The following is a 47249-nucleotide window of genomic DNA, read 5'->3' on the forward strand; positions in this document are numbered from 1 at the left end:
ATCGCGCCCGACATCACGATCCGCTCGACGTTCGTCGTCGGCTTCCCCGGCGAGACCGAGGAGGATTTCCAGTATCTGCTCGACTGGCTCGACGAAGCGCAGCTCGACCGCGTCGGCGCGTTCCGCTTCGAGCCGGTCGAAGGGGCCGCGGCGAACCTGCTGCCCGACCATGTACCGGAAGAGCTCAAGGAAGAGCGCTACGCCCGCATCATGGAAAAGACCGCGGCAATCTCCGCAGCCAAGTTGCAGGCCAAGATCGGCCGCACGCTCGACGTGATCATCGATGCGGTCGACGAGGAAGGCGCAACCGGCCGCTCGAAGGCGGATGCGCCCGAAATCGACGGCGAAGTATTCCTCCGGGACGCCGGCCACCTGACGGTAGGCGACATCGTCCCGGTCACGATCGAAGACGCCGACGATCACGACCTTTACGGCGTCCCCGCTTAAATCCCTCCGTCACCCCGGACTTGTTCCGGGGTCCACCGTTCCGCAAACTCGATAGCATCCGTTACGCGGAACGGTGGATGCCGGAACAAGCCCGGCATGACGGAAAAGTCAGACGACGTTGCGACCGGTGAACAGCTTGATCAGAACGACGATGACCGCGATCACCAGCAGGATGTGGATCAGTCCGCCTGCGACATGGAAGGCGAACCCAGCCAGCCAGAGGATCAGCAGGATGATGGCGATGGTATACAGCATGGTTGTGTCCCCTAAGACGTAAAATGGCTCCCGGTCGGACGATGAAACGTGCGTGTAACACGGCGTGTTCCGTCAACATTTCTGCCCTAGCCTAACCCCTTCACCCACCACGGAATAAAAATCACGGCGTTGCGCGCGCACGCCGGTTCTGCTTCGTTGCGCGCATGATCCTCCGCCTCCTCGCCGTCGCCGCGCTTCTCCCGGCACCCGCCATCGCGCAGTCGCTCACCCCCGCCGAAACCGCGCAGATCGACACGCTGGTCACCGGCGCGCTCGGCGATACCGGCGTGCCCTCAGCCTCGATCGCGGTAGTCCGCGGCGGCCGGATCGTGTTCGCCAAGGCCTATGGAAAACCGTCCGAGGCGATCGCCAAGCCAGACCCGAAACTCCCCTACCAGATCGCCTCGATCTCCAAGCAGTTCACCGCCGCCGCGATCCTGCTGCTCGAGGACGAGGGCAAGCTCAGCCTTGACGACACCGTCGCCAAGTACATCCTCGGCATCACCGACGGCGACCGCATCACGATCCGCCAGTTGCTCAGCCACACCTCCGGCCTCCAGGATTACTGGCCGCAGGACTACAGTTTCGCCGCGATGGCCAACCCCGTAACCCCGCAGCAGATCGTCGACCGCTGGGCCAAGAAGCCGCTAGATTTCGCACCCGGCACGCAGTGGCAATATTCCAACACCGGCTACGTCGTCGCCGGGCTCATCGTGGAGAAGGTCGCGCACCAGCCGCTGCTGAGCTTCCTCCAGCAGCGCATCTTCAAGCCGCTCGATATCCGCGCGTTCGACCAGGACAAGGCGATCGGCAAGGCCTTCCCGCAAGGCTATGGCCGCTTCGCGCTTGGCCCGGTCCGCCCCGAGACCCCCAGCGCGGACGGCTGGCTCTACGCCGCCGGCGAACTCTCGATGAGCGCCGAAGACCTCGCCAAATGGGACGTCGCGCGGCTGAACCGCACCACACTCCCCGCCGACGACTGGGCCGCGCAGGAAACCCCGGTGAAACTCGCCGACGGATCGAGCAACGGCTACGGCCTCGGCGTCTTCACCGGCAGCGCGAATGGCCGCCGCTATGTCGAGCACAGCGGCGAAGCGGTCGGCTTCCTGTCCGAGAACACCGTCTACCCCGACGACAAGGCGGCCATCGTCGTCCTAACCAACAGCTGGTTCAGCGACGCAACAAGCCGCATCGCCGCCGGCGTCGCCAAGATCGTCCTGCCGCCCGCACCTGCCAATGCCGAAGACACCGCCGCACTCGCCCGAGCGCGCACGGTCTACGACCAGCTCCGCACCGGCACGCTTGACCGCAAAGGCCTGACCGAGGACGCCAATTACTATTTCAAACCAGTCGCGCTCGCCGACTACAAGACCAGCCTCGGCGCGCTCGGCGAACCCACCGCGTTCGCACAAACCGGCAAGACCCGCTTGCGCGGCGGCTTCGTCAACCGCACCTATCGCATCACCTATCCCGACCGCACGCTCTCGCTCAGCACCTATGCCGAGCCGGGCGCGAACGGCCGATACGAACAACTTTTGGTGGCGCCCACACAATGACCGACTTCGCCTCGATGCTCCAACCTGACCGCGGCCAGCCTGCACGCACGATCCACGTCGTCCACCCCGACGCGTATGAAAGCTGGCTCGCGAGCCAGTCGCAGCGCATCCGCACGACGATCGCCGCGCACCGCCTGACCGGCAAAGCCGGCGACCGCGCGGTGCTGCCCGGCGAGACCGCGGACGACTGGTCGATGCTGCTGGTCTGCAACGAAGCGGTGACGTCCCCCTGGCGGATCGCCTCGCTCGGCGCGTCGCTACCCGAGGGTACGTATCGCCTAGCGGAGGGGCCAGTCGGCGCAGCCGGGCTTGGCTGGATGCTCGCCCAGCACCAGTTCACGCGGTACGTAGAGCCAGATGCGATCGGCGCCCGCGTGCTGCTCACCGAAGACGCCGCCCACATCGACCAGACGGTGCGCCTCGCCGAAGCCACCGCGCTCGTCCGCGAACTCGTCAACACCGGCGCGTCCGACATGGGCCCCGCCGACCTCGAGGCCGCTGCCGAAACGCTCGCCAAACGCCACGGCGCGACCGTCACCACCACGCGCGGCGATGCGCTCGCGACCGGCTACCCGATGATCCACGCGGTCGGCCAAGCCGCGAGCAAGGACCGTGCGCCGCGGCTAATCGAACTCGAATGGGGCGACCCGTCGCACCCCCGCCTCGCGCTGGTCGGCAAGGGCGTCACCTTCGATACCGGCGGGCTCGACATCAAGCCGTCCGCCGGCATGCGGCTGATGAAGAAGGACATGGGCGGCGCCGCGCACGCGCTGGCGCTGGCGAGCCTCGTCATGGCCGCCAAGCTCCCGGTCCGCCTCCACCTTCTGATCCCCGCGGTGGAAAACTCCATTGCCGGCAACGCCTTCCGCCCCGGCGACGTGCTCGCGACGCGCAAGGGCCTGACCATCGAGAACACCAACACCGATGCGGAAGGTCGCCTTGTCCTTGGCGACGCGCTGACCAAGGCGGGCGAGAGCAATCCCGAACTGATCCTCGACTTCGCGACCCTCACCGGCGCGGCGCGCGTCGCGCTCGGCCCCGACCTGCCGCCGATGTTCACCGACGAAGAATCGCTCGCGGCGGACCTGCTCGCGGCCGGACTGGAACAGAACGACCAGATGTGGCGCCTGCCGCTCTGGAACGGTTACGACGAAATGCTGAAGTCGGACATCGCCGACATGGTCAACGCCCCCGATGGTGGGTTCGCGGGCGCGATCACCGCCGCGCTCTTCCTCCGCCGGTTCGTGCCCAAGGATACGGCATGGGCACATCTCGACGTGTTCGCCTGGCGGCCGTCCGCAAAGCCGGGGCGTCCGAAGGGTGGCGAGGCCTATGCGCTCCGTGCCGCCTTCGCGATGTTGGCGAAGCGGTACAGCCGCCCCTGATCCGTCACCCCGGACTTGTTCCGGGGTCCACCGTCCCGCAAAATCTCGATACGCGGATTTGCGGCACCGTGGATGCCGGAACGAGCCCGGCATGACGGGAGGGCGACCTCACCCCGTCGCAAACTGCCCGAACGGCAGCAGCTTGTCCGCCAGCGCCTTCGTCGCATTCGCATCGCCAGCCCGCAGCGGCACCAGCACCGCCATCGCCGCCTTGCGCACATACCCGTCGATCGCGGTCGGCGTAGGCGCCTTGCTCGCCGTCTCGACCAGCGCGCGTCCCCGACCATCGTTCGGGTCCAACTCCAGCCGCAACAACCCGGCCAACCCCGCGAACATCGCGCGGTTACCCCCCAACGCCACCGACTTATCCAAAGCCTCGAACCCGGTCGCCTTCTGCGCCCCCGCGACAGCCCGCCCGACGAACCGCCCGAGCTTGGCGATCACGCCGACGTGCCACGCGCCCAGCGCCGCCTGCGCCTCGGCATTATGCGGATAGCGCGTCACCAGCACCTCATATTGTTTCCGCGCGGCGATCGCCTGAGTCCGGTTGCCGAGCAATTTCGCGCGATAGCCGTTTGCCATCGCCTGCATGATCGCCGCCTCGGCATCGTTCGGCGAGCGGCTCAGCGCCTGCCCCGCCGCCGCCGCCGCCCTATCGATCCGCGCCAGCGCGACGCTGCGATCGCGGTCCACGAACCCGGCCTGCGTCAGCAGTTCGCGCGGCGTTTCGGCCCGGGCGGGGATCGCAGACACGATCGCACAGACCGCAATCGAGGCGCCAACGCACCCGGGAAACAATCTGGCCATAAAAACCCTCGCCACCAAAAACAGCATCAAGCCGATCAACGGATCACGTATTAATCATAAGACTATAGGGTTTATAGGGACTTAACGACTTTCGCTGGGAGCGCGCGGCGCCCACCGTCTACCGCCCGCCGCTTACAGCTCCGTCTTCTACAACGAAGCCGCCGCCTCGATAATCGGCACGAACTTCTCCGCGGTCAGGCTTGCCCCCCCGACCAGCGCGCCATCGACGTTCGGCGTATCGAGGATCGACGCCGCATTCGCCCCCGTCACCGATCCGCCGTACAGGATCCGCACCCCCGCCGCCGCATCGCCGATCAGCATCCGCAGTTTCGCACGCGCGATCGCGTGGATCGCCGCGATCTCGTCCAGCGTCGGCGTGCGGCCCGTACCGATCGCCCAGCGCGGCTCGTACGCCAGGGTGAACCAGCTCCCATCCGCATTGTCCGGCACCGATTTCTCGATCTGCGCCTGCACCACGCGCTCGGCACGGTCGGCGTCGCGCTCGGCTTCGGTTTCGCCGCAGCACAGGATGACGTGCAGCCCCTGCCGTCGCGCCGCCGCCGCCTTCGCCCAGGCGTCGTGGCTCGTCTCGTGCTGGTCCGCGCGCCGCTCCGAATGGCCGACGAGCGTGAACGACGCGCCGACCTCCTTGACCATCGCCGCCGAGACACAGCCAGTATGCGCGCCAGAGTCCGCCTCGTGGACGTCCTCCGCCCCGATCGCCAACCCCGGCACGCGCTCCGATGCGCCGGCGATCAGCGTGAACGGCACCGCGACCGATACGTCGATTCCCGGCGCGGCGCTCGCCGCCGCCGCGATCGCCTCGAGTTCGACGAGCATCGCCCGCGACCCGTTCATCTTCCAGTTTCCCGCTACCAGCTTGCGCCGCATCATGTTCTCCCGAGCATTTTGCCCAGCGATAGCGCTGCCGCCAGTCCACGCACAACCCTAAGCGCGCCCATCCCGGCCAGCATCACCTCGACTTGCCCCGACTTGAAGAGCCGCCTTCGCCCCCGTAAAGCACCCATGTTCCCATCCCTGTCGATCGGCTGTCCATGCTCGCTTTCTTCCGCCGTCTTACCCAATCGAAGGCCGGCGTGATCATCACGTTCCTGGTGCTCGGCGTCATCGCGCTCGCGTTCGCGGCGGGCGATGTCACGGGGCTCAGTTCGATGACCGGCGGCGCTGGGATAACCGGCGGCGACGTCGCCAAGGTCGGCAAGGCCGAGGTGACCGCGAACGAGCTCAAGACGCAGGCGCAGACGCAGCTCGAGGGCTTCCGCCAGGAACAGCCGACGCTCGACATGGCGACCTTCGTCAACCAGGGCGGGCTCGACGGCACGCTCGACCGGATCGTCTCCAGCATGGCGCTCGAGCAGTTCGGCCGTGCACAGGGCATGGTCGTCAGCAAGCGCTCGGTTGATGGCCAGATCGCCAGCATCCCCGCATTGCAGGGCCCGACCGGCAAGTTCGACGAGAATCTGTACCGTCAGATTCTCGCCCAGCGCAAGCTGACCGACGCGCAGATCCGCGGCGATATGGTCCGCGACACGTTCGCGCAGCAGCTCACGCTGCCCACCAACGGCGCAACGCAGGTGTCGAGCCAGCTCGCACTGCCGTACGCGTCGCTGCTGCTCGAAAAGCGCACCGGCACGATCGGCTTCATCCCCGCTGCGGTGGTCCCTGCCGGACCTGCGCCGACCGATGCCGACCTCACCACATTCTACAAGCGCAACATCGCCCGCTACACGGTGCCCGAGCGCCGCATTGTCCGCTACGCGGTCATCACGCCCGAGCAGGTCAAGGCGCAGGCCATCCCGACCGATGCCGAGATCGCCAAGACCTATCAGCAGGATCGCGCACGCTACGCCGCGACCGAGAAGCGCACGATCACGCAGGTCGTCGTCGCCGATCAGGCCGGCGCCACCGCACTCGCCGCCAAGGTAAAGGGCGGCGCCAGCCTCGCCGACGCCGCCCGCGCCGCCGGGCTCGAAGCCTCGACGCAGACCGGCGTCGAAAAGGCCGCCTATGCCGGCACCACTTCGCCGCAGGTCGCCGACACGGTGTTCGCCGCCACCGACGGCGCGGTGATCGGCCCGGTCCGTACCCAGCTCGGCTGGACCGTCGCCAAGGTCGACAAGGTCGACAAGGTCGCGGCGCGCTCGCTCGACCAGGTCCGTGGCGAGATCGCCGCCGCGCTGGGCATCCAGAAGGCCGCCGCGGCGCTCTCCGACATCCACGACAAGATCGACGATTCGCTGTCGAAGAACGCCACGTTCGACGAGGTCATCGCCGACCAGAAGCTCAAGCCGGTCACCACGCCTGCGCTGATCGCGAGCGGTGCCAACCCCGACGATCCCGCCAGCCAGCCGAACGCCGCGATCGCGCCGCTGGTCGCCGCCGCGTTCCAGGCCGCCGAGGGCGATGCCCCGCAGCTCGTCCAGCTCGGTACCGACGGCGGCTTTGCAGTGGTCGCGCTCGGCCGCGTCGTTCCGGCCACGCCGCGTCCACTCGCGCAGGTTCGCGCCGCGGTGCTCCACGACGTCACCGCCGATCGCGCGCGGCAGGCGGCGCGCAAGGTCGCTGCCGACGTGCTCGCGCGGATCAACAAGGGGATGCCGATCCAGCAGTCGCTCGCGCAGACCAAGCTGCCGATCCCCGCCGCGCGTCCGCTGACCGCCTCGCGCGCGCAGATCGCCGCGGATCCGCGCGGTGCCCCTCCTGCACTCGCGCTGATGTTCAGCATGGCGCCGAACACCGCCAAGACGCTGGCCGCCCCCGACGACAGCGGCTGGTTCGTCATCAAGCTCGACAGCATCGCCAGCGGCAATGCGGCCGGCAATGCCGCCGCGATCAAGGCGGCGCGCGCCAATATCGGCCGCTCGGTCGGTCGCGAATATGTCGAGCAGTTCGCCAAGGCGGTGCGCGCCGACGTCGGCGTCAAGACCAACGCGGCCTCGCTCGCACGCGTCCGCGCCGACCTGCTCGGCCAGGGCGGCGGCGGGAACTGATCGCATGAGCGCGCGCGAAGCACTGGCCGAAGGGCGCCCGGCGCTCGTCTGGCGTCGTCAGGTCGCCGACACCGAAACGCCGGTCGCCGCCGCGCTGAAGCTCATCGAGCCGGGGCGTGGCGACTTCCTGCTCGAATCGGTCGAGGGCGGCGCGATCCGCGGTCGCCACAGCCTGATCGGACTTGCCCCCGACCTGCTGTTCCGCGCGCACGGCCACAATGCCGAGATCAACCGCCACTGGGCCACCGATCGCGAGACGTTCGTGCCGTGCCCGGTCCCGACCCTCGACGCGTTGCGCGCGCTGGTCGCGGAATGCCGTGCGGAGGTTCCCCCCGAACTGCCCCGCGCGCTCGCCTGCCTGGTCGGCTATTTCGGCTATGAGACGATCGGGTTGGTCGAGAACTTGCCGCAACCGCCGGTCGATCCGCTCGGCCTGCCCGACATGATCTTCGTGCGGCCGACCGTCATCCTGGTGTTCGACCGCCTGACCGATGCGCTCTACCTCGTCGCGCCCGCCTGGGCCGATCCGGCACGCGATCCCGACTCGATTGTGGCCGAAGCCGAAGAGCGCCTCGATGCGGTCGCCGCCAAGCTCGCCAGCACGCCCGTCCCCGCGCCGGTCCGCGCCGACGTCGCCGAACCGACCTACACGCCCGCCCTCCCCGAGGGCCGCTACGGCGAGATGGTCGCGGCGGCAAAGGACTATATCCTCGCCGGCGACATCTTCCAGGTCGTGCTCGCCCAGCGCTTCAGCACGCCGTTCGCGCTGCCGCCGTTCGAGCTCTACCGCTCGCTACGCCGAATCAACCCGTCGCCGTTCCTGTACCACCTCGACCTGCCGGGTTTCGCGCTGATCGGATCGAGCCCCGAGATCCTCGTCCGCGTCCGCGACGACGAAGTCACGATCCGCCCGATCGCCGGCACACGCCCGCGCGGCAAGACCCCCGCGGAGGACGAGGCGAACCGGATCGGCCTGCTCGCCGACCCGAAGGAGCGTGCGGAACACCTGATGCTGCTCGATCTCGGCCGCAACGACGTCGGCCGCGCGGCATCGCCGGGTTCGGTGAAGGTAACCGCGAGCTACGGCGTCGAGTTCTACAGCCACGTCATGCACATCGTATCGAACGTCGTCGGTACGCTGTCGCCCGACAAGGACGCGCTCGACGCGCTCTTCGCCGGCTTCCCCGCCGGCACGGTGAGCGGCGCACCGAAGGTCCGCGCCTGCCAGATCATCGCGGAGCTCGAACCCGAACGTCGCGGCGCGTACGCAGGCGGCGTCGGCTATTTCTCCCCCGACGGCTCGATGGACTCGTGCATCGTGCTGCGAACCGCGGTGGTGAAGGACGGCACGATCCACGTCCAGGCGGGCGCGGGGATCGTCGCGGACAGCGTCCCCGAATACGAACAACGCGAATGCGAAGCCAAGGCCGGCGCGATCCTCGCCGCCGCACGCGAAGCGGTAGGTCGCGCGAAGACTCCTGCTTTCGGCCAGTAAACCGTCAATGACCTAGCAGGAAACTGGCCACAGCCAGAGGTCATACCACCCCGGCGAAGGCCGGGGCCCAAATGGCAAGGTCGCAGTAATCGCCCGCAACCCTCGTTACCCCTGTTTCCCAATTGGGCCCCGGCATTCGCCGGGGTGGTTGGTTTTCAGGGAGTGAGCGGTCCGACTCGCCAAACGCTTAAGGCTGCGTATTCGACTCGCTAGCCGAAGCCCGACGTTCCGCCGCATACGCCTGGTTACGCTGCATGAAGCAGCCCGACTGACCGCCAGTCCCGACCGCCGAGCACGTATCCGGCAACCCGCCAGCCACACGTCCCACCTGATCCATCGTCGCCGCGCGGTTCACCCAGCTCTGGTTCTTCGCGGCGATCGGCTTGTCGTCGCGCAGCGATTTCGGGATCCGGTACGGCTGGTCGAGCGTCGAGCACACGACGATCTCGCCACCGCTAGACTTCGGGCATTTCTGGTCGCCGGTCAGCGTGACGCTGCGAATCCGCTGGGGCGGCGTGTCGACCTGCGCGTCCTGCGCGTAAGCCATGCCGGGAAGGGCGATCAGTGCAGCGAGGACGACGGTACGTAACATCGGTTAAGCTCCTTTGAACGGATAACGTCCGTCACGCGGCATTGCTCCGCGCTGAATGATGCGCGCCGGCCCCGCCGATATAGGAACGACGTCGACCATCCGCGACCAGCACATACCGAATCTGGGGCAATCGGTCGCAGTACCAGTAACGCGCGTATCATCCGGGCCAGCTGCCATGTTGCACCACGCCGCGCTTAGGCTATGGCGGCGCCATGATCCTCGTCGTCGACAATTACGACAGCTTCACCTGGAACCTCGTCCATTATCTGATGGAACTGGGTGTCGAGGTCGAAGTCGTCCGCAACGATGCGATCTCCGCCGGACAGGCTCTGTCGTCGGGCGCGGACGCGTTCCTCATTTCCCCCGGCCCCTGCACGCCGACCGAGGCGGGCGTAAGCCTCGACCTCGTCGCGGCCTGCGCGGATGCCGGCAAGCCGCTGCTGGGCGTGTGCCTCGGCCATCAGGCGATCGGCCAGCATTTCGGCGGCAAGGTCGAGCGCGGCGGCCTCATGCACGGCAAGACCTCACCCGTCGTCCACGACGATACCGGGCTGTACGCCGGGCTGCCCTCGCCGTTCATCGCCACACGCTATCACTCGCTGATCGTCAACGCGGTGCCCGACACGCTGGTCGTCAACGCGACCGCGCAGGACGGCACGGTCATGGGCTTCCGCCACAAGACGCTGCCGATCCACGGCGTCCAGTTTCACCCGGAAAGCATCGCGACCGAACACGGCCACGCGATGCTGGCCAACTTCCTCAAGATGGCCGGTATCCCGGTGAAACCGCGCGAAGGCCCGGAGCTGTGACCACGACCACCGTTCTCCCAGACCCCAGCTCCCCCCTCTCGCGCGAATCCGCCCGAGAAGCGTTCGCCGACATACTCGACGCCCGCGCGAGCGACGACGCGATCGCCACCTTCCTCACCGACCTCGCGACCCGCGGCGAAACCAGCATCGAGATCGCCGAAGCCGCGCGCGCGCTCCGCAACCGGATGATCCCGATCGACGCCCCCGCCGGCGCGATCGACGTCTGCGGCACCGGCGGCGACGGCCACCACACCCTGAACGTCTCGACCGCCGTCGCGCTCGTCGTCGCAGCGTGCGGAGTCCCCGTCGCCAAGCACGGCAACCGCGCCGCCTCCAGCAAGGCCGGCGCTGCCGACACGCTGGAAGTCCTCGGCCTCGACATGGACCGCGTCGGCGCCACCGCGGAGGCAAGCCTCAACGAGATCGGCATCGCCTTCCTGTTCGCCGCCAACCACCACCCGGCGATGAAGCGCATCACCCCGATCCGCCAGCGCATCGGCAAACGGACGATCTTCAACCTGATGGGCCCGCTCGCCAACCCGGCCGGCACCACCCGCCAACTCATCGGCATCGCCCGCCCCGATTACGTCACGCTCTACGCCGAAGCACTCGAACAACTCGGCACCGAAGCCGCGTTGGTCGTCTCGGGGGAAGAAGGCCTCGACGAACTGTCGGGCGCCGGCCCCAGCATCGTCGCCTCGGTCGGTAGCGTTACGCTCCCCGGCAAGGTCACGCCCGAAGACGCCGGCCTCACCCGCCACGCCATCACCGACATCCGCGGCGGCGACGCGCACCACAACGCCGACGCACTCCGCCGCCTGCTGAAAGGCGAGACCGGCGCCTACCGCGACGCCGTCCTGCTCAACGCCGCCGCCGCCTTGATGGTCGCCGGCACCGTCCCCACTCTCGTCGACGGCGCGGCCAAGGCCGCCGCCGCCCTCGACACCGGCAGCGCCGACGCGCTGCTCGCCCGCTGGATCGCCTACTGACATGACCATGCTCGACCGTATCCTCGAGACCAAGCGCGCCGAAGTCGCCGCGCGCAAGGCAACCACATCGCTCGCCGACATCGACGCCGGCATCGCCCGCATGTCGAAGCCGCGCGGCTTCCGCGCCGCGCTTGACGCGAAGACCGGCTACGCGCTGGTCGCCGAGGTCAAGAAAGCCAGCCCCTCGAAAGGCTTGATCCGCGCCGACTTCGATCCCGTAGCCCACGCCCGAGCCTATGAAGCCGGCGGTGCCGCGTGCCTCTCGGTGCTGACCGACGAAAAATGGTTCCAGGGCTCCGATGCCTATCTCACCGCGGCCCGCGACGCCGTCTCGATCCCCGTCCTGCGCAAGGACTTCATGGTCGACCCCTGGCAGTCGACCGAGGCGCGCGCGATCGGCGCCGACTGCATCCTGATCATCGTCGCAGCACTCGACGACATCCAGATGGCCGAGATCGAAGCCTCCGCGCTCGAATGCGGCATGGACGTGCTGGTCGAGGTCCACGACGCGCACGAGATGGAGCGCGCGCTGCGGCTCAAGTCGCGGCTGATCGGCGTCAACAACCGCGACCTGCGCGACTTCTCGGTCGATTTCCAGCGCACCTACGACCTCGTCGGCAAGGCGCCCAAGGACTGCACCTTCGTCGCCGAAAGCGGCCTGACGACGCGCGCCGAACTCGACGCGATGGCCGAACACGACATCCATTGCTTCCTGATCGGCGAAGCGCTCATGCGCCAGGCCGACGTCGAAGCCGCTACACGAGCGCTGATCGGGTGACCGGCCTGACCCACATCGACGAAGCCGGCGCGGCCCGCATGGTCGACGTCGGCGGCAAGGCGGTCACCGCCCGCGAAGCCATCGCCTCCGGCCGCATCACCATGTCCGCCGAAGCCGCCGCTGCGATCGGCGCTGGCACCGCGAAGAAGGGCGACGTCCTCGCCGTCGCGCGCGTCGCCGGCATCATGGCCGCCAAACGCACCAGCGACCTCATCCCCCTCTGCCACCCGCTCCCGCTCACGAAGGTGGAGATCGACCTCGTCGTCGACGAAACCGGCGTAACCGCCACCGCCACCGCCTCGACCGAAGGCAAGACCGGCGTCGAAATGGAAGCCCTGACGGCGGCCACGGTAACGCTCCTCACGATCTACGACATGGGGAAGGCGATCGACAAGACGATGGTCCTCACCGACATCCGCGTCCGCGCCAAGAGCGGCGGCAAATCCGGCAACTGGACCGCTTGACAAGGAACCCTCTCCCCAAGGGGGAGAGGGATAGACGCCAAAGGCGGCGAGGGTGAGGGCAAGCCCAGCAGTTTGCCGTCAATTCAGGGTCTTAATCCCCACCCATAGCCCATTCATGATCCTCGACGATCGTAGACTCCACCGGCCGCCCCGCCGCATCGAGCGAAGGGTCATACCGAAACCGCTCCTCGATCAACCGGCACGTCAGCGCATCCAGCTCCCGGCTCCCGCTAGACCGGGTCACCCGGCACCGCGACACCCGCCCATCGGTCTGCACCAGATACCGCACCGAAACCCGCCCCCGGATACCCGTCTCCGCCGCCTCGCGCGGATAGTCGGAATCCTTCAACCGCCCCCTGCGCCATCGCGGCGGCGTTTCCTCGCCCCCGCCACCGTCGCCATCGCCATACCCCCCGCTGCCGGTGCCATTGCCGATCCCGCCACTCCCCGTCCCCGGCCCGCGCACATCCGAAGCCCCCGCAGTAGCCTGCGCCCCCACTCCAGCCTTCTCCGCAACCACGACAGGCGGCGGCACCACAACCGGCACCACCGGCTTCGGCGCGACCACTTCGGTAGCCTTCGATTTCAGATTAGGCGGCGACGCAGCCCCCTCCGGCTTGCGGCTAGGCGAAGGCCGAGGCCTCAACTTCTCCTCGGGAGGCGGTGGCGGAGGCGGTGCCGCATCGAACACCTTCAACGCATCGCTCACCGCCGCCGGCATCGTCACCACAAGCCCGTTGAGCAGCGCATAGCCCAGCACTCCCGGCAACAGGACGGCACCCACCGCCGCCCCGATCCTGTCTCTCGCCCGAGGCTGATTACGCGTCATCATGCTGATCTGGTGTCTCTTTCCTCCAAACAAAGCCCCGTTCAGGATGAACCGGCGCTGGCCGCGCGTTTGGAGAAGACGATGCCGACTAGCCCGAACTCCTTGTCGGGCCGCGGAGAAAACAGCGGAACACTATCAACACCCCCCCGGCGAAGGCCGGGGCCCAGTTGGGAAAGCCGAAGTAATCCGTAGCGACCGCTCCGCCCAATTCCTGTTTCCCCGCGAAGGCAGGGACCCAGACTGGACCCCCGCCTTCGCGGGAGAACAAGGGTGCACCAGCCGCGCCGGACCGCCCCGCCGCCCTCCGCAACCCCAACAACACCTGTCCTACGTCCCAAACCCATGGCAAAGCACCAGACACGCCAAAACTCACCCCCCCCCGCCGGACCTTCTACCGGACGAGACCGTTCCAAACCTGAACCTCAGAACCGCGCCCGCCAAATGTCTCCCAGCGTGTGAACTTCCTGCACTTCCAGCAGGAGAGCCGCCCAGAAACAGAGCCTTACGCATGACCCTAGTCCCCGTCGCCGAAGCCCAGTCCCGCCTCTTCACCATGACCCCCCGCGTCGGCCACGAGACCGTGACGTTGCGCGAAGCCGCCGGCCGCTGGGCCGCCGAGGACATCCTCGCCCGCCGCACGCAACCCGCTGCAGATCTCTCGGCGATGGACGGCTACGCGATCCGCTTCGCAGACCTCCCCGGCCCCTGGACCGTCATCGGCGAAAGCGCCGCCGGCCGCCCCTTCGCAGGCCACGTCGCCGCCGGCCAAGCCACCCGCATCTTCACCGGCGCCGCCATGCCCGACGGCGCCGACACCGTCATGGTCCAGGAAGAGGCCGAGCGTGACGGCGAAACCCTGATCCTAGCCGGCGAAGGCCCGCCAACGCTCGGCCGCAACACCCGCCGCAAGGGCCTCGACTTCTCCACCGGCACCCGCCTGATCACCGCCGGCGACCGCCTCAGCCCAGCCCGCATCGCCGTCGCCGCAACCGGCGGCCACGGCAGCCTCACCGTCAACCGCCGCGTCCGCGTCGCCGTCGCCGCCACCGGCGACGAACTCGTCCCCCCCGGCTCGACCACCGACGGCGGCGCGCTCCCCGAATCGAACGGCATCATGCTCGCCGCGATGCTCGCCGACATGCCCGTCGACATCATCGATCTCGGCATCCTGCCCGACAATCTCGAGATCCTCCGCGAAGCCTTCGCCAGCGTCCAGGCAGACCTGCTCGTCACCACCGGCGGCGCATCGGTAGGCGACCACGACCTCGTCCGACCGGCGATCGAAGCCGCCGGCGGGACCATCGATTTCTGGCGGATCGCGCTGCGCCCCGGCAAGCCGATGATGGCCGGCTGGATCGGCGAGATGATGGTACTCGGCCTCCCCGGCAACCCGGTCTCCGCGTTCGTCACCGCGACGCTGTTCGTCAAACCCGTCGTCGCGCACATGGCCGGCGCGCGCAACCCGCTCCCCCAGTCGACCCACGCCTTGCTCGGAGAAGACCTCCCCGCCAACAACGCCCGCACCGACTATCTCCGCGCCGAACTGCGCGAAGGCAAAGCCTATGCCTCGACGATCCAGGACAGTTCGATGCTGCTCACGCTCGCCCGCTCGACCTGCCTGATCGTCCGCCCTGGCAACGCGCCAGTCGCAAAGACAGGCGAATCGGCGGAAATCCTCGTGATCGCGTGATACGGACGCTTGACGCCATTAATTATGTTCCATAGAAGTTCCCAGTCTGTTCCGGACGGAGAACCGCCATGCTCACGCGCAAGCAGCACGAACTCGTCTGCTTCATCAACGATCGCCTCAACGAAACGGGCGTCTCGCCGTCGTTCGAGGAGATGAAGGACGCACTGGACCTCAAGTCGAAGTCGGGCGTCCACCGTCTGATCAGCGCGCTCGAGGAGCGCAACTTCATCCGCCGCCTGCCAAACCGCGCGCGCGCGCTCGAGGTGCTGCGCATGCCCGAGCGCCCGGAAAAGAAGACGCCGTCCAAGCCGTCGAACGTCAAGGCAGCCCCCGCCGCCGCGACCCCGCAACCGGCCAACGACGTCATCGAGATTCCCCTCCACGGCCGCATCGCCGCCGGCGTCCCGATCGAAGCGTTCGAAGGCAGCACCATGCTAGCCGTCCCCGCCGCGCTGCTCGGCACCGGCGAACACTACGCACTCGAAGTCTCCGGAGACTCGATGGTCGAAGCCGGCATCCTCGACGGCGACTACGCCCTGATCCGCCGGACCGAGACGGCGCGAGATGGCGAGATCGTCGTAGCCCTGATCGAAGACAGCGAGGCTACGCTAAAATACTTCCGCCGCGAAGGCGCCATGGTCCGCCTCGACCCGGCCAACCGAGCTTACGACCCCCAACGCTACGCCCCAGCCCAAGTCCGCGTCCAAGGCAAACTCTCCGGCATCCTCCGCCGCTACGACTGAGCCGCGGGGGGCAGCTGATGTGGTTGCTCCGCGCGTCGGCCCCGTCCTCCGGTTGCCCGGCGAGGCGGGATGCGAATCGGCAGGACGAATTATTCGTGTTGTCGGCGACGGGCAACGGTTGTGTTCGGCGGGGCCATTAACTTGCTCAAGAGCGTTCATGATGGGGCAGGTGTTTCGGCACAGGCTTTACGGAAGGCTATAGGGCGCATGAACGGCGGGTATTGATGCAGCATGTCTTTCGGAAGACAATCCCGCATTTCATTACAAACGGCACCCGCCGCTTAAATATACAACCTCTGCGACTTAGCGCCTCTGCGCGAACATTCATCTCACTACAATCTCCTGCGGCCATGGATGATTGTGTTCACGCAAAAGCGCAAAGGCGCAAAGCTGTTGTGTCTGGACCAGCCTACCGCCCTTCCCGGGCACAGAGGAATCCGACATGACGCTCTCGTTTATTGAAATGGCCGCGGTTTATCGGATCATGCCGCCTTCGCGCCTTTGCGTGATCAATTTTACGCGTCAGTGTCTCCCATTTGCTCGAAACGCCGATGCTGAACCCCGAAACCCGCCCTGCTGCGGCTTGAATGGAGTGCGTTCGAGGATCGGCGGGTCGCGCCAGGGGTGGCGGTCGCCTGCGTTCAGTATCGTCACGACCGTCCCGCGCCCCAAGGTCAACGCGACGCCGCCCGTTCGTCGGAGTATGCGGCGATCCAGTTTCAGCCACCGTGGCACACAGCGTTTCGGCAAGCCCCGTTCGCTGACGACGACATCGGCGCTGCGACAGGCGGCAAGGAACTCGGCGATCGGGACCATATAGGCGCTGCGGGTCGCGAGGATGCGCCACGTCCGCCCCCGTGCGGCGATATCGGTGACGCACAGATCGCGACTGCACCGCGCGTCGGGTTGGTCCGCCAGCAATAGCGGCTCGCCGTCCACCCCGCCATTCTCCGCCAGCATGTCCCGAGTATAGTCGCCAGCCCTATCGCGCAGCATCGCGAGCCCCGCCGCTGTCCGTACCGCGACATGGCGTCCGTCACCGGTCACGAGAACATCCGGCGCCGGCGTCGTCATCGCCCAGACCGCGCCAATCGCCAGGGGTATCAGCCCGAGCCGCCGCCACCGCGTTCGCCACAAGGCTATCCAGATGCCACCGCTGATCATCAGCGCGAACGCAGCCGTCGGCATCGCGGGCAAGGACCGCACCGATCCGGGCGCGTTGGCAACGATGTGCGCGAGCCACAGCAGCGCATCGAGTGATCGCTGCACCAGCCACCATATGGGCGCCCCGAGTCCGCCGGCATCGAGCAGCAACGCCAGCGCTTCCAGCGGCATCACCACAAAGGTCGTCAGAGGGATCGCCACGATGTTGGCGAACGCGCCGTAGAGCCCGGCCTTGTGGAAATGATAGACCGCGATCGGCATCAGCGCGAACTCGACGAGCAGGCCGGTGAGCAACAGCGATGCTATGCCGCGAGCGAGGCGGCGCGGTCTGTCTTCCTCATGCGGGCCGAAGAACGCGCGAATCGCCGGATGCTCGTGCAGCGCCATGATCGCGGTGATTGCCGCGAACGAGAGTTGGAAGCTCGGCCCCGCCGCCGATTCGGGCAGCACGAGCATGACGCACGCCGCGCCCGCCGCGACGAGGCGCAAGGTCATTGCCTCACGCCCCAGGACAAGCGCCGCCAACACCAGCAGGGCGGCCACGCACGACCGAATTGTCGGAACTTGGCTTCCGGTCATACTGTTATAGGAGTTGGGAGCCGTTAACCCCTTCCGACGCAGAGTAGGGATATGACGCTTCCGGCAACGATCTACGCGCGCTTTTCCAACCAGGAGCAGGCGCAGGGCAACAGCAAAACCCGACAGCTCACCTTATGCCGCGATATGGTCGCCCGACATGGCTGGGAAGGATCAACCGATCGCGAACTGATCGACGAGGGCGTGTCCGCCTATAGCGGTGCCAACCGTGCTTCTGGCGCTCTCCTGTATGAGTTCGAACAGCAGGCCGAAGCTGGCCGCTACCGCAACGGCCATGTCCTCGTAGTCGAGAATTTGGATCGCATCAGCCGCCAGGGCTATGATGCCATCCTGCCGTTCCTCCAGAAGCTGACCACATCGGGCGTCACGGTCGCAACTGTGGACGGTGATCGGGTCTATCCGGCCTATGACCGCGTCACGATGACCAGCGTCATCGAAGCCGTGGTGAAGTCGGAACTCTCGCGCGAGGAAAGCGAGAAGAAGAGCCGACGCCTGAAAGCGGCTCAGAACAAGCGGGTGTCGGAAGCGCAAGCCAATGCCGGTCAGCACATCAGCAACACCGCGACGGTGCCTGCCTGGATCGACACCAAGCGGATCAGCAAGACCAGCGAACGTCCTGCCTACGCAATGTCGCTAAACGAGCGCCGCGTTGCCGTCCTCCGTGAGATATTCCAACTGACCATCGACGGCTACGGCACTCCTGCGATTGCGAAGATGCTGAACGGTCGAGGTGAACCCGTATGGAGCCACCTCAACCAGCGCAGCAATAACGGGTGGACGGTAGGCTACCTGACGAAAATCGTCGTCAATCGAGCAGTCATGGGGGAATACCACCCCATGAACCGGCCTCGTAGCGGTCCTGCGACGAGCAAAGACATCACCGTGCTCAACCACTTTCCGCAAGCCATCGATCCCGTGACGTTCGCCAAGGCCCAGGCAGCAAGGCAAGGACGCAAAGGCACCAGCGGAGCATGGCAGATCACGCACAACAATCTGTTCAGCGGTATCGCCAAGTGCAAATCGTGCGGCGGGCGGATGAAGCAGGAAGTCGTTGTGCGTAAGGGCGGCAACCGCCGCAACGGCAAGAACCCCGATGCAGTCTACCAGTCCAAACAGGACATCAGCTACCTCAAGTGCCACAACGCGCTCAACCGGGTGTGGGACGAGGAGAACGATCGCGTCCGGTGCGAGAACCGCAACTGGGTTCGGTATGAAAAGCTGGAAAAGGCAGTGGTTGAGTTCGCGGCTGGATGGCTGGCGCTGAACCGGCAGTCTGCACCAACGGCTGTCATTGCTGAAATGGAAGTCCAGATCGCCGAGGCGCGACGCTTTCTGGAGGACAAGCAAAAGCAAGCCGACAACGCAGCGGTCAGCTTTACCAGAACCAGCAGTGCCACGATGGAGCGGCTGATGCTCCAGCTGGAAGTTGAGGTAGCCGACCAGCAGAAGGAGATCGACGCGCTGGAAAAGCGCCTCATGGCTGCGCGGACGACCGGCCCCTCCCCTGACCTACTCAACGAGATCGAACACCAGAAGCACGCCCTGGACAGCGAGGTTGACGAGGAGCGCAACCGCGCGCGTGTTGCGATGAAACAGACCCTCAGAGGCATCATCACGTCCATGGAGTGCTGCACCAGTCGGGACACGATGATCGTCCTGGGCGACCGCGCTATGGGCCTCGTGTTCAACCACGAGGGTGAGCTTGTTCAGTCCGTCGTGCTGCAAGAAACCACATACGGCCCTCACGGCGAGGTCGATTGGCATCCCGACTTCCCTGACGCCGCCTACACGATAGCGGCCTGAGAACCCTCAGGAGAGGCAGGCAGGAGAAGGGAGCAATCGGGTTGCTCCCCTCACCTCTCGGCCCTGTGCGGGCGTCTCTGGGTTAGCAGCGGGGCAGCTTATGCACCTCGCTACCGATGTGAATTGCAAAGTGGTTGCGCTTGCGCTCGACATAGTAGCGCGCACCTTCAAACGTGACCGCAAAGGCATCATCCTCGAACTCCGCGCTGTAGTCGAAAGTGCTAAGTGCGTAGTTTGCGAAAGCGTTAAGTTCGATCTGCATGTCAGCTACTCCGTGTTGCTGACACTCTATCAATAGCCAGAGTTGAACTAGAGCAACCGCTTTCTGGCGCTCATCACCAGAAATCTAACCACCGCGTTGAACCACTCTGGACTTGCTCTCTTCACTAGTTGGCGCTTGTTGTTCTTGTGGCAACAAGGAGTAAGCCACATGGAAGACAAGCAATACAGCGCTGCAAGTCTGGAGACTGCCGCGTGCCTATGGGAAGCCGTGCTAGAACTTCTGCACGGTGGGCGCGGTCACAAGGGACTGCGGCATCAAGTCGAAGCTACGCGGGAGCGTATGGGGACGAGCGGACTGCGCTTGGCAGTGTTGCGCTGGGTCGATTTGGTCGACGCCGAGTGGGCAAAGGTCAAGGACACCTACGACCAGCCATTCGATTGGGAGTTCGTGCCAGACTGGATCGAGCAGCATATCGACTGGACGACGGATCATCCCACCTACAAGCTGGGAGGCGCGCGATGAGCGGCTGGCGCGAAATGCTGACGCCCGAGGTCGTGGCGCAGCTGGAGGCAAACCACCGCGAACAGGAGCCGGTCAAAGGCACCAAGTCAGAACGCGACTTCGCACCAGTGTGTAAGCTGTTCCTGCCCTGGACCTCAGGGACGTGGTTGCTGACCGAAATGGAGCCTGACGGCCTAGCGTTCGGCCTCGCTGACCTGGGCTACCCCGAAATGGGCTACATCAGCATGGATGAGATTTGGGAGGTAGTCGGACCGGGTGGCTTGCGCGTCGAGCGCGACATACACTGGAAGGCTACCAAGCCCCTGTCCGAATACGCCACTGAGAGCCGACAGCTGGGCTACATTCGGGCCTAGCGCATTCTCATAAATAGGGATGCGGAGAGGTCATAGGCTCCGCATTCTCCTTGATGTTTCAGTTTGGGGAACCCCGGTGCAACTTACACCGGGGTTCTTCCACGTCAGGCCGGTAGAGGCGCGTCGGGCTTGTGGCCAACGTCCGCAATCAGCGAGCCGTCAGGGTTCTTGCCGTAGCCATATAGACGGCTAACGCTCTGCTTCTGCGCCCTTGTGAGGCTGGCATAATCCTTTCGCGCTTCCCACGGCTTTTCGCTCTTAACTGCACTGCCACGCGAACGCTTTGCCTTGCCGATATGAACGTCGGTGTTGCCCTTGCCGTGGTTGGCGATCACCTCGTCAAACTCACCGGCCTCAACCTCTTTCTCCATCAGGTCCAAGAACTCAACGAACCGCTCGCTCGGCATGTGGTTTTCGTCCACGCCGTTGATGGTCAGCGTCTTGCCAGCCAGCTTAGGATGGAAAGCCACAACGCTGTTCTTCACCGAGAACCAGCGATTGGGCTTGGTGTATTCGTCGGCGTTGAAGTCATCGCGCGCCTTCTTGATGCCCGCGAGCAGCGGCTTGCGCGCCTTCACTGGATCGACTGGCTTCGCGTTATACTTCTCTTTCGCCTCACCGGTGAAAAAGCTGAACAGGTCCGACAGTGCCATAAGTGCCTCCACAAGTGTGATGCAGCGGACTTAGGCAGGACTGGTTAGGGAGTTGTCAACAGCAGATGGCAAAAAGGCCGCCCCGTTAGGAGCGGCCTGGGGTAGTTGGTAGTCCCTTACTTTGCGGGTTCAGCAGCCTTTTTGGTCGCCCGAGTGGTCCGCAGCTTTTCCGTCCGAGCCGTCTTCTTTTCGGTCAGACTGGCCAGCTGGGCGTCGTATTCGCCTGCCTTGATGCGGTCTGCATAGTAGTCCAGGGCATCGGTGAAGTTGGCAGTCGGGACAGTCATTTCCTTGACCTCCACGTCGGTGTCCTCGACCTTCGTGCGCTCCAGGACCAAGGGCGTGTTGGAGACGCGGATGGTGAACTGAGTGCGTCCGCCGTCGATCGCTTTGAAGTTGATCTTGCCCGCCGCACCTTCGCCAGCGGCGTGCTGTTCCTTCATCTTGTTGATGTTTGCGAGGGCTACGTCCTTGGCGCTCCGTGCTGCGCTGGCCTTGTCGGCTGCGAGGGCGGGAACGAGCATCGAGGGGTTGAACTTCGACATAGTAGCTACTTTCCGATCTAAGCCAGCAGCAACAACGCCCTGGCTATCGATCGTAAAGCGTCGTGCGAGACAAAGAACAACGCCAAAGATCGGTTGATTTCACTCTTTTCTGGAGATCCACCGACCACCAGTAAAACCATTAGGTTCTAGCGGTGCGCGAACATACGACTTGCACGACAACGCGACCACAGGGAGGACAACATGACCGCTACTATCTTGCAGTTTCCAAAGCGCACCACGGACGCCGAACGGCTTGCTGATGTGGGCGAGCTATTGAAGGCCGCGCATCCCGTTGCGCCACGGGACGCAGAGTTGGACCTGTTGCTCCAGATCGGAGGCAAGCTGCTCGACAACCTCAATGACCACGCGGCTATCGATTGTTGGCTGGTCCGCTTGGACGCTTGGGAAGGCAGGAACGCGAGTGAGCGTTTCGTTAGCTGACCAGGCCGTTGCCCTCAGAAGTAATGATCGTGCCAGTCGATCGGCTCTAGGCGCAGCCCTTCATCATCGATCACATACTTTCGCACGTCCAACTGGTGCGCGAGCCGCATCACTGCATGGAAAAAGCGATCGCGGGGCGTCTCGGCAAACTCCACGTCCAGCAGGGTTGCCATGTCACTCCATGTGACATTGGTAAGCTCACGGAAGTTGCCCATCGTGCTGACCACGACAGGGTCGTCCATTTTTTGCTTGAAGTTGTGCGCGAACAGGTTCCGCACCTTCCGAAGCATGTTTAATTCGTCTCGTTCTTTTTGGCTAATCAGCCCTAGCGCGTGGGTCATCGCAATCCGGGCGCTGAACGTCCCGAGCGGCGCGGTTGCGTCCCATATCAGCCGCACGTCTTTGGTGTCGGTGGTAAGATAGGATTGGATGAGCTTGCCCAAGCGATCGTCCAAATATGCAGTGCCGCTCAGCGCCATGCCTCGATCGCTTTCCGCGTGGAGTTCCTGCGCAAAAGGGACAAATTCGTCAGGGGTAGGAATTTCGCCCGCCCTTGGATCATCATTTTCGACAACCGCCGGCATCAATCAGCGGCCTACCAGCGTCGCCATCCGACCACGCAGACCCTCAGTCAAACCGGCAAGTCCCTCGCCATTCGGGAGATAAGGGAGGAAACGATGGTGCCGAAGATCGAAGGGAACGTCGTGCTCGCTCTGCGTTATCATGATGACCTCTCGCCCAAGGGTATGGGCAATACCGGCCTCATAAAACACGTTGGGGTTCTTGCCGGTTAGATCGCACACTACGATCCGCGCGCGGTCGATCAAGTTCACTACATCCTGAATAACCGTGTGATGCTCCCACACGTTATCGGCCCGGTTGGTTTGCAGACCCACGGCAGCGGCGGCAGCTTGGATGGCCTCGTAGACACCAGCGAAGCCGGGACTGAACGGCATCATCACCGACACCAAGTTGGGGTCGATCGCCTCATGCTCAGGGATATTGAACACCGATGGCCGCATACGGCGAGGGTTCACGTTGCGAAGGAGAAAGCGATAGAGATCGACGTCCTTCACCGCCCAATGGTTGGTGCTCCAGTCGAAATGGTATCGGTGCTGATCCATGTCGAGTTGCCGCCGCAAAGCGAACAGTGATCCGTTCGTCATGGGGGGCACGTCCGGATCAAGCGCGTATTCGTAACGCACCTCATTGCCGGTGATGCGCGCAGCGGTAACGGTCCCGACACGGCAAATCTCATCGCCTCTGCCCTCAGGAATGAAGAGACAGGGAAACGCACGTAGCTGATCGAGCAATGGACGCCCGTCCGCTGAGAACCGGGCAGCTAATTCTTGATCGGTATAGTAGAACATCCGGTCGAGTTGGAGCGTGCCGGTCGGGTCGTTCCAATCGTAGGCCCGCATGATGACGTTGAACATCTTCTAAATATCCCCTCGGGCTTACAGCCGGCCCCATGATTGGCTTATCTCGAATTATCTTAGGCTGGCACCCGTCTTACCAAGCCCGCCAATTCATCTTCGCCAGCCAAGGATCAATTGCAAGTTCACCCTCATCGTTGTCGCTGCCAGGTATCATCTTGAGTTTTTTACCTGACGGATGAGTTAGAAAGACCGGATTGTAGGAGCCGCCCTCTGGACGGTCCCAATAACGATGGGTCTGAACGAGCAGGTATCCGCGATACGGACCTGTCCTGATTACCCGCAACGCCCAGCCGGGGCATACGGCTTTTATGACGTTCAGCTTAAGATCGAATTGGTGGACGTAGCCCGAGTTGGGCGACGCATCCGTGCTGCTGAAATAAACGTAGCCGCCGTCAAGCGAGAAAAGCGGGTGAGAAAGGCCAGCGAGGTTGCGGGCATAGTCGCCGTTCCACTTGGAAATGAGCAAACGGCGCTGCGTGCTGCCCTTCGTGCTGTATAGGACGAGTGCTTGCGCGCCAGTGCCGTTCTCATCACCCTCACCGTTCGGGACGACCGAAACCGTATAGCGGCCATCCGCGGACTTCGCTGTGTCCTGCGCTTGAGCCGGCCCCGCGAGCAGCAACGCCGCTAAGCCGATGGTCCTGATCCACGTCATGCTTAATCGGCCCCCGAAGCAATTTAATGGTCATCCTAGCAGAATGCTGGACCGGATTAAGGACGATATGTGTCCTAAGCTAATCCTTAAATAGACGCATGACACGCCTCGTCCTCACCATCCCCCAAGCCCGCGCCCTCCAGCGCAGCGATACGCCCTGGCCAGCAGAGTGGGCCTTCATGCTCGTTGGGGAACGGGAAAAGCCCGACACGACAGCCGACGACACCAGGACGGCGATCGGCATGGCCATGAAAGCCCGTGGCTGCGAAAACGATCAGATTGCCGAGCAGCTGGGATGGAAACCCGAAAGCACGCCCGTGAAGCAGATTGCACGACTGCACCGCATCCTGGCCGCCAGCTAACCTGCGCTACCTAAGGGATTGATCCTCCGCTACAGTGTTGGGATGAACGATCCCTCCCGACCACGTGCCTATTACAGCGCCCGCAAGAATGGGCCACAAGCGACCAAGCTGAGCCTCGATGACCTCAGGATCATCCTATACAGTGCGTATGCCTATTACGCAGGTAACGGCTTTTTCGTGGAAGCCTTTGGCTACGATTGCGTGGACGACGGATATATCGCTGGCACGGTCGGTGGAAACATCGACGTGTTCGTTCGCATGACCCTGTTCAAAAGCGAACTCTGGCCACTCGATGTTCGCTACATGGAATATGACGAGGACGATTGCTTTACGATGATCGAGTTCCTGTTCGATCACGTCAGCAAGCCCAACACCAAAAATTATCATGACTGGAACAACTGCGGATACCACTACAGCGACTTCGATAAGCAGGCCGGTCAGGAGGACTTTCGCAGCCGGTTCGTTGTGCCGCTTGAGCGTTATGGCGATGGGTGGGAATTGACCGAGGCTGGCGAGATAATGAGCCTGCCCCCAAGTGGCATGACGACGCTATTGGCCGCGAAGCCTCCCACGGATGACAAGACGGTTCTCAGCACTGTAGAGGATGCCAAAGGCCGGTTCCGCCGTCATGGTAGCACGATCAAGGAACGCGAAGTCGCGGTGCGGGACTTGGCCGATGTCCTGGAGTGGATCAAGCCGCACATCAACACCGCGTTGATGAACAAAGACAGCAGCGACCTCTACAACATCGCCAACCAGTTTGGCATCCGTCACATGAACCAGAACCAGAAGCTCAACTATGACAAAGCCGTCTGGTTAAGCTGGATGTTCTATCACTACCTCAACACCATCAACGCGGCCCTGCACATCATCGAGAGGCAGAGCTTAGTTCACAAAGCGCCTGTGAAGACCTGAAGGTATCACTGTTCCCGTTGCTCCTCTAGCGCCGAAATCAAATTGCCGCGAACGCTGACGAGCTTCATGTTCCAACTATCTAATTCGCCGCTGTTTACGTCTCCAAAGAGACCCTGACGCCCGTTGTTGCGCCGAACACGCAAGATGCCGTCTATAACACCGATGAACTGATTACGAGCTAAATGAGCACCCTCGGGATACCATAGACGATGCTTACGCTTGATTGTCTTGACGTCTTCGGCTGCTTTGTAAGCATTGACGTGATCGGGGAGTAGGATGTGGTCGCATATGTCGCGAACGACAAATTGCATCGCATCGACACTCACGTAGCTGTGACTGACATCACTCCTTTGTTGCGCCTGTGGATCAACCACCGGTGGGGCTTGCGGAACGCTGGTGACGCCACGTCGAAAGCCAAGCTGATGCGTTTCGTAAAAGGCCCAAGGGAGGAGGAATATGGAGGACAGCGCGGCGATGCCGTAGCGCCAATCCCATGCCATCTGACTTACCACGTCGGGCTTGTGGTCCATCATGACCGCGAAGGCGCATGGCAGGCTCACCGCTGCCAAACCGGCTAATATCTTCCGCACACCCTCTCCCAAAACCATGTTTTGCCCGCCTCTAAATAGTAGCATGGCTGACAAAACTCCAGAAACAACGAAGAACCCCAAACGCAGCGCAGCCGCAAAAGCTGTGTCGCAGGAACTGGCCGTGGGTGCAAAGGAACTACAATCGACGGTTCAGGCCGTAATCAAGCGGAAACCAGGACAACCCACTAAGTTCACCCCAGAGAGGTGGATCACCATCCTGGAAACGGTTGCCACATACGGCGATTTGATCGAAGTCTGCGCTGATCCGGAAATGCCTAGCGTTCAGACTGTCTACCAGTGGATCAGGGAAGACCCCCAGCTGAAAGAGGACATGCGCGGCGCATGGGAGGCGTTCAGCATGATCGGACACAGTGTCAATAACAACATCCTCAGGGGTGGCATCCTGTCTACTGGCGACTTCCGCCGTGATGAAGCACTAGCCAGTCAGAACCGCTGGTTTATGAGCAAGACGAATCGCAGGGATTTCGGAGACAAGGTGCAAGTGGATCACGTGCAGCACCGACCTGTCATTATCGACTGGAACACCATTGAGGGTGAAGGCGGAGACGGCGTCTAAACGCCCCGCAGACGCCCGCACAGGGTCAAAGCGCCTTAGCAGCACCACTGATAGCCCATGACGACATAGACCCTCATAGGGGCGGAATGAGCGGTCGCTCTACATCATCGCTGACTTTACGTTTGTAGCAAGACCCCTTGTTACAAAGGCACCCCGTATGTTCGTTACCTACTATCGAGTGTCCACACAGGCGCAGGGCCGCAGTGGACTAGGACTTGAGGCACAAAGGGCCGCTGTTGCGACATACCTTCAAGGTAGTCCCGCCCATGCCGAGTATCAGGACATTGAGAGTGGTGCGCGGAACAACAGGCCGCAACTACAAGCCGCCCTCTCCCTATGCCGCCTGACTGGTGCGACGTTATTGGTCGCAAAGCTGGACAGGCTTTCACGCAACGTGGCCTTCCTCGCCACCCTACAGGATAGCGGCATCCGCTTTGTGTGTGCCGACATGCCAGAAGCCAACGAACTCACGATCCATGTCCTTGCAGCCGTGGCACAGGCGGAACGCAAGATGATCTCAACGCGCGTCAGAGAAGCCCTAGCAGCGGCGAAAGCCCGTGGGCGTAAGCTGGGCGGCGATCGGGGCAATTTGTCCTCAGCGAGCGTCTCTGGGCGTCTGAGAAGCATTGAGGCACGGCAAGGCAGAGCAGCGGATAGGCGAGCGGACCTCATGCCTCACGTCGATGCAGCCAAGGAAGCTGGTCACACCACACTTGTGGGCATAGCTGGCTACCTCAACCAGCTGGGCATCCCAACGGCCCGTGGTGCAGCGTGGCAGGCCAACTCGGTGCGCCGCCTGATCGGTTGACAGGGGAACAGGGTGGAGAACCTGGGGTGTATATACGCCTTGGTCAAAGGGGGCGTGGGTGGGCGCTCGTATCTATTTTCAATATCTGAGAACCTAGGCCCCTGACCTCAGATTTTTTCGCCACCGTTCCAAAAACCTCGATATGGTCACCCCATGACCGTCGATCGCTCCCTCTACGCCACCTCGTTTGACACGCTTCCAGACTGGCCCTGCCCGACGTGTGGCAAGGGCCACCTCAAGTCGGATAAGGACACGCTGCTCAACAAGGAAACCGGACCGAGCAAAGCTGCCCATGCCCACGACGCTTGGGACCCCGAGTGGATCGACCGGCGCTTTGCTGGCTTACTAGAATGCAACTTCGGTAACTGCGGTGAACTTGTCGCCATATTGGGCGACGTGTCGATCGTAGAGGGATACGGCTACGACGAAAGCACCGGCGAGCCGACCCAGGAATATAGCGAGCGTTTCAAACCCCGCTGCCTATCGCCCGCCCCACTTCCGATCCGGCCTCCTGTCGAAACGCCCGAGTTGGTCCAGAGCGCGCTACGCGAAGCAGCAGCACTTATTTGGCAAAGTGCGGAGGGTGCAGCCAATCAAGTGCGTCAGGCGGTCGAACATCTGATGGATGAGCAGGGAGTTACCAAGTCCAACCCCGGAGCCTTTCTCTCCCTGCACAATCGCATCAAGGAGTTCGAGGCAAAAGACCCCAAGAACGCGGAAATACTCCTCGCGGTGAAGTGGTTAGGCAACAGCGGTAGTCATGCTGGCGGTCTGACCCGAGACGATGTGTTCGACGCTTTCAACATGGTCGAACTGGCCTTGGTGAACCTCTACGACACGACCACCGCCGACATTATGGCGAAGGTCAAAGCCATTAACACGCAAAAAGGGCCAGTGAAGCCGCCCACTGCTGTCTAACGCGCTCTCTTCTAACCAAAGTAGCCCCTCTCCGTTCCTATCCGGCCGTTCCAGTCCGCCCAATCGATCCCAGTTGCCAGTTCGTCTAGATCGAACTTCTTTGCTATGAGCGTGTCTACGAGGAGCGGATGCCGGGTTCTGAGCAGTTCAAGCGTATTCTCGAACTTCTGCCGGACTTTTGGACCTGCGCTATCATCAAGCGACCCTTTGTATAGGTTCTCGATGTAACGAACTTCGTAGGAAATTCTAAACTCCCATCCATCGACTAGCTCGCCTGGGATCGGGAATGTGATGTTTTCGGTCGAACCAAAAATCGTGCTGGATAGATCAAGCGCGCCGAGCGCCTGCATGACATGCACAAGCGAGCAGCGGTCGTTATAAGGAGTAGTGCGGAAAATGTCGCTGTAGCGAACTAGACTGCTATCCAGGAATACACCCATTGCATTGACTTGCTTTTCAGCTTCGTAGCAGTCGACCAGCGCCTTGCCGTAATAGGCCTCGATGTTCTTCATTTTCTGATGCTCGAACTCGCCCTCCGTGATGAAAGCGCGAAAGTGCTTGTTGAGCGGTATCAGTCTGTAAAAGAGGTCTTGCGCGAACTCGGCCAACCACATTACGGCCTGCGCTTTGTTTTCAGACCAAAACTCCTTGCCATAGACCAGAATGGTGTCCGAGAAGACTATGCAGGTGAAGTCATTGTCCCGATGAACATTCAAAGCGTCGATATGCGCGTATATGTCGCCCACCGGATAGCCCGTTTTGATCATGTCTGAGAAACCCAACAGATCAATGTAGAGAAACATCCGCGTCTGCATCAGCTGTCCTTCTTGTCTTGATAGGAAGGAGAATGTCAGAAGGCTGCATCAACGTAAATAGTTGATGCAGGGGAATACCAAGCCGCAGGGCATCCGTCACGACATCACTAAGCGCAACCCCGATCAGGTTGCCGCGCATAAGATCGTCACCAGTCCGCAGTTCAAGTTCTTCCTTGGTTATGGAGGTTCAGGAGGCGGCAAGTCGTTTTTCTGGATGGACGTGATTGTGGAGCGTGCAATGATCGCCCCCAACTCGCGTCACGCCATCTTCCGACTAACCCGTAATAGTTGCGAAAAGACGCTGTTCGACAAGACGCTCCATGAGGTGCTGGATAAGGCTTGGCCCGGTATCAAGGACCAACCGGGCTTCAACATCAGCCAGTCCACTATGACCGTCGATCTGCCCAATGGCTCCAAGCTGTTCTTCGACGGCCTGGACGAAAACCGCATGACGAAAGTCCTGGGTGACGAGTTCAACACCATCTGGATCAACGAGTGCAACGAGGACGGCCTGTCCTATCAGCAGGTATCCACCTTGCTATCTCGTCTGCGTGCAAAGAACGAAACCGTCACGGGCCGTGTCCTCAAGAACAAGATGTTCTTCGACTGCAACCCCAGGTTCTACAGCGATTGGGAATACAAGGCGTTCATTCAGAAGGTAAACCCTGAGGACGGTGACGCACTCCACAACTCGGACCAGTGGGTAGCGTTCAAGATGAACGCCGAGGCCAACCAAGCCAACCTCCACGATGACTACATTGAAAGCCTTATGGCCGGTAGCGCAGCCAGCCGCCGCCGTTATGTCACGGGTGAATGGACGGACGAGAACAACAATGCGCTGTTCAATGAGGGTATGTTCCGCGACGCTCGTATCCCCAAGCCCCGCGAGGTTCAGACACCCAAACAGACCCGCGCCCACTTGGACGAGCAGGGCATCCTGCTCAACCGCGCCACCGTGTCAGTGGACCCCGCCGTCACTGCCGATCCTAAGAGCGACCTCAGCGGCATCACCGTCCAGGCCCTTGGTGAAGATGGCCATGTCTATGTGCTGGCCGATTACAGCCTCAGGGGGACGCCGGATCAGGTCTGCGCCGTTGTCACGGAGGCATACAAAGCCTGGGGCGCCAGCCGCGTCATCATGGAGAAGAACCAGGGCGGCTTGTGGCTGGAAAGCACGATGCGATCCCATTTCCCCCACGTCCCTCTGAAATTCGTCAGCGCCACGGCGACCACGGGCGGCAAAGCCTCACGCGCAGAACCAGTCAGCGCCGCCTACGAACGTGGCGTTGTCCATCACGTCGGCACGCTCAAGGAGTTGGAGGCGCAGATGTGTGACTTTGGCTCCCCTGCTTCCCGCCGCAAGTCCCCTGACCGCATGGACGCACTCGTATGGGGCGTCACTGAGCTACTCGACCTCGGACATGAGAAGAAGATGCCAGCCGGTATGTGGACAGTCCGCGCACCCTCGCTCTGGTAAAGTGAGAACCCTCCCGCCGCTTAAATAGTGGACACCTAACGGGAGAAGCCATGAATATCGACGAACCAACTCCAGAAATGAAGGCTTGGCACCAGCGTGCCAAACTCGTTCGCGATGTTGTGGCCGGTGAACACCAGATCAAGTTGGGTTGCGAAACCTACTTGCCCCGTTTCCGCTCCAACCAGAGCGACGAGGAATACGAACGCTTCCGTCTGACCACTCCGTTCTTTCCTGCAACTGCGCGAACCGCGCAAGGTCGTCGCGGCCTCATGTTTGCCAAGAACGTGGTCCTCAATGGCACCGCCCTTGATCCCGTCAAGAACGTCATCACGCCTCAGGGCGATGACTGGCGCAGTGTCGCAGAGCATATCGTCTTTGACACGTTCCAGACCAATTACACCGGCCTGCTGGTCGATCACCCTGCGCCGCCCGCAGGTGTGGAATTGAACGCCGAGAACGCTCTAGAAGAAGGCTTCCGCCCGTTCCTGCACGTCTTCCCCCTTGAGTGCATCCTGGAGGCAAAGCGCGGCCTCGTCCGTAATCAGCAAAAGCACATCAGGGTCCGTCTGCTAGAGAGCAAGGACCGCGTTCTGGAATTGCTGCTCATCAACGGCGTTTATCGCCAGCGCGTCCACGAAAAGAACGATGGCGGTCAGTGGCGCGTCACGGCTGAACGCATCCCCGATAAGGGCGGCATCCAGCTGAACGAGATCCCCTTTGAAATCGTCTCCGACAACAAGGCTGCGCTCCCCCAGCCCAGCGTCCTTGAGGACGTAGCGCGCCTAAACATCAACCATTACGTCGCGCAGGGCCGCATCAACGCCTTGCAGGTTTTCGGCTCCGGCCTCGTCCCGATCCTCAAGGGCATCGAGCCTGAGAAGCGCGTGATCGACGGCGTTGAAAAGCTCGTCATGCCAGAACTTCACATGGGACCGGGTGGCTACCTGCTTCTCCCCAACCCAGATAGCGACTTCGGTTTCCTAGAGCCGGAAGGTAAAATGGCTGCCGATCTGCGCCAGTCCAAGAAGGACTTGGAAGAGCAGATGGCCAAGGTCGGTGCGCGTATGCTGGCACCCGAACAGGTCGCCCCTGAGGCCGAGGCAACCGTCGCAATGCGATCGGCGGCAGAGGACAGCACAACGGCCAGCCTAGCGATTACCTATGCGGCGCGCATCAGCCGCGCCCTGTCTCGCATGGCATGGTGGATGTCGCCCAATAGCGCAGCATTCACAGGCCAGGAAGTCACCCTCACCCTGAACACCGATTACAAGAACCGTGGCATGTCGGCACAGGAGCGACAGGTCGCCATGGCCGAGTTGCAGGCCGGTTTGAGGTCGTGGGAGGATTGGTTCTACGAGCGCCGCGATGCCGGTGTCGTGAACACCAGCCTGACGCCCGACGAGGAAAAGGCCCGCATCGAAACCGACAACGTGGATAGGCCCACCACCGAGGCGCTGTAATGCCCAGCGTCAACGATGCCCTAAGGGACCGCGCGATCCGTCATGCGGTCCTGATCCTCCGCTATGGCACAGGTGTTGCGGACCAGATTGTCCGCCTCCTCAACAGCGCCGACGATGGAATTCTCGAGAAGCTAGGTGCGCGCCTCGCCGCCATTGAGGAACGCGGGTTCGACATCGGCAAAAAGGCAACCGCCCGACTGGAGCGGATGCTGGACGAGATTGGCGCGCTCAACAGCGCGATCTACCAGCGCATTGAGGAGGCCCTGACCGACGAGCTGGTCGGGTTCAGTGCGGCAGAAGCCGGGTTCCAGCGCGACACCCTCGTTACGTCCATTGGCGCAGACCTCGGCACCACGCTCCCCAGCCCTACGCGCCTCCGCGCGATCGTTACCGAAACGCCCATGGAAGGCCGACTGCTCGCCAGTTGGGCAAAGGGCATGGAAGCCGGTCGCATGGACCGCATCAACCAGGCCGTCCGATTGGGAATGGTCCAGGGTGAAGGCACGGACAAGATCGTCGCCCGCATCCGTGGCACCAACGCCGCGCGCTATGAGGATGGCGTTCTGCAAATCAGCCGGCGATCGGCGCAGGCGGTTGTTCGCACCTCTGTAAATCACGTCTCGAACGTCGCCGCGCAAACGACGTGGAAGGAAAACAGACACCTCGTCAAAGGCTGGCAATACCTCGCGACCCTCGACAGTCGGACGACAATCAAATGCGCTGGCTTGTCGGGTCAGGTCTTCCCCATTGGCGAGGGTCCAATCCCTCCCGGTCACGTCAACTGCCGCAGCCTGAGCGTGGCAGTCACCAAGTCATTCCGCGAACTTGGAGTGGACAAGGACGAACTGCCACCGGGCAAGCGCGCAAGCATGGACGGACAAGTCGCGGGCGACACCACGTTTGCAAAATGGCTGACCATGAAGGGTGATGCCATGCAGGACACCGTGTTGGGCAAAACACGTGCTGACCTATTCCGCAGCGGTAAGTTGGACCTCGCGGACTTCATCAAGAACGATGGCACCGTTCTCACGCTTGACCAACTGAGAGCCCGCTATAAAAGCGAGTTCTGAGCATTTGTAAGCGCGTCTCGCCGCTTCTTCATTTTCTCCGTCAACGACCGCATCTGCATCGCGAAGCCGGAAGATGAACTTAGAAGATCACCCAAATCTACGCGGCTATCGTGAACCGCCCTACCAATTTCTGCTATCACACTCGGCGTTAAGTTTGGATAGTTTTGTAGTGCGGTTAGCTGCGACCGAAGTCCATCAATCTCCGTTTTAAGCTCGCGCATCTTACTTGGCGCATCGCCACCTCCGAAGGCATTTAGCTGAACGTAACTGCCCGCTTGGGCTTCGATGTCGCCGATGATCCTGAGAGCTTCTTCTTTGACGCGCGCCGAACCGGCGATGCGCTGAGCGTCCGCTAGACGCTCAGCCCGCTTGGAATTGCCCTCCTGCCGCAACGCGATCGCTACCGCGACGATGGATGCGATGATCCCACCAGTGCCGGAAAACCAGTCTGCCAAACTGCCTGGTTCAATGCCGCTCATGCTTGTCCATGCTCCTCATAAATAGCCGTGCAGTCGAAGCTAGGCCGAGACTGAGAACGCGGCAAGGCCGCACCCAAGAAGCCCAAGGGGCCGAAAGGACGCTATGAGCGACACCACTGATACCACCGAAGATATGACTGGCCTCAAGAACAAGGTCAAGGAACTACTTGGAGCCATAAAGACGGCCAACGAGCGTGCCGAACGCGCCGAGCGCGAGAAGGAAGAAGCTGCAGATGCAGCCTCCAGCGCAAACTCCACCGAACTAGAAAAAATGCAGAAGCGCGCCGAAAAAGCCGAGCGCGACCTCAAGGCCGCGAACGATCGCGCCGAGAGCACCACCAAGTCACTGCGCGACTACAAAGCCGACAACGCAATCGCCCACGCCATCGCATCCGCAAACGTAGACGCCAAGCATGTTGCACTTCTCGCGAAGGCACTCCGCGCCGACGTGGAGTTCACTGACGAAGGCGAACCAACAATCGGTGGCAAGGCAGTCGATGCCTACGCCAAGTCCTTCTTTGCTAAGGACGGCCTTTCGTATGTTCGCGCTGCCAATAACACTGGCGGCCTTGCGACGGGTAACGACGGCACCACGGCAAGCCAGTTGAGCAAGGCTCCTGAGACTGCCGACGAATACAACACCTTCTTCAATCTCACACTCACCGACAAGGTAGCAGCTAACGCTCTAGCGGATCAGTGGGGACGTGCAGACTTGAAGTCCTAAGCCAAGGCAAGTTCAACCAGCAACATAAATAGTCGTGAGCCAGCGAGTTGGCTCACGGCCCTCTGACACTTGGGGTCCGTCTCCCCAACTGTTGGAGTTTTATATGACTGTTCAGACCCGCATTGCGGACCTAGTTCCAAACCCTGGCGTTCTCGCCAACGTAGTGCAGAAGACTTTCCGCACCAACAACGCTCTCGTTTCCTCGGGCATCGCAACCACTGGTCCAGAAGTTGACCTTCTGATGACCGGCGGCTCCTATATCCAGGGCCTCAACTTCATCAACAAGGTCGACACCAGCACCTTCAACTACTCGTCGGATGACTTCGATGAGAAGGGCGCAGTCGGCAAGATCACCGCTGCTGGCTACATGGCTCTGCGCCATGACCTGAACTGGGGTTGGGCATACACCGATCTGGTCCGTCTCGTCACCAAGTATGACGTTAAGGGCGGTCTGGTTTCCGCTATCCCACTGTTTTGGTCGGAAGTCAGCGAGAACCTCGCGGTAGCTTCGATCAAGGGCGCACTTGCAAAGACTGCCGCTCTGACCTCGGGCGTCAACACTGTTGCTTTCGACTTCGACAAGCTCATCGACGCAGCGGCTACGATGGACGACCCACGCGCAAGCAAGACCATCATGCTGTCGCGTAAGACCCTCGCAAAGCTACAGAAGCTGAACAAGAACGCTTACGTTCCAACCGCAGAAACCAACCTGGGCTTTGCTCAGTTCGCCGGTTACGGCCTGCTGATGACCGAGGCTTTCGGTGACGACACGATCGTTATCGCACAGGACGGCGCAATCGCTTTCGGCACCGGCGTTATCGGCGGCACCACTGCAATGGAAATCAAGCGCGATGCAGACGCCGGTAACGGCGGCGGCGGTGAAATCCTCCGCACTCGTCTCTCGATGGTCGTTGCTCCTCAGGGCTTCAGCTACACTGGCGCAGCCAAGCCCGGCCTGAACGGTCTGGCAACTGCCGCTAACTGGACCCAGGTTGCAGACATCAAGGATGTTGGCTTCCGCGCAATCAAGTTCCTCCCATAATCTAACTGGCAGGGCCGCAGTCGAAAGGGTGCGGCCTTCGCCATGACTGGTTCACTTAAATAGTGGGGAGGTAGACATGGCCACATTAGAACAGAGCAACACCTACAACGAGGTGCGCGGTAACGAGGAATGGAGCGAGCTACCAGCCGCCCAAGCCCGTGCGCTTCTCCAGGATGCAGAAGACTACATCAGGGGCGCATACTCGATCCGCTCCAACCTGACGGAAGACGAACAGCGGACGTTCGACGGCATCGTTTGCCGCCTCGCCGCCATCTTCCAGAGCAAGCCTCCTCAGGTCGATGCAACGGCGTCGATCAAGAAGGAGAGTAAGGAAGGAGCAGGCTTCAAGAAGGAAGTCGAATACAACGCCGCTTCCAGCGACCCCTACCCCTACGTGACTGCCGCGCTCCGCTCACTTCTCCAGGCTCCCAAGGCCAGCCTCTACATGGGCGTGGTGACTGGATGAACCTCTACGACGAGTTCTACCCCCTCGTGGTTGAGATGCTGGACGAGTTTGGCGGAAATGCCACGCTCATCAGCGCAGCGCCTGCCGCCCCGACGATCGACGCCAAGCGCAGCGGACGCCCTGCGCCGAAAGCAACGCCCCGCACGCGCCCTGTAAGGGCCGCTGTAGGGCCAATCGCGATTAAGGGTGCCGATGGACGCTCCACGCTCCAGAGTGTCGCTACGATGCTCGCTGAACCCCTTGAGGGCGATCAGCTAAAGCAGGGCGACGTGACCTGGACAATCGGCTCCGTCACCTGCGTTGCGCCCCAGGGCAAAGCCATCGTGTTCATCGCGGAGGTGTCCTGATGCGCGTTGACCTCTCCGACCTCGTTGGCAAGCGAGGCAAGATCAAAAAGATGATCGAAGCCAAGCAGGTTGAGGTGGCCGCAAAGGTCACGCTCGACGCGCACCGCAATATCGTCATGGCCAGCCCCGTGGATAGCGGAGCGTTCCGTGCAGCGTGGGAGGTCGAGACACCCAAGAAGCCATACGAGAACGGCACCGTCACCAACGCAACTGAATATGCCATCCCCCTCGCCCACGGCCATTCTCCCCAGGCTCCAGCCGGTTGGATCGAGAACGCCTGCACTGCCGCTGTGAAGGGAGGCTAACCCATGCTCCAGCTAGACATTGATGCCCTGAACGATCGCTTCTTCGACAACATGGACGCCGAGGCGATCCAGCTGCTCGTTGAGAACCAGCCCGACGAAGACCTGGACGATACACAGGTGTGGACACGCTGGGTCATCAACCCTGGCCTGTCCGTCACGAAGTCCATTGGTCGCGACTTCATGGTCACACAGTATGGCACCGCCACTTTGCAGATTTTCATCCCCAAGGGTCTCTACACAGGACCGGGCAACGACGTGCGGGACCAGTTCAATGACCTATTTCGTGGCTGGCGCAGTGCGGACAAGAAGCTGTTGGTGGACAATCTCAAAAGCCAGAGTTCGACTTACAAAAAGGGCGAGACGGAGTTCCACTTGATTAACGCAGTGATTGAATGGCACTCCAACAGGCGCAAGTCGGACACCTAAGGGCAGTCCAGTTCCTCCTCATAAATAGTTGCAGGCCGCGGGCCTTTGACAACTATTATCGGAGGTCCTTAGATGGCTCTAATCAATCCTTCGGACGTTACCTTCACCCTCGTTCCTGAGGTCACTGCTGGCGTCCTTCCAACTACTGGTGCTTCGCGCTACGAAGTTCCTGCTAAGGCAGACCAGTCGCTTCCTTCTTTCGCTGCGAACGAGATCGCTTCCAACACCAAGCGCCCTGGCCGTGCTGGCAACGGCATGCGTCGTGGCATGGTCACTGGCACTGGAACGCTCGATATGCGCCTCCAGTTTGCTCCAGTTTACCTAGCCCTCATGGAGAGCGCGCTTTCGGGCAAGTTCACCACCACCGGCACCAAGACGCTAAAGGCTGGCCTCAACGACAGCACTTTCTCCGTTCTGTCGCTTCTCCAGGCTGGCGCTTCGGGTTCCGCACTTCTGGAAGCTGCATCGGGTTGCATGGTCAACAAGATGAGCATCAGCGTTAAGGCTGGCGACGAAGCAAACATCTCGTTCGATCTGCTCTCGACGGTCCAGGCTCAAGCCACCACGGACAGCACCCTGACTGTAACGGCAGTTCCAAGCACCGCATACGAGTTCGCAGGCGTAGAAGTGTCGGCTGTCACGGTTGCAGGCAACACCGTAATCCAGTTCACGGAGACGAACCTAGAGGTTACGCAGGATCGCGTTGCACGCGGCAAGCTAGGCACCAACACGCCAATCGGTATCGGCACCAACGGCACCCGCACGGTCAAGCTGACCATGAAGGCATACCGCGAGAGCTTCGCCGTCGATGCGCTTCTGACCGGTCAGGCACAGGCGTTCAGCTTCACCATTGGCGCAGCTGGTAACGGCTACGGCGTCTACATTCCTGCTGGCTTCGCTTCGATCCCAACGACCGAGTTCGACAGCGAAAGCGCGTTCGTGAACATCGAAGTCACGGCAGCTTACGATGCAACTCAGGCAACTGACCTCTACATCACCCAGCTGTAAGAGTTCCAACCAAGACCCCTTTGCAAGAGGTTGGCAGGGTGGAGTAGTCGAAAGGCTACTCCATTCCTGTGAATGAACCCCGATCAATAAATAGTGGGCAATGCAACAAAGGGGTTACACATGACCAAGCCTACCAAGCCACAATTCAAGAAGTTCGCTCGCTTTGATGCCGACAAGGCGGCAAAGGGCGTAGCCCACAACATCGTTGACGAGAATGGCAACGACTACGGCACTTGGACCACTTCACTGTTCGACGTTCACAACAAGTTCCTCAAGGTCGAGAACGACCGCTACGAGCGCGAGCATTCCAACGACCCACATGCCAAGGGCAAGCACGCAGGTGTCTATGCGTTCGTCCAGGTATGCGTTCACGGTTGGGATGGCGTTCTCGATGCAGAGGACAAGCCTATCACGTTCACCAAGGAACTGGCGTTCGAGTATCTTTGCGACGACGACAACACTTGGTTCACCAATGAACTAATCGAGCGTTCCAAGGACGTGCGCTATTACCGCGCAGTCACCCCAGCAGCGACCAAGGTAGAAGACGCGGGAAACTAATAGCCTTTCTCGACTGGTGGACGGGCGGCGGCGCTGACATTACCGCCGATGCCGAGAAAGGCGTCGCATTCGCCCAGGGCCTAATGAAGAAGGCTCCGACACTCGAACGACCATTGTTGTGGGAAGCCTTCTGGGATTTGTCCACAATGCGCTCTCCAGCAATGGCCGGTGTTACCTCCATCCCTTACGACAAGATACGTTGGTATGCATCTAACGAGTTGCAACTAGACAACGAGGAAGCAGATGCCTTCCTCTGGATCATTCGGCGCGTTGACAGTCACTTCGTCAATCGGACGAACACCAAAGCTGCCAGCCAGTCCAAGTAACTCACAGCACTGACCCGGTTAAATAGTGGACACTATTTGCCGGGGAGGCGCCATGTCCGACGCGACTGCACAGATTAGAATTGATATTGTCGCGACTGGTGCAGAGGCAGGTGCGAACCGCGTCAACGCCGCGCTAGATCGAGTTGGTAACAAGGGCCGCACGATCGGTGCCGCCAACGACAACCTACGCGGCACCTTCGACCGCTTGGGTGGCACCATGGGCAAAGCCGCCAACGATGGTGGCGCTCTCTCCAAAGTATTCGATGACATCAAAAACCGCGCAGCTGGTGCAACGCCAGCCGTAGGCGGTCTGGTCAGCAATCTGGGTTCGATGGGCGGCAAGGCCGCAATCGTCGCGGGTGTCGCCCTGGCCATTGGCGCTGTTGGTGCCGCTGCAATCAGTGCGGCTGCACAGACGCAGAAGTGGATGGCGCAGCTTGAGACGGTCACGAAGTCCAGCACGCTCGCACAGGAGTCCTATGCAGCTCTCGTCGGGTTCGCTTCCCGCACGCCGTTCGACCTTGGCCAGTCTATTGAGGCTTTCACCAAACTCAGGATGCTCGGCCTCGCCGCCACTGAGAGCCGCCTAACCTCCTTCGGCAACACCGCCGCTGCGATGGGCAAGTCCATGAACCAGATGATTGAGGCTGTCGCTGACGCCTCGACTGGTGAGTTCGAGCGCCTAAAGGAGTTCGGCATCAAGTCGAAGACTGAAGGCGATAAGGTCAAGTTCACGTTCCAGGGCGTCACTACGTCGGTTGCCAAAAACAGCACTGAAATCACGAAGTATCTGGAGGGCATCGGTAACACTACGTTCGGTGGCGCGATGGCGAAACAGATGGACACGCTCAACGGCGCGTTCTCCAACATCCAAGATAATATGCAGCAGATGCTTGCTGCGATCGGTGGCGGCGCGCTTGGCCAGGCGGTCAAGGAAATCGCAAAGACGATCGCCAACGGCATCGGCCTCATCACCCTCTTCATGGCATCGATCGGCAATTTCGTCGGCTCGATCATCCAGGGTGTCGGTAACGTCCTCAATGGCCTCGGTCAGATGTGGTCCGGCATGGGGCAAGCCAGCGCCGCAACGACCCTCCTCGATAATCTGACCTTCACGTTCAACCTGCTTGGCCAAGGCATCCAGGTCGTCGGCTCCATCGTGGGCAGTGTCCTCGGTGCAATGGGGACGTTCGCAGGCAGCGTAGCGGAAATGTGGCGCTCCTCGTTTGGCGAGTTGCTGGACTGGATGGGGATCTCGTTTGAGAGCGGCGGACGCTCTTGGGGCAACAGCATCATGGGCGTTCTGCGTGCCGTGAAGGCGGTTGTCGGCCTCATGCCCCAGCTGTTCGCCGTAGCGATCAACGACGTAATGGGCATGTTCCGCTCCCTGGGTTCGATCGTCGGACGCCTCCTCTCGGGCGACCTATCGGCGCTCAAGGATATTGGCGCGACGATCACCGGCAGCTTCAACAACACGGCCAAGGCCCTCAACGCCGCCGGTCGCATTGCGAAGGCCACCTACGGCGACGTGAAGGGTGCGGACGCGGCAATCGGTCGCATGTTCGGCCGCACGACGACCAAGCCCAAGCTGGACACCGGCCTGGATGCCAAGCCCACACCGGGAGGCGACAGGAAGGACAAGGGCGCAAGCGAGGCCGAAAAGAAGGCCAAGGCCGAAGCCGAGTTCTGGAAGACGCTCCAGGGTGAGGTGGAAACGGCTAAGCTATTGCCACTCGCCGCTGAGGATCACCGCAAGGAACTAGAGCTACAGAAAATCCTCGGTCGCGACCTCGTTGCTGGCGAGAAGGAGCGCATCGCTAACCTGATGCAGCAGGCGCGAACTGCCAAGTTCCTGACCAACGCCCTTGACGACCACAACCAAAAGACCCGCGACATTGCGAGCCTGGAACAACAACTCAACCTCAAGCGCAGTGGTGCAACTGAGGAACAGCTGACCCTCGAAAAGAAGGTGTCGGACTTCCGCAGCACTGCACTTCGTCAGGGTGTCGATCTGCAAAGCGATGCCTACAAGGCAAGTGAGGCGCAGCTACGAGCGGACGAAGCCCGCATTGGTTTGCTGAATACGCAGAACAAGACGCTCGATGAGCAGCTTGCCAAGATCAAAGACATGGCGCGTTCCGGCAACTCCTATGCAACGGATGCACTTCGCTCCAGTGGCAGTCTTTCGGATCGTCGCGGGGCAGCACGCTCCGACTATGACAAGACCCTCAGCGAACTCAAAGCGGCCCTCGATAGCAAGGACCCCAATGTCAAGATCAGCACGGCAGCGTTCAACGCTGGCGTAAAGCGCGCAGGTGAGGACTTCCGCGAGACAATGGCGGAAATCGGAACCGACTTCGCCAACAAGATGGGCCGTGTGTCTGACTTGCTCGGCAACATCGGCAGCATGATCGGTGGCAAGCTGGGTAGCCTTTTCTCCGGCGCAGGTGATGTCGCAAAGAGCGTAGGCGACTTTACGAAGAACCAGGAACAGATTCGCGATCAGTTCTCCAAGGTGTTCGGTGAGAACAGCCCTGCGATCAAGGGCATTGGTAAGGCTGTAGGTGGCGCGGTCGCAGGTATGCAGATTGGCGAGCAGATCGCCGGTCTCGGCAAGGCCCTCGGTGTAAAGACGAGCAAGCAGGGCGGTCAGATTGGCGGCGCTATCGGCGGCGCAGCGTTTGGCCCTATCGGCGCAGCCGTTGGCGGAACGCTGGGAAGCCTGATCGGCGGCCTGTTCAAGAAGACACCTAAGGGTTCTGCGATCATCACCAGCGGCACCAGCGCGCAGATCAGCGGTAACAAGGGCAGCGTCCGCAACGCGCTGACCGGCACGTCCAGTTCCGTGCAGGGAGGCTTGCAGGCTCTCGCTCAGCAGCTTGGCGGCGACCTGGGCAGCTTCATGGTGTCCATTGGCAAATACAAGGACAGCTACCGCGTTTCGTCCTCTGGTGCGTCGAACGTCGATACCAAAAAGACGAAGAAGATCAGCGGCCTGATCTACGACGGCAAGGACGAGGCAGCGGCCGTTGCGGCAGCTATCCAGGACGCAATCCTAGATGGAGCGATCACCGGCCTTTCGGACCTGATGAACAAGGCTTTGAAGACCTACGCTGGTAACGTGGACAAGGCAGTCGATGTCGCGCTCAAGATGAAGTCCTATGAGGACGACTTGAAGGCGCTGACTGACCCGTTGCGTGCGGCAGTCGATGCGATCACCGGCCCCTTGGATGCGCTCAAGCAGACGATGCTATCCGTGGGTGCAACGAGTGCCGACATGGCCAGGTTCGAGGACTACAGGAGCAAGAAGCTCGCCGCTGCTCTCAAGGAGCAGGTCTCGGGCTTCCAGTCGATCCTAGATGACCTCAATGGTAGCGGCGGCGGCGTCACTGCCCTAACCCAGCTGACCAACAATCTCGCGAAGCTAGACACGTTCAAGGCGGACTTGGCGGCAGGCAAGACGGTTGACCAAGATGCGTTCACGGCACTGGCGCAATCCATCATGGGCAACGCCAACGATGTCTATGGCACTAACTCCGCAGACTTCCAGGCAATCGTTGAAAGTCTCAAGGGTGCAACTACGGGAGCGATCACCAACGCAACGTCGGCGTTCAATAGCGCGGCGGATGGTGTGACTAATCAGGCAATCGCAGACCAGACCAACGCGATCACGGCGCAGCAGGGAGTTGCCAACGACTACCTGAGGCAGATTGCCGAGGCAGTGCAGAACAGCGGCGGCAGCTACTATGGCGGCTATACAAGCAGCATGGGTGTCTACAACGGTCGGCTAATTCAGGCTTTCTAAGGAGACTTAAATACTCGCATGGCAGACTTCGATCCATCCACCGCAGAGTTCATTCAGCAGGCGTATCGCTACGCCATCCAGTCTGACGCCTCGATCCTCGCTCGCAACCCCACGGCGCGCGTGGTGCAGATCGACACTCAGTTGGGTGGATCGGGCGCAGCTGGACTGGCTACCAAATATCTGAACGCAAACGCGGCTCCGCGCGCCTATGAGGTGGTGCTGGAAGGTGTCATGTTTCTGGACACGTTGGTAGGCGCGTGTCCGTCGTTCATCCTCAACTTCCCCAAGTTCAAGACTGACAACCGGCCCCTCAAGCTGATCGGTTTCACCACTGATCTTGAGGCGAACACCACCACCGTGCAGGTGCGCGGATGACCGCTGTATTCCTGAACCCCAAGGCGTTTACAGTCGTCACGGCGAACCAAAGCGCCACCGCACTCGCTGCCAATCTCAGGCAGGACGAAGCTGGTATGGTTTGGCGTTCCTCGAACCTCACCACCGTTTACGTGACGGTCCAGCTGGACGGCACGGCATGGGATAGCGTTGCGCTCGTGGGATCGAACCTGCGTGCCAGCGATACAATCCGTATCCGCGCTGGCGCAACGGCAGCGATCGTGGACGGCTCCTCAAGCCTGACGGTTGACCAGACGTTTGCGGCCTGGAGCGGCACCGCACCAACGAACGGCGCGCTTTCGTTCAAGCTGCTAGGCGCGGCTGTCACCAGCCCCTTTGTCCGCATCGACATTACCAGCACCGGCAATTCGGCGGGATACGTGCAGGCCAAACGCTTGGTGATCGGCAAGCGTGTGGAAACCGATGGCGTCAACATCGGTGCAGAGCAGACGTTCGAGGACATGAGCAGCGTTGAAGAGGGCTTGGGTTACACGACTGTGGATCGTTACGGCGTCCGCATCGGCTGGAAGGTCACTCTCGATGGGATCAAGGACGCTACCTACAACAATGACTGGTATCCCTTCCTCCGCGATGTAGGTCGCAGCAAGCCCTTCGTTTTCATCCCCGATGACAGTTCGGCCTACGTTCAAACTCAGGCTGTATTTGGTCGCGTCAACTCCACTGCAAAGGGTTCTAGCCCCGCGAGCGACTTCAATGTCGTAGAGATCAACCTACTGTCCACCTACTAACGCAAAGTCCAATCCGCCAGTCCGCTTAAATACTGGCATGGCGAATATCCTCTTTGAAGTCACCGTTCTAAACGGTTCCACCCCAGTCACTATCCGAATGTCCCGCGCTGGCGCTTCGGAGGCAGGAACCCAGCTGAACGGCTATCAATGGCTTCCACTTATCAGCAAGCGAAACGTCGTAGTTGGTAACTGGACCGATGACGGTCTTTTAAGCGAAGGCTCTATCAATCACGGAACGCTGTCGTTCCGCATGAGCAGCGCATTCGAGAACGAGGTCTGGTCCTCTTACGAATGGTCCGGTGGCCTCGCACGCATCTTCGTTGGCGATGATGGCGCTGACTTCTCGACCTACAAGCAGACTTTCGAGGGCAGCGTTTCTTCCATCGAACGCGACGGCGTGATCGCAACAGTTGGCCTACTTGGTCCCGATGCCCTCTTGGATCGCGATCTCCTAAGCCTGGAGTATCAAGGAACGGGAGGCGCAGAAGGTGCCTCCACCCTTGTTTCCGGCAAGTTGAAGCCAAGGGTATTTGGCGACTGCCGTAACGTCGACCCTGTTCTCATTGATAGCGCAAACTGGGTCTATCAGGTCCATGGCTATGGAACTTGCGACATTCGCAATGTCTATGAGTTCGGCCAGCGCCTTGATGCTGACAAGAGGAAGGCTAACGCGGCGAACTACGACGCCCTCGTAGCGATGACCCTCGTTCCCGGTGAGTGGGCAACCTGCCCTTCTCAGGGCCTGTTTAGGCTCGGTGGCGCACCCTCGCAGCGCGTCACCGCCGACGCCACGGTCCTTTCCACCAACACCGTTGCAACCGCCGTTTCTGCGCTGCTCACCCTGGCAGGTATCTCAAGCGCAAAGCAGGGCAACATCAGCACCCGCACGACCAGCTGGTGCCTCTACCAGACAGATCAGATCACCATTGGTGAGGTCGCCCGCTCAGCTGTTTACCAGACCGGTGGCGTCTTGTTCGCGGATGGCACGGGAACGTGGCAGATCATGGACTTCTTCGCCGCTTCCGTCGCGGTGACGCTGAACGCGGATCGCAGCACGGTTCCGCTCGTCAAAAGCTATCGCCAGCTTCCTACCCAGGCTCCCGTTTGGAAGGTCAAGATCGGCCACACGCCTTGCTGGGGTGTCCATAGCGCCAGTGAGGTATCGCCGGCGCTCAGTAAGGCCACCGAGAATGCACAGGCATCCGCTGACGCTGCAATAGCCGCACAGGAGGCCGCAGAGCTTGCTAGGGCAGATGCAGAGGTTGCGAAGACCCGCCTGGACGCCATGTCGAACGACGGCATTCTGGATCGCGCCGAGAAGGCCCGGATCGTTGCCGACTTTTCCGCAGAGGCAGCGCAGCAGGCTGGCTTGCAGGGACAGGCCACAAACGTGGATGTTTCCACCGAACGCGCAAACCTGAACTCCAGCTTTGCCCAGCTGCAAAGCTACCTCGAAGGCCTTTCGCCCTCATACACCAATAACACCATGGACACCGCGATCGACCGATCCGTGTTCAATGCCCGCTGGCAGAATTACTGGCTCGCCAAACAGACCCTGTTGAACAAGATGGCTGGCGTGGCTTCGACCATTGCGAAATGGGGCGGCGTCACCGGCACAGGTAAGCCCGAAGACAACGCCACCGTAGGTGCTCAGCTTGGCACGAACCTCACCGGCGAGAACGGCAATGCGCTAGAGCGCGATGATGTCCTAAACGCCGCAGGCACGTTCAGCGCCGCACTGACCTGCACCTTCAACGATAACACCGCTCAAGGCTTCTACGCAGGCGGTGCGACGATCTCGTTTGCCAACGGCGTGATGACCCTAACATCCACCAGCACTGACCCGCTGTTGTTCGTGCCGCTTAACAATCCCGGCAAGCAGGTTTCTGTTATTCGCATGAGGCTTCGCGCCAAGGCGGACACTCAGTCGTGGCAGGGACAAGTCTACTTTAACACGGCTGGCGGCATCACCTACAGCGAAGCCTACACTAAGAAGGTGCCGTCGCCTAAGTTCAAGAAGGACGAGTGGCAGGTAATCGAGTGGGACATGAATTACCTGACAGTCGGTGGTTCCGCATATGTGGACAACACGATTACCAGCCTCCGCTTCGACCTTTCTAACGCGAGCGCAGAGACGTTTGAAATCGATTGGGTGCAGATTGGCGAGCGCCTGAACGGCACGTTTGGTGCGCCTGTTGGCTCCAATGTCGGCCCTTACCAAGTCAGCGATCTTGTCAGCAAGTTCACCGCTCTAGACAATGGCGGCTTTACCGACGTCACTCCTCCAAACACGCCGACCGGCCTGTCTGTTGCCAGCGTTCTCACGGATGCAGGCACAACGCTCAACATCAGTTGGACCGCAGTGAACGCAACCGACCTGTCGGGGTATGTTGTAGCAATCTCTGAAGGCGGCGGCAGCTTCTACGAGTATTCCACGACCTCCAACAGCTACAGCCGCACGGCTGTAGGCCGCAACGTCGCAATCAGCGTTAACGTGCTGGCGTTCGATAAGGCAGGAAATCGCAGCGGCTTCTCAGGCACGGTCGCCCACACGACTGCTCGTGACACTGTTCCCCCCGCAGTTCCAGTGCTTGGCACCATTTCGCCAACCTACAACACCGCACAGGCGACATGGAGCAATGGCAGCGAGAGTGATCTCGACTACTCAGAGGTCAATCTCTACAACGCTTCTGACACGCTGGTTAAGTCCACTCGCGTCAGCGCAGCCAAGGGCGGCGGCTCGCTGATCCTGTCGCCGCTTGCTCAGGCAACGACATACAAGGTCGATCTGCGACTGTTCGACACGTCGGGCAACGCATCCGGCTTTTCAGCCCGCACGTCGTTCACAACGGCTGGAGGTGTCGCGGCCAGCGACTTTGCGCCCAACGTCTCGCCGATCCAGACTGTAACCAGTCTTCCCGCTACGGCTGGCTATTCCGGTCCAAGCGTAGTGTTTAACTCATCGGACAAGAAACTGTATCGCTTTGCGAACGGGTCATGGACCAGTGGTGTGGATGGTGCCGACGTTGCACCCAACACGCTTGCCTACAGTAACCTGCTAAGCAAGCCGACCAGCCTCAGCGACATCAACGGCACCCAATCGCTTAAGTTGAGCGGCATCAAGGATGGTGCAGGCACGGTCGCAGACACGCGAAATGACGATCAGCCACCAAGCTACTACTATGCACGCCAAGGCGAGACGCAGGAATTTAAGAACGGTGGTTTCAGCGGCTCCGGCTCCAGCGGCTATGGCCACCTCGTCACGGTAGCGCAGTGGGGCGACCCTAGGGCTCAGACTCATTCACATCCAAAAGGCGACCGCTGTTGCGAGCGCGACAGCTGACAGGAAGTTAGCCGCAAGCTTGTCGTAACGGGTAGCGATGC

Annotated in this window: 49 protein-coding genes and 1 pseudogene (1 of these 50 cut by a window edge); 35 read left to right on the plus strand and 15 right to left on the minus strand. The window is 61.6% G+C overall.

The window, feature by feature from the left end:
• A protein-coding gene (gene rimO / locus ASF09_RS07660; RefSeq protein WP_060525752.1) for a 30S ribosomal protein S12 methylthiotransferase RimO crosses the window boundary here: on the plus strand, positions 1 to 447 show its end. The gene continues 906 nt to the left of window position 1, outside the view; only the last 447 of its 1353 coding nucleotides appear in the window; its start codon lies off the left edge, out of view; its stop codon occupies positions 445 to 447.
• 108 nt (positions 448 to 555) lie between these two features.
• Here the strand turns inward: rimO and ASF09_RS20245 are convergent, their stop codons facing one another.
• Positions 556 to 702, minus strand: coding sequence for a lmo0937 family membrane protein (locus ASF09_RS20245; RefSeq protein ID WP_139226855.1), 147 nt, complete (start codon positions 700 to 702; stop codon positions 556 to 558).
• Positions 703 to 866: 164 nt separating this feature from the next.
• Between ASF09_RS20245 and ASF09_RS07665 the strand changes: the two genes are divergently transcribed.
• On the plus strand, positions 867 to 2258 hold the full coding sequence (locus ASF09_RS07665; protein ID WP_060525611.1) for a serine hydrolase domain-containing protein: 1392 nt from the start codon (positions 867 to 869) through the stop codon (positions 2256 to 2258).
• Entirely contained in the window at positions 2255 to 3643 is a 1389-nt protein-coding gene (locus ASF09_RS07670) for a leucyl aminopeptidase family protein (protein WP_060525612.1), read from the plus strand. Before ASF09_RS07665 ends, ASF09_RS07670 begins: the two co-directional genes overlap by 4 nt.
• Positions 3644 to 3751: 108 nt before the next feature.
• On the opposite strand, the gene ASF09_RS07675 is transcribed toward ASF09_RS07670, so the two are convergent.
• Positions 3752 to 4396 carry a hypothetical protein gene (locus tag ASF09_RS07675; protein WP_235529719.1) on the minus strand — a complete coding sequence of 215 codons (645 nt, stop codon included), beginning with the start codon at positions 4394 to 4396 and terminating at the stop codon, positions 3752 to 3754.
• 201 nt (positions 4397 to 4597) lie between these two features.
• Positions 4598 to 5344 (minus strand): triose-phosphate isomerase, encoded by a 747-nt coding sequence (gene tpiA / locus ASF09_RS07680; protein WP_060525614.1) that lies wholly within the window; start codon positions 5342 to 5344, stop codon positions 4598 to 4600.
• 161 nt (positions 5345 to 5505) lie between these two features.
• Between tpiA and ASF09_RS07685 the strand changes: the two genes are divergently transcribed.
• Complete coding sequence (locus tag ASF09_RS07685; protein WP_060525615.1) at positions 5506 to 7461, plus strand: peptidylprolyl isomerase; 1956 nt, start codon at positions 5506 to 5508, stop codon at positions 7459 to 7461.
• A 4-nt stretch (positions 7462 to 7465) separates the two neighbouring features.
• Complete coding sequence (trpE, locus tag ASF09_RS07690; protein ID WP_060525616.1) at positions 7466 to 8956, plus strand: anthranilate synthase component I; 1491 nt, start codon at positions 7466 to 7468, stop codon at positions 8954 to 8956.
• Positions 8957 to 9143: 187 nt separating this feature from the next.
• Here trpE and ASF09_RS07695 read toward each other — a convergent pair whose 3' ends face one another.
• The gene (locus ASF09_RS07695; RefSeq protein WP_056048604.1) at positions 9144 to 9548 is read right to left on the minus strand and encodes a hypothetical protein; all 405 of its coding nucleotides are present in this window, start codon (positions 9546 to 9548) and stop codon (positions 9144 to 9146) included.
• A gap of 212 nt (positions 9549 to 9760) precedes the next feature.
• Between ASF09_RS07695 and ASF09_RS07700 the strand changes: the two genes are divergently transcribed.
• From ASF09_RS07700 to moaC, 4 genes are read left to right on the plus strand one after another with little or no spacing between them, the layout of a single operon-like run.
• A complete protein-coding gene (locus tag ASF09_RS07700; RefSeq protein ID WP_060525617.1) occupies positions 9761 to 10357 on the plus strand; it encodes an anthranilate synthase component II in 597 nt (198 codons plus the stop codon).
• Complete coding sequence (gene trpD, locus ASF09_RS07705; protein ID WP_060525618.1) at positions 10354 to 11346, plus strand: anthranilate phosphoribosyltransferase; 993 nt, start codon at positions 10354 to 10356, stop codon at positions 11344 to 11346. Before ASF09_RS07700 ends, trpD begins: the two co-directional genes overlap by 4 nt.
• A 1-nt stretch (position 11347) precedes the next feature.
• A complete protein-coding gene (gene trpC, locus ASF09_RS07710) occupies positions 11348 to 12124 on the plus strand; it encodes an indole-3-glycerol phosphate synthase TrpC (protein WP_060525619.1) in 777 nt (258 codons plus the stop codon).
• The gene (moaC, locus tag ASF09_RS07715) at positions 12121 to 12588 is read left to right on the plus strand and encodes a cyclic pyranopterin monophosphate synthase MoaC (protein WP_060525620.1); all 468 of its coding nucleotides are present in this window, start codon (positions 12121 to 12123) and stop codon (positions 12586 to 12588) included. The genes trpC and moaC overlap by 4 nt, the downstream gene beginning before the upstream one ends.
• 91 nt (positions 12589 to 12679) lie before the next feature.
• Here the strand turns inward: moaC and ASF09_RS07720 are convergent, their stop codons facing one another.
• Positions 12680 to 13372, minus strand: coding sequence for an energy transducer TonB (locus ASF09_RS07720; protein ID WP_235529720.1), 693 nt, complete (start codon positions 13370 to 13372; stop codon positions 12680 to 12682).
• A gap of 553 nt (positions 13373 to 13925) precedes the next feature.
• Here ASF09_RS07720 and ASF09_RS07725 point away from each other — a divergent pair.
• Positions 13926 to 15107, plus strand: coding sequence for a molybdopterin molybdotransferase MoeA (locus tag ASF09_RS07725; RefSeq protein WP_060525622.1), 1182 nt, complete (start codon positions 13926 to 13928; stop codon positions 15105 to 15107).
• A 68-nt stretch (positions 15108 to 15175) separates the two neighbouring features.
• Complete coding sequence (gene lexA / locus ASF09_RS07730) at positions 15176 to 15850, plus strand: transcriptional repressor LexA (protein WP_060525623.1); 675 nt, start codon at positions 15176 to 15178, stop codon at positions 15848 to 15850.
• A gap of 522 nt (positions 15851 to 16372) precedes the next feature.
• Here the strand turns inward: lexA and ASF09_RS07735 are convergent.
• Positions 16373 to 17707, minus strand: a pseudogene (locus ASF09_RS07735) (ComEC/Rec2 family competence protein); the annotation flags it as partial.
• Here ASF09_RS07735 and ASF09_RS07740 point away from each other — a divergent pair.
• A complete protein-coding gene (locus ASF09_RS07740; protein WP_060525625.1) occupies positions 17645 to 19414 on the plus strand; it encodes a recombinase family protein in 1770 nt (589 codons plus the stop codon). The pseudogene ASF09_RS07735 and the gene ASF09_RS07740 overlap by 63 nt on opposite strands.
• Positions 19415 to 19496: 82 nt before the next feature.
• Here ASF09_RS07740 and ASF09_RS07745 read toward each other — a convergent pair whose 3' ends face one another.
• Entirely contained in the window at positions 19497 to 19676 is a 180-nt protein-coding gene (locus tag ASF09_RS07745; RefSeq protein ID WP_060525626.1) for a hypothetical protein, read from the minus strand.
• 168 nt (positions 19677 to 19844) lie between these two features.
• Between ASF09_RS07745 and ASF09_RS19695 the strand changes: the two genes are divergently transcribed.
• Positions 19845 to 20159 carry a hypothetical protein gene (locus ASF09_RS19695; RefSeq protein WP_082444143.1) on the plus strand — a complete coding sequence of 105 codons (315 nt, stop codon included), beginning with the start codon at positions 19845 to 19847 and terminating at the stop codon, positions 20157 to 20159.
• Positions 20156 to 20512, plus strand: coding sequence for a DUF2958 domain-containing protein (locus tag ASF09_RS07755; RefSeq protein WP_060525628.1), 357 nt, complete (start codon positions 20156 to 20158; stop codon positions 20510 to 20512). The genes ASF09_RS19695 and ASF09_RS07755 overlap by 4 nt, the downstream gene beginning before the upstream one ends.
• 104 nt (positions 20513 to 20616) lie before the next feature.
• Here the strand turns inward: ASF09_RS07755 and ASF09_RS07760 are convergent, their stop codons facing one another.
• Positions 20617 to 21165, minus strand: coding sequence for a hypothetical protein (locus ASF09_RS07760; protein ID WP_060525629.1), 549 nt, complete (start codon positions 21163 to 21165; stop codon positions 20617 to 20619).
• Between the two features lie 116 nt (positions 21166 to 21281).
• Positions 21282 to 21710, minus strand: a complete 429-nt coding sequence (locus ASF09_RS07765; RefSeq protein WP_060525630.1) for a hypothetical protein — start codon at positions 21708 to 21710, stop codon at positions 21282 to 21284.
• Between the two features lie 201 nt (positions 21711 to 21911).
• Between ASF09_RS07765 and ASF09_RS07770 the strand changes: the two genes are divergently transcribed.
• On the plus strand, positions 21912 to 22151 hold the full coding sequence (locus ASF09_RS07770; RefSeq protein WP_060525631.1) for a hypothetical protein: 240 nt from the start codon (positions 21912 to 21914) through the stop codon (positions 22149 to 22151).
• Between the two features lie 14 nt (positions 22152 to 22165).
• On the opposite strand, the gene ASF09_RS07775 is transcribed toward ASF09_RS07770, so the two are convergent.
• From ASF09_RS07775 to ASF09_RS07785, 3 genes are all read right to left on the minus strand, one after another.
• Positions 22166 to 22735: a hypothetical protein gene (locus ASF09_RS07775; protein ID WP_156359256.1), complete on the minus strand. Its 570-nt coding sequence runs from the start codon at positions 22733 to 22735 to the stop codon at positions 22166 to 22168.
• A gap of 3 nt (positions 22736 to 22738) precedes the next feature.
• Complete coding sequence (locus ASF09_RS07780; protein WP_060525633.1) at positions 22739 to 23587, minus strand: hypothetical protein; 849 nt, start codon at positions 23585 to 23587, stop codon at positions 22739 to 22741.
• A gap of 76 nt (positions 23588 to 23663) precedes the next feature.
• The gene (locus tag ASF09_RS07785; RefSeq protein ID WP_060525634.1) at positions 23664 to 24245 is read right to left on the minus strand and encodes a hypothetical protein; all 582 of its coding nucleotides are present in this window, start codon (positions 24243 to 24245) and stop codon (positions 23664 to 23666) included.
• A 98-nt stretch (positions 24246 to 24343) separates the two neighbouring features.
• On the opposite strand from ASF09_RS07785, the gene ASF09_RS07790 reads away from it, so the two are divergent.
• Both ASF09_RS07790 and ASF09_RS07795 read left to right on the plus strand, forming a co-directional pair.
• Positions 24344 to 24607: a hypothetical protein gene (locus ASF09_RS07790; RefSeq protein ID WP_060525635.1), complete on the plus strand. Its 264-nt coding sequence runs from the start codon at positions 24344 to 24346 to the stop codon at positions 24605 to 24607.
• Between the two features lie 42 nt (positions 24608 to 24649).
• Complete coding sequence (locus tag ASF09_RS07795; RefSeq protein WP_060525636.1) at positions 24650 to 25522, plus strand: hypothetical protein; 873 nt, start codon at positions 24650 to 24652, stop codon at positions 25520 to 25522.
• 5 nt (positions 25523 to 25527) lie between these two features.
• Here the strand turns inward: ASF09_RS07795 and ASF09_RS07800 are convergent, their stop codons facing one another.
• Positions 25528 to 26130: a hypothetical protein gene (locus ASF09_RS07800; RefSeq protein ID WP_060525637.1), complete on the minus strand. Its 603-nt coding sequence runs from the start codon at positions 26128 to 26130 to the stop codon at positions 25528 to 25530.
• Between the two features lie 25 nt (positions 26131 to 26155).
• On the opposite strand from ASF09_RS07800, the gene ASF09_RS07805 reads away from it, so the two are divergent.
• From ASF09_RS07805 to ASF09_RS07815, 3 genes are all read left to right on the plus strand, one after another.
• Positions 26156 to 26689 carry a hypothetical protein gene (locus tag ASF09_RS07805; RefSeq protein ID WP_156359257.1) on the plus strand — a complete coding sequence of 178 codons (534 nt, stop codon included), beginning with the start codon at positions 26156 to 26158 and terminating at the stop codon, positions 26687 to 26689.
• A gap of 157 nt (positions 26690 to 26846) precedes the next feature.
• A complete protein-coding gene (locus ASF09_RS07810; protein WP_060525639.1) occupies positions 26847 to 27497 on the plus strand; it encodes a recombinase family protein in 651 nt (216 codons plus the stop codon).
• Positions 27498 to 27650: 153 nt separating this feature from the next.
• A complete protein-coding gene (locus ASF09_RS07815) occupies positions 27651 to 28415 on the plus strand; it encodes a DUF4145 domain-containing protein (protein ID WP_060525640.1) in 765 nt (254 codons plus the stop codon).
• Positions 28416 to 28426: 11 nt separating this feature from the next.
• Here ASF09_RS07815 and ASF09_RS07820 read toward each other — a convergent pair whose 3' ends face one another.
• Positions 28427 to 29230: a hypothetical protein gene (locus tag ASF09_RS07820; RefSeq protein WP_060525641.1), complete on the minus strand. Its 804-nt coding sequence runs from the start codon at positions 29228 to 29230 to the stop codon at positions 28427 to 28429.
• Between the two features lie 64 nt (positions 29231 to 29294).
• Here ASF09_RS07820 and ASF09_RS07825 point away from each other — a divergent pair, with 64 nt between their 5' ends.
• From ASF09_RS07825 to ASF09_RS07835, 3 genes are read left to right on the plus strand one after another with little or no spacing between them, the layout of a single operon-like run.
• Complete coding sequence (locus ASF09_RS07825) at positions 29295 to 30707, plus strand: phage terminase large subunit (RefSeq protein WP_060525642.1); 1413 nt, start codon at positions 29295 to 29297, stop codon at positions 30705 to 30707.
• Positions 30708 to 30757: 50 nt separating this feature from the next.
• Positions 30758 to 32167 carry a DUF4055 domain-containing protein gene (locus ASF09_RS07830; protein ID WP_082444144.1) on the plus strand — a complete coding sequence of 470 codons (1410 nt, stop codon included), beginning with the start codon at positions 30758 to 30760 and terminating at the stop codon, positions 32165 to 32167.
• A complete protein-coding gene (locus tag ASF09_RS07835) occupies positions 32167 to 33237 on the plus strand; it encodes a minor capsid protein (protein WP_060525644.1) in 1071 nt (356 codons plus the stop codon). The genes ASF09_RS07830 and ASF09_RS07835 overlap by 1 nt, the downstream gene beginning before the upstream one ends.
• On the opposite strand, the gene ASF09_RS07840 is transcribed toward ASF09_RS07835, so the two are convergent.
• Positions 33219 to 33716, minus strand: a complete 498-nt coding sequence (locus tag ASF09_RS07840; protein ID WP_060525645.1) for a hypothetical protein — start codon at positions 33714 to 33716, stop codon at positions 33219 to 33221. The two genes, ASF09_RS07835 and ASF09_RS07840, sit on opposite strands and share 19 nt — an antisense overlap.
• A gap of 103 nt (positions 33717 to 33819) precedes the next feature.
• On the opposite strand from ASF09_RS07840, the gene ASF09_RS07845 reads away from it, so the two are divergent.
• The 12 genes from ASF09_RS07845 to ASF09_RS07900 all read left to right on the plus strand — a co-directional run bounded on the left by ASF09_RS07845 (position 33820) and on the right by ASF09_RS07900 (position 47208).
• The gene (locus ASF09_RS07845; protein WP_060525646.1) at positions 33820 to 34440 is read left to right on the plus strand and encodes a hypothetical protein; all 621 of its coding nucleotides are present in this window, start codon (positions 33820 to 33822) and stop codon (positions 34438 to 34440) included.
• A gap of 103 nt (positions 34441 to 34543) precedes the next feature.
• Positions 34544 to 35482 carry a hypothetical protein gene (locus ASF09_RS07850; protein WP_156359258.1) on the plus strand — a complete coding sequence of 313 codons (939 nt, stop codon included), beginning with the start codon at positions 34544 to 34546 and terminating at the stop codon, positions 35480 to 35482.
• 76 nt (positions 35483 to 35558) lie between these two features.
• Positions 35559 to 35948 carry a hypothetical protein gene (locus ASF09_RS07855; RefSeq protein WP_060525648.1) on the plus strand — a complete coding sequence of 130 codons (390 nt, stop codon included), beginning with the start codon at positions 35559 to 35561 and terminating at the stop codon, positions 35946 to 35948.
• Positions 35945 to 36295, plus strand: coding sequence for a hypothetical protein (locus tag ASF09_RS07860; RefSeq protein WP_060525649.1), 351 nt, complete (start codon positions 35945 to 35947; stop codon positions 36293 to 36295). Before ASF09_RS07855 ends, ASF09_RS07860 begins: the two co-directional genes overlap by 4 nt.
• Complete coding sequence (locus tag ASF09_RS07865) at positions 36295 to 36600, plus strand: hypothetical protein (RefSeq protein WP_060525650.1); 306 nt, start codon at positions 36295 to 36297, stop codon at positions 36598 to 36600. The genes ASF09_RS07860 and ASF09_RS07865 overlap by 1 nt, the downstream gene beginning before the upstream one ends.
• 3 nt (positions 36601 to 36603) lie before the next feature.
• On the plus strand, positions 36604 to 37026 hold the full coding sequence (locus tag ASF09_RS07870; RefSeq protein ID WP_060525651.1) for a hypothetical protein: 423 nt from the start codon (positions 36604 to 36606) through the stop codon (positions 37024 to 37026).
• Positions 37027 to 37098: 72 nt separating this feature from the next.
• Positions 37099 to 38034, plus strand: a complete 936-nt coding sequence (locus ASF09_RS07875; RefSeq protein ID WP_156359259.1) for a phage tail tube protein — start codon at positions 37099 to 37101, stop codon at positions 38032 to 38034.
• Between the two features lie 120 nt (positions 38035 to 38154).
• Positions 38155 to 38592: a hypothetical protein gene (locus tag ASF09_RS07880; protein ID WP_060525653.1), complete on the plus strand. Its 438-nt coding sequence runs from the start codon at positions 38155 to 38157 to the stop codon at positions 38590 to 38592.
• 378 nt (positions 38593 to 38970) lie between these two features.
• Positions 38971 to 42723, plus strand: a complete 3753-nt coding sequence (locus tag ASF09_RS07885) for a hypothetical protein (protein WP_060525654.1) — start codon at positions 38971 to 38973, stop codon at positions 42721 to 42723.
• Positions 42724 to 42741: 18 nt separating this feature from the next.
• Positions 42742 to 43098, plus strand: coding sequence for a hypothetical protein (locus ASF09_RS07890; protein ID WP_060525655.1), 357 nt, complete (start codon positions 42742 to 42744; stop codon positions 43096 to 43098).
• Positions 43095 to 43865, plus strand: coding sequence for a hypothetical protein (locus ASF09_RS07895; RefSeq protein WP_060525656.1), 771 nt, complete (start codon positions 43095 to 43097; stop codon positions 43863 to 43865). The genes ASF09_RS07890 and ASF09_RS07895 overlap by 4 nt, the downstream gene beginning before the upstream one ends.
• Before the next feature lie 37 nt (positions 43866 to 43902).
• Positions 43903 to 47208: a hypothetical protein gene (locus ASF09_RS07900; RefSeq protein WP_156359260.1), complete on the plus strand. Its 3306-nt coding sequence runs from the start codon at positions 43903 to 43905 to the stop codon at positions 47206 to 47208.
• Positions 47209 to 47249: the final 41 nt, after the last annotated feature.

It is taken from the genome of Sphingomonas sp. Leaf242, assembly GCF_001422045.1.
GTDB lineage: Bacteria > Pseudomonadota > Alphaproteobacteria > Sphingomonadales > Sphingomonadaceae > Sphingomonas.

Coding starts and splice junctions, on each gene's coding strand:
- ASF09_RS19695 (WP_082444143.1), top strand. CDS start 19,845: ATGGAAGACAAGCAATACAGCGCTGCAAGTCTGGAGACTGCCGCGTGC.
- ASF09_RS07895 (WP_060525656.1), top strand. CDS start 43,095: ATGACCGCTGTATTCCTGAACCCCAAGGCGTTTACAGTCGTCACGGCG.
- ASF09_RS07855 (WP_060525648.1), top strand. CDS start 35,559: ATGGCCACATTAGAACAGAGCAACACCTACAACGAGGTGCGCGGTAAC.
- ASF09_RS07815 (WP_060525640.1), top strand. CDS start 27,651: ATGACCGTCGATCGCTCCCTCTACGCCACCTCGTTTGACACGCTTCCA.
- ASF09_RS07810 (WP_060525639.1), top strand. CDS start 26,847: ATGTTCGTTACCTACTATCGAGTGTCCACACAGGCGCAGGGCCGCAGT.
- ASF09_RS07885 (WP_060525654.1), top strand. CDS start 38,971: ATGTCCGACGCGACTGCACAGATTAGAATTGATATTGTCGCGACTGGT.
- ASF09_RS07845 (WP_060525646.1), top strand. CDS start 33,820: ATGAGCGACACCACTGATACCACCGAAGATATGACTGGCCTCAAGAAC.
- ASF09_RS07700 (WP_060525617.1), top strand. CDS start 9,761: ATGATCCTCGTCGTCGACAATTACGACAGCTTCACCTGGAACCTCGTC.
- ASF09_RS07875 (WP_156359259.1), top strand. CDS start 37,099: ATGGCTCTAATCAATCCTTCGGACGTTACCTTCACCCTCGTTCCTGAG.
- ASF09_RS07785 (WP_060525634.1), bottom strand. CDS start 24,245: ATGACGTGGATCAGGACCATCGGCTTAGCGGCGTTGCTGCTCGCGGGG.
- ASF09_RS07835 (WP_060525644.1), top strand. CDS start 32,167: ATGCCCAGCGTCAACGATGCCCTAAGGGACCGCGCGATCCGTCATGCG.
- ASF09_RS07770 (WP_060525631.1), top strand. CDS start 21,912: ATGACCGCTACTATCTTGCAGTTTCCAAAGCGCACCACGGACGCCGAA.
- ASF09_RS07685 (WP_060525615.1), top strand. CDS start 5,506: ATGCTCGCTTTCTTCCGCCGTCTTACCCAATCGAAGGCCGGCGTGATC.
- ASF09_RS07800 (WP_060525637.1), bottom strand. CDS start 26,130: ATGGTTTTGGGAGAGGGTGTGCGGAAGATATTAGCCGGTTTGGCAGCG.
- ASF09_RS07840 (WP_060525645.1), bottom strand. CDS start 33,716: ATGAGCGGCATTGAACCAGGCAGTTTGGCAGACTGGTTTTCCGGCACT.
- ASF09_RS07765 (WP_060525630.1), bottom strand. CDS start 21,710: ATGTCGAAGTTCAACCCCTCGATGCTCGTTCCCGCCCTCGCAGCCGAC.
- ASF09_RS07825 (WP_060525642.1), top strand. CDS start 29,295: ATGCAGGGGAATACCAAGCCGCAGGGCATCCGTCACGACATCACTAAG.
- ASF09_RS07795 (WP_060525636.1), top strand. CDS start 24,650: ATGAACGATCCCTCCCGACCACGTGCCTATTACAGCGCCCGCAAGAAT.
- ASF09_RS07760 (WP_060525629.1), bottom strand. CDS start 21,165: ATGGCACTGTCGGACCTGTTCAGCTTTTTCACCGGTGAGGCGAAAGAG.
- ASF09_RS07865 (WP_060525650.1), top strand. CDS start 36,295: ATGCGCGTTGACCTCTCCGACCTCGTTGGCAAGCGAGGCAAGATCAAA.
- ASF09_RS07805 (WP_156359257.1), top strand. CDS start 26,156: ATGGCTGACAAAACTCCAGAAACAACGAAGAACCCCAAACGCAGCGCA.
- ASF09_RS07695 (WP_056048604.1), bottom strand. CDS start 9,548: ATGTTACGTACCGTCGTCCTCGCTGCACTGATCGCCCTTCCCGGCATG.
- ASF09_RS07870 (WP_060525651.1), top strand. CDS start 36,604: ATGCTCCAGCTAGACATTGATGCCCTGAACGATCGCTTCTTCGACAAC.
- ASF09_RS07790 (WP_060525635.1), top strand. CDS start 24,344: ATGACACGCCTCGTCCTCACCATCCCCCAAGCCCGCGCCCTCCAGCGC.
- ASF09_RS07775 (WP_156359256.1), bottom strand. CDS start 22,735: ATGCCGGCGGTTGTCGAAAATGATGATCCAAGGGCGGGCGAAATTCCT.
- ASF09_RS07745 (WP_060525626.1), bottom strand. CDS start 19,676: ATGCAGATCGAACTTAACGCTTTCGCAAACTACGCACTTAGCACTTTC.
- ASF09_RS07740 (WP_060525625.1), top strand. CDS start 17,645: ATGACGCTTCCGGCAACGATCTACGCGCGCTTTTCCAACCAGGAGCAG.
- ASF09_RS07820 (WP_060525641.1), bottom strand. CDS start 29,230: ATGCAGACGCGGATGTTTCTCTACATTGATCTGTTGGGTTTCTCAGAC.
- ASF09_RS07780 (WP_060525633.1), bottom strand. CDS start 23,587: ATGTTCAACGTCATCATGCGGGCCTACGATTGGAACGACCCGACCGGC.
- ASF09_RS07890 (WP_060525655.1), top strand. CDS start 42,742: ATGGCAGACTTCGATCCATCCACCGCAGAGTTCATTCAGCAGGCGTAT.
- ASF09_RS07755 (WP_060525628.1), top strand. CDS start 20,156: ATGAGCGGCTGGCGCGAAATGCTGACGCCCGAGGTCGTGGCGCAGCTG.
- ASF09_RS07670 (WP_060525612.1), top strand. CDS start 2,255: ATGACCGACTTCGCCTCGATGCTCCAACCTGACCGCGGCCAGCCTGCA.
- ASF09_RS07880 (WP_060525653.1), top strand. CDS start 38,155: ATGACCAAGCCTACCAAGCCACAATTCAAGAAGTTCGCTCGCTTTGAT.
- ASF09_RS20245 (WP_139226855.1), bottom strand. CDS start 702: ATGCTGTATACCATCGCCATCATCCTGCTGATCCTCTGGCTGGCTGGG.
- ASF09_RS07900 (WP_156359260.1), top strand. CDS start 43,903: ATGGCGAATATCCTCTTTGAAGTCACCGTTCTAAACGGTTCCACCCCA.
- ASF09_RS07850 (WP_156359258.1), top strand. CDS start 34,544: ATGACTGTTCAGACCCGCATTGCGGACCTAGTTCCAAACCCTGGCGTT.
- ASF09_RS07665 (WP_060525611.1), top strand. CDS start 867: ATGATCCTCCGCCTCCTCGCCGTCGCCGCGCTTCTCCCGGCACCCGCC.
- ASF09_RS07725 (WP_060525622.1), top strand. CDS start 13,926: ATGACCCTAGTCCCCGTCGCCGAAGCCCAGTCCCGCCTCTTCACCATG.
- ASF09_RS07830 (WP_082444144.1), top strand. CDS start 30,758: ATGAATATCGACGAACCAACTCCAGAAATGAAGGCTTGGCACCAGCGT.
- lexA (WP_060525623.1), top strand. CDS start 15,176: ATGCTCACGCGCAAGCAGCACGAACTCGTCTGCTTCATCAACGATCGC.
- ASF09_RS07860 (WP_060525649.1), top strand. CDS start 35,945: ATGAACCTCTACGACGAGTTCTACCCCCTCGTGGTTGAGATGCTGGAC.
- tpiA (WP_060525614.1), bottom strand. CDS start 5,344: ATGATGCGGCGCAAGCTGGTAGCGGGAAACTGGAAGATGAACGGGTCG.
- trpC (WP_060525619.1), top strand. CDS start 11,348: ATGACCATGCTCGACCGTATCCTCGAGACCAAGCGCGCCGAAGTCGCC.
- trpE (WP_060525616.1), top strand. CDS start 7,466: ATGAGCGCGCGCGAAGCACTGGCCGAAGGGCGCCCGGCGCTCGTCTGG.